Genomic DNA, 57671 nt, shown 5'->3' on the forward strand with positions numbered 1-57671 from the left:
TCAAATCGCTTGTTTCTCTGGTCATGATCTCCTTATCCTACTTCTTGGCCTATCGTTTGGCTAACTATCGCATTTTCTGACCCGGGAGGTGTAGCTGTGGATAAAATGACTCCGGGGTACCGGTTTTTCTCCATTCTTAATTATGGTTTGCTGCTGCTGATATCGATCGGATGCGTTCTTCCGTTATTGCATATTTTTGCGTTGTCCTTCAGTTCGGCATCGGCGGTGACGTCCGGGGAAGTGACGTTCTGGCCGGTGAAATGGACTGCGGCCGCTTATCGGAATATCATCGACAGGCCCGAGTATTTGACAGCCTTCTGGGTGTCCGTCAAGCGGGTAGCGCTCGGCGTCGGTCTGAACATGGCGCTTACCGTGCTCATCGCCTATCCTTTGTCCAAAGAACCGCGGCAATTCCGGGGGAGAACGCTGTATGCCTGGTATTTCGTGTTTACGATGCTGTTCAGCGGCGGCCTGATTCCGTGGTACATGGTCATCAAGGAAACCGGCTTGATGGATTCGTTGTGGGCGTTAGTTATCCCTTCGGCAGTGCCGATCTTTAATGTGCTGGTGCTGCTCAATTTTTTTCGCGGGTTGCCGAAGGAGTTGGAGGAGTCGGCCAAAATCGACGGCGGCGGGCATTTCATTGTCTTGTTCCGCATTTTCCTGCCGCTTTCGCTGCCGGCGCTGGCGACGATTACGCTGTTCGCGGTCGTTAACCATTGGAACAGCTGGTTTGACGGATTGATCCTGATGAATCGGGTGGAGCATTATCCGCTGCAGAGCTTCCTGCAGACGGTCATTATCAAGCAGGACCCGACCTATTTGACCGCCAAGGAATTGGAGCTACAGGCGCTGATGAATGATCGGACGAGCAGGGCGGCGCAAGTGTTCGTGGCCGCGCTTCCCGTGCTGCTCGTCTATCCGTTTCTGCAACGTTTTTTCATCAAAGGCATCGTGCTTGGCAGCGTGAAAGAATAATTCGACGGTAATCTGATCCGGTAAAGCCGGCTTCAAGGAGGCCATTGAGGCAATGAGTGACAACCGACCGACGCTTCAAACGGAGCACGCGCAGGGGAAGGTGCAATATATTTTGCGGCCGCTTCTGCCGATCCTGCTCGACGACGCGTTATGGAAGCCCTTTATGGCATATGCGAAAGAGATTCGCGCCGATGCGGTCATGGCGATGAATCTGCATCTGGAGGCGAATCATCCCGATTTGCGGACGCTGCAGGAACGTCTGCCACTTCTGGCCGAACGGTTCCGGGAGGTGCGCGCCGCCGGGATGAGCCCCATGATTAACTATTACGTGACGCTCGGCCATAGCGGCATGCCGCCGGATCGGCATGCGGAAGCTTTCACTTCCCTTGTCGACGGACATGGCAATGCGATACCGGGGTGTCCTTGTCCGCTGTGCCCTGAGTTTCGTGATTATATTTCGCAGGCCTACGCTTTGTTCGCCTCGCTGGACATCGACGCGATGTGGATCGACGACGACTTTCGGCTGCACGGCCGCAGGGGCTCGGATACGTTCCAATGCTTTTGCGATTTGCATCTCGCTGCCTTTGCCCGGAAGCGCGAGCAGGCGGTTCCCTATGACCGAGAACTGCTAATCGGTACGCTGCTGAAACCGCCGGGGTTATGCACGGAGGAGGAACTGCGGCTGCGGCTCGATTGGCGAACTTTTCAGGAGGAGGTGCTGACAGATACTTTGCGTTTGCTTCGGGATGCCTGCGTGTCGGCAAATCCGGGCATTGCCATGGGCATCATGACGAACTCGCTCGAATCCGTGCTGCTGAACGGGCGGCACCTGGACGCCGAGATCGCGGCGCTGCGAACACCGGCTCAAGCGGAGCCATGGGTCAGAATCGGCGGCGCGGCCTACACGGATGAGAATTTGCCCGGGATGCTCGACCGCTGCCAGACGTTCGACGATCTTCGTTCGACGCTGCGCGAGCCCAGCGCTATCGGTACGGAAATCGAGCTGTTTCCCTGGACGGTCGGCGGCAAATCGGCGCGCGGCCTGGCATTGGAGATGTACCAGCTGACGCTTGCCGTCAGTCCGCTGCTCACGCTAAGCATCAACGACGGATTTCTCGGTATGGACGATCTATCGGGAAACTACAGAAAAACGCTTGGCCCGCTAAAAACCTATTTGCAGGCGGTATCCGACGCTCAGCAAGGCAAGCGGCGCAGGGGCGCTTCGCTGCCCATTCCCACGTTGCCGGCCGTAACGGCGCGGATGGATTTGCAGAAGGGCGTGTCGGTGCGGTGGAATCAGGCATTGGCCCGTATAGGCATTCCCGTTGCGGCTTCTGACAGAGCGGTTACGCTGATCACTTTGCAGGAGGCGACGGCCTATTCGCAGGAAGAACTGAACGAGTGGCTGACCGGCGGCGCGATTGTGACATCGGAAGCCTATTATTACCTTCGGGAGCGCGGCATGCTGCTGGACTGCCCGATCGAAGTCAAGCGGGGGGATATGACGCACACGATGTGTTTCGAACGGGTGACGACACCTAGCGCGCCTTCCTGGCTGCGGGACAAAGACACGATCTCGTGGGTGTACATGCCGATGCATACAGAGTTCGTCATTACGGCGAAAGACGGCGCCGAGGCGTGGACGGTCATTCGCGACAATCTGGGCAACGTGCAAAGCCACGGCGTCACCGTCGTCCGCACGCCACAACACAACATTGCCGTGGTGCCGCATACCGGCGATTTTCTCCAGGAAACCGGACGCCAGTGGCTGTATCAGCAATTGATGAACGAGCTGACCGGCGGCGACTGTCCGGCCATGGTCGAGTTTGGCGTGAACATCTGCCCGGTATGGTGGGAAGGCGGCAATGAAGCTATGCTCGGCATCGCCAATTTCAGCCTCGAATGCTATCCTTCGCTCGATTTATGGATACCGACCAGCCGCAAGCTTGCCGGGGTACAGCGGCTCGGGCGGGATGGTACATGGGAGCCTGCCAACTGCACTTGCGATCGCCATCCGAATGGCGGAATCCGCATGAGCCTAAGGGGGCCAAGCGTGCCGGAAGGCGCGTCGTTCGAAACTTTTCTGCTTCTGTTCGCCGATTGTTCGAACGTGTCGTGATGTCCGTTACGATCCATAACGAAAGTTCCTGTTTTGCATCAAAATCATTCAGTTGAGGGAGATGGAAGCATGAGCAACGGAAGAGGAATGAATGCAATGTTAAAAATGCTTGTCGCAATCCTGCTGTTGACTGCCGCGATTGAGCTGCCATTTGGCATGCCAAGCGTTCAGGCAGCGGGCACGACTTACTATGTCAGTTCGTCCGCAGGCAATGACGGCAACAACGGAACGTTGACGTCAACGCCGTGGAAATCCCTCGTCAAACTGTCGAGCGTGACCTTCAAACCCGGAGATGTGATCAAGCTGCTGGGCGGCGATACGTGGGATAATGGCGAGACGCTGTCGCTGCACGGCAACGGAACGGCAGCGAACCCGATCACGCTGACCGCCTACGGGACCGGGCGTCCCAAGCTTGTGAACGCGGGAACCGTCATTTACATGGAGGATCTTAGCGGCTGGAACGTAAACGGGCTGGAGATTTTCAACAAATTGACGGACAGCCTATCCTGCTACCAGACGGGTCCGTGTGTTCGCAAAGCCGCGATCGACATCAGCTTTTTCGGCACCGGTATCAGCCATGATATTACGATCGACAACAATCTGGTATACGGACTGGGGAACGGCTACAACACGACGGGCATATTCGTCACCACCGCATTCTGGTCCAATTACAAGAAGGAAGTCGCTTACAATTTGAACATCACCAACAATGTCGTCCACGACTTCGGCTGGTACGGAATCGGCTCCGGCGGTTGGAATGAAGCGGCTTCAAGCCAGATTTTCACATCCGCCCTGTTCCGCAATGTGAAGATGAATCACAACACCGTGTATAACGTCTCCAGTCTGGGCGTTGCCATAGCCAATGCCAACAACAGCGAAATGAAATGGAATACCGTACACGATATCGGCTTCTACAGCGGAACGGACCCCATCGGCACGGCGGCGGTAATGCCGATAATTTCTTCCCACATCGACGTCATGTTCAACGAGGTGTACAACGTATCCGACAACGGCTCCGGGAACGACGCCTATGCGATTGATATTGACTGGACAAGCGAGTTTGTAAACGTTCAGTACAATCGTGTGTACGACACTTTGGGCGGCGGAATCGAGACGATGGCCAACACCCATTCCACCATTGCCAATAACCGCATGTCGGGCGGACAAGGGAAAACGGCCGTGGGCAACGGCGCCATCGGCATTACCGATTTTACGGGGGATTTGGCCGATTACAGCGGCACCAAGAATCTCACCGTCCGCAACAATCTGATCGTCGTCGATCAGCCGAACACTGCCGGCATCAGCGCCAAATACGTGAGCGGCGGCACGTGGACGGGCAATCAATTCACGAACAACAAAATCATCCTGACCACCGGCGTGAGCGGAACGGAAGTGTATAACTACGGTGCGAACGCCAGCGTGGCGGTCAGCGATTACAACAAGATTTACAGCTCCGGCGGTTCCGCATTTTCCGCCCATTACAACGGAACGAATTACACGGGATTGTCCGGTTGGCGTTCCGGGACAGGCTACGATGCCAACAGCTCAACTCTGCCTTTGGATACAACGGCGCCCACGAATCCATCCGGCGCGACGGCAAGCTGGAATAGCGGAAATTCGACCATGAGCGTAACCTGGACTGCGGCCACCGATGCGGGAAGCGGCATTTCGCACTACAATATTTATCGTTCCACCGCGTCTTCCTTCACTCCCGGCTATACCAATATGGTCGGCCAATCAACGACGACTTCCTTCGCGGATACGCAAGAGTTGCAGTCTTCGACGGTTTACTATTATAAGATCCAAGCCGAAGACAACAACGGTAACGTAAGCGCCGGGACGGCAACCGCGAATGCCACGAGCGGAACGGTGGCGGCTCCGCCGCTCGCCCGGTTTCAGGCATCCATAGATTTCAGCGCAATTCGGCAAGGTCCGATATGGAATTACGATTCCTTCGACGGCAACAACTATACGAATATTGCGTCGTTCGATTACAGTTACGGGGCATGGCGGGACGGAGCTACGTATTTGAATGTCAGCCCGAATTCCCAGCACCCGGAAAGCGCCAAGGAGAGCGTAAGGGCGTGGGTCGCTCCGTATACGGGGACGATTACGGTTACCGCCCAAGGGAACATTTCTTTATGGTCATCCGGGGGAGACGGCGTAAATGTCAGGCTGCTGAAAAACGGAACGCAGCTGTGGCCGGCCAGCGGGTACCAGCTTGTGACCTACGGCGCGCCTGTGAGCTTCCCGACCACATCCGTTTCCGTTGCGAAGGGGGATACGCTTTATTTTGCCGTGAATCGGAACGTTACCGCTACGAGCGATTCGACGACATGGGATCCCGTGATTACCTATACGGCCATTACGGAACCGACTTCGACGAGCACTTATCAGGCGTCCACCGGGTTCAGCACGACCACGCAAGGTCCGGTGTGGTATTACCAGAAATGGAACGGCATCTCCTTCACGAACATTGCCGCATACGATGCCTCCTGGAGCTCGTGGAGAGACGGGGCTACGTATCTGATGGTCGGAATCAATTATCAGCATCCCGAGAGCACGGCTTCCAGCGCCCGTACATGGGTCGCTCCGGCGAAAGGCACAGTGGCAGTCTCGGCCAACGGCAATTTGTCTCTGTGGTCCCCCGGCGGCGACGGCGTATTGGTGAAAATCATGAAAAACGGCATCAAAGTATGGCCCAGAGGGAGTCAGCCTGCCGATAAGTGGCAGTATGTATCCTACTCGAGTCCGTATACCTTCCCGACGCAACTGATCAACGTTACGGAAGGCGATCAGCTGGAATTTACGGTAAATATGAACGGGACGATCACGTCGGACGCGACGACATGGGACCCGATTGTTCAGTATCAATAAATGCGCATCCGTATAAGGCGAGGTGATTCAGGAAAGCAACTCATTCAGTCCTGTCAACAGCACCATGCGACAATTCAAGGGTAATTATGCTGCGCATCGATCCTGATCTTTTCTTGGACGGCACTCCGATCAATCCGCAAAAGTTTCCCAGTATCTTGTAATTGCACATGTACGACAAAAAGCTGCAGACGCTTCTGGAGGAGCGGGCTGCAGCTTTGTCATTTGCAACGTCTTTTTCATTCATCCCATTTGACACTATGAATGTGTACGGTCAATGCTTCCGAGATTTTATCCATATCGCCTTCCATTAAAACATTCAGCAATACTTCGTGCTCCAGATACACATCGTTTAAATTTTCGTAGGCAAGGGCTTGCGAGAGAAAATGAAGACGAATGCGGTTGTAGATGGATTTCCAAGTGCTGATGATGTTAATCATATCGGACAAACTTACGAGGTACTCATGAAAGGCCAAATCGCAATCCGCTATTTTGTAAATGTCGCGTTTCTGGGCAGCGTCGCGCATCTCGGCTAAGATCTCTTTAAGTTTGGCGTGGTGTGAGCCCGTCATGTTCGGTAAAGCTTTGCGAATCGCAAATTGCTCAAGCGTGAATCGGATCGGTATGAGCACTTCAGTAACTTCTTCCCGCGTAATTTCTGCAACAGTCGTTTCCTTGTAGGGCTGAGAAACTAATAAACCTTCCTGTTCCAGCATTCGCAGCGCTTCGCGAATAGGCCCTCTGCTGACCCCCATCTGCTTGGACATCTCAATCTCACGAAGTCGAATGCCGGGTTTTAGCTGACCATTAAAAATCGCTTTACGAATATCGTCTGTAATTTTATGACGGAGTGAAGTGACCTTCTGCTCCTCGAAACGAAAATTTTCCATTGCGGCGGTAAACTCCTTCCACATCGTTACTTCGAACTATAACGTATCATGTGTACTTTGTAAAATATATTATAGTAAGATTGTAGACAATCTTACAATGAAGAATTATACTGAATTTGCTCTCGTATTAAATATCATCGACACAACAAAGGAGCAAAGGAAAATGAACGATCAATTAGAAAGCCAGAAGGTTCGAAAGATCAGCTTTGAAGGCGACGCCCTTCGGATGTCGATGGATTGGACAGTTGAGGATTTAAATAAGGTGCAGGTGTTGGTGGAAAGCACCCATGGCGCAAGTCATCCCAGTTCTTATCACTTGAACGCATTGGTATCCGAGATTGAGAAAGGCGTCTTCCAAACCGGGGGAAAGCCTGCGATCTATACGACGACGGACATATGCGACGGTGTTGCGCAAGCGCATAATGGCATGAATTATTCGCTGCCATCCAGAGACATGATCGCATCCATGGTAGAAATACATGCGATGGCTACGCCATTTGATGCTATGGTGCTGTCGTCCGCAGGCGACAAGGCGGTGCCGGCCCACTTGATGGCGATTGCCAGATTAGATATCCCGGCCATTCATGTTCCGGGAGGGGCGATGGGCGCAGGGCCTTGCATGAGATCGAATGAAGAGCTATGGCATATGAGCGTGGAAGTGGATCAAGGCAAAATGTCGAAAGAGGAGTTTCTAGCTTTCCAGCGGGCATGCTGTCCCACTTGCGGCGCCTGTCAGTATATGGGTACGGCGGCGACGATGCAGGTTATGGCGGAAGCGCTTGGCTTGGCGCTGCCCTGGTCGGCGTTGATCCCGGCTACCAACGCGGAGATTGGACGCGCGGCGCGCGCGGCAGGCCAGCAAATTATGCGGCTCGTTCAAGCGGACATCCGGCCGTCGAACATTCTGACAATGGAAGCTTTCGAAAATGCGATCATGGTGCACTCGGCAATCGGCGGATCGTTGAATGCCGTTATGCATCTGATTGCCATTGCGCGGGAAGCGGGCATTGAGTTGAGTGCGCATAGAATCGACGAGATTCATCGGAGCATTCCGGTGCTGGTCGATACGAAGACGGCAGGTCATTATCCGACCGAGCTATTCTGGTATGCCGGCGGTGTGCCGCAAGTGATGCTAGAGCTTGAACATATGCTGCACCTGGACGTACTTACGGTAACAGGCAAAACTTTAAGTGAAAATCTGCAAGAATATCGCGCGAATGAAATGCCGCGCTTCGCGGAGATGTTCCTGGCTAATTACAAGCTGAATCGCCGTAATGTCATTTATCCGATTGCCAAGCCGTTGAAGCCTCACGGTTCGCTTGCGGTGCTGGTCGGCAACTTGGCTCCGAAAGGAGCAACGATCAAAATTTCCGCCGTATCGCCAGACATGCAGGTTCATCAGGGACCTGCCAAAGTGTTCGACACCGAACGCGCTGCCGTGGACGCTTTTGTGAATAAACAAATTGTGCCGGGCGATGTCGTCATTATCCGGTATCAAGGGCCGCAAGCGACGGGGATGCCGGAAATGTTCTTCATGTCGGAGCTGATTGCGTCGGATCCCGTGTTATCGAATACGACTTCCCTTGTCACCGATGGCCGATTCTCAGGCGCTACGCGCGGGCCGTGCGTAGGTTATTTAGGTCCGGAAGCGATCTCTGGCGGGCCTATTGCTGTGGTGCAAAATGAAGACATTGTCCTTATTGATATTCCGAACCGTACGATTGATATTGTGGGGACGGAAGGTGTGGTGCGCGACTCGCAAGAGATTGAGGAAATGATCAACAAGAGAATGGAAAGCTGGACCGCGCCTGTCATGAAGCATAAAGGGGTACTGGGGCAATACACCCGGGCGGCAAGACCGGCGCTGGAAGGCGGCTCTTGCTCGCGAAATTAGGATAAGGGGGCAACAACCTCGTGAACAAAAAAATGAACATTATTGTCGGAGCGTTGATGCAGGAAAGCAATACGTTCAGTTCCGCTTTGAGCGATATTGCGGGGTTTTATAACTATTTCTACCGCGAGGGAAATGAAATGCTTGCAGACGATAATCCGGCCAACGAACTGAGCGGAGTTCTTCGTGCGGCAAACGAGGCAGATGTGAATGTGCTTCCGACAGTGGCTGCTCAAGCTTGCTCGGCCGGGCCGATTAAGCGGGAGGCGCTCGATCGGTTGAAGCAAACTTTGCTGGACCGGATCGAAGCATACTCTGAATATGACGGCGTACTGCTCTCCTTGCACGGCTCTTGGGTGGCTGAAGATAACGATGACGCGGATGGAGAAATTTTGTCAGCTGTCCGGGAGAAGGTTGGGACAAACGTTCCGATTGTGATTACGCTCGACTCGCATGCCAATCTGACCCGGACGATCGCCGAACAGGCGGACGCTGTCGTGGGATATCGGACATTCCCGCACATTGACTATGCCGAGACGGGGTATCGGGCGGCGCAATTGCTGATCTCCATCGTTCGCAATGGGTTGAAGCCGCATATGAAAGTTGTCAAAGTGCCGATGATTGTACCTGCGGAAGCGCATGTTACCTATGAAAATCCGATGCGCGATCTGTGGCAGGAAGCGATGAAGGGCGAAAACAACGGCGATTCGTTAGCTACCTCGCTCTTCATTGTACAGCCGTGGCTGGATGTAGCCGAATTGGGCTGTGCCGTCGTTGTCGTTGGCCGGGACGCTGAGCGAGCGGAACGGGAAGCGCAACGTTTGTCTGAGCTGCTGTGGAATCGGCGCAAGCAATTCGACATTGAATTGAGCAGTGTGGAGGAAATCAGCAAGCTGCTTGATGCAGCAGACAAGCTTGCCGGTCCAATCATTGTATCGGATTCGGCGGATAGTCCTGGGGCAGGCTCCCCGGGAGACAGCAATGCGGTGCTGCGGCAGTTGTTGGAACTCGGCGTCGGCGAGCGATTTACATGCCTGTTGTCGATGGTTGACGCGCCAGCAGTACGGCAAGCCGTGACCTATGATGTCGGAAGTACGGTAAAGCTGACCGTGGGTCATTCCGTCAGTACGGATTTCGGCAAACCGATGGAAATCGAAGGCGTCATCGCATATACGTCATTAAGCGGAACCTTTGCTTTCGGCGGAGGGACGGTAGCCAATATGATCGCGAACATGGGACAATGCGCGGTTGTCAGAATAGGACGCATCTATGTGTTGTTAATGGAACATCCGACCTTCACCGGAGATCCTGCGATGTATCGGTCTGTCGGGCTGGAGCCTCTGGATGCGGATTTGGTTCTGGTCAAATCTGCTGCGCAATTTCGCGCCGAGTACGAGCAGATCCGTCATAGCGGCATTTATATTTTGGATACACCTGGAGCAAGTACGGCTAATCTGTCAAGCTTGCTATATACAAAAGCTCCGCGCCCGTTGTATCCCTTTGCAGATAACTTTTAATGAGGGTAGACGGTTTCTGTGCGACTTCGCCCCGGGAGAGAGACTGTGTTTCCTTAAAGGGTGAGAACATGCAGTAGCGGAAGTTGCAAGGAGTAAACGTTGGGAGGATCAGCGGCATGAAATTACGGAACAAAGTGGCCTTGGTGACGGGCGGAGCGACCGGAATCGGCAAAGCGGTCTGTCTTGCCTATGCTGCGGAAGGCGCCAAGGTTGTCATCAATTATTGGAATACGCCGGAGGAGGCGGAGCAGGTCAGGGCGGCCATAGTCGCATCCGGAGGCGAAGCGATCGTCCAGCAGGCGGACGTATCCAATGCGGCCGAGGTTGAGCGGATGATTCAGGCGGTCGGAGAAATCTGGGGCGGCGTCGATATTGTCGTCAACAATGCCGGCATTTACCCGAACAAAACATGGTACGAAATTACCGAGGAAGAATGGGATCGGGTCATGAACGTCAACCTGAAATCATGCTTTCTGATTTCCAAGGCTGTTTTTCCACATATGAAGGAGCGGAATTACGGCAAAATCATTAACGTCTCCTCGATCACTTTCCTGAAAGGACAGAAGGGTTTCGTACACTACGTCGCCTCCAAGGGCGGCATCGTCGGGTTTACGCGCGCCATGGCAAGAGAAGTCGGAGAACACGGCATTACGGTCAATGCCATATCGCCCGGAGCGGTTATGACGGACCAGGAGTTGCTTACTTACAGCGAGGAGCATCTAGAGGAAGCGGCCGCTTACTTGGCGAAGGAGCAATGCTTTGCCCGACGCCAACTTCCGTCGGATATGATCGGCGGCTTCGTGTTTCTCGCTTCGCCCGACAGCGACTTTATTACAGGCCAACTGCTGAATATCGACGGCGGCTGGGTGATGCACTAACCCGAGTTTGAAGTGTATAACAATTGAGCAAAACCCGCTTGATCGATGTGCGGTCTGCGGATTTGACGCGCGAATGTTATTCAAGCATCTCAGGCGGCACAGGCAGGCTTCGCACAATTTCATTCATGCTGAATGAGGCGCACGGAACTGTCTTGGAGTGGATCGTTTCTTCTCCGGCGTAAACCTCGACCAGATCGTAGCGGTCTCCGTCCAGTACGTATTGCTCCAAAGTGAAGTTAGTAAGGTCTACGATCCAGTATTCAGGAACTTTGTAGTTGGCATATATGATACGTTTCTTCACTTTATCCCGTCTGCGTGAATGCTCGGATGTAATCTCCACAACAAGATCAGGAGCACCGTTTATGCCTCTATTACTAATGATTGATATTCTGCTGCGATGGATCATAACCAGATCGGGCTGTCGAACCTCTGTGTCGGACAAGATGACATCGATGGGCGATGAAATCATAATGTACTCGTTTCGACAGCTTGTATTGAGGATAAACAGCAGCTCCTGACTGAGCGATTGATGCGTAAATGTAGGAGAAGGGCTCATAAGCTCCAATACGCCGTCCGAGATCTCATAGCGATTGCCATCGTCGATCATATTGGCATAGATCTCGTAAGTAACGGGAGACTCCTTCATGACCTCGTCATAAGTTTTCTTTTTCATTCCGACGACCTCCGATTTTCAAAAAAATAGCACCTCGGCAAAGAAACACGTCTTGTGTTTAACTTTGTGAGGTGCTTCCCCGACTTTATTTACTTTATTATGCTCGAACGCCGTTGGTCTGTCAAACTTTGCGAGTAAGAGCAGATGGAAGTCTCAGACGGCGATTTTCGCGAGCAGAAGGGCATTGTGTTCTTCGTGTGATTTCGACATTTGATTGCCAACCCGGGTTCAGCCAAACTTGGCTGGTCTTTTTTACGGAGCTTCCGAGGCAGCGGACTTCACCTGTTTTTCGAAATTTTTAATGATTTGGAAGCCGTTATACTGACTCATGATTTCATTGTAATAGACAGGCCATTGCTTTCCTGATTGATCGGAGAACAGCATTTTGACTTGAAGCTCGTTTTGCCTCGCGCGGAAGGCTCCTACATCAATGCCGAGAGGCGGTGCCAAAGCTACGCCAAGCTTTGGTTTTACCGGGAGTTGGCCCAGGAATGCCTTGATATCTACGTCTCTCGCTGTCATTTTGGGATCAACTACCTGCATACCCAGGACGCTTGGGGTTTCCGGTGTGAAGAAGCTCCATAATTTCAATGAGTTGAAGGAATGGTTTGGATTGTCCGTCTCCTGCGGCAGTAACGTGATCGTATTTCCGCGACGCGAATAGTGCTCTCCCTCTATGCCGTAATGGGTAAGGAGAAATCCCTCTTCACTCGAGAGCCAATCCAGTATTTCCACAATTTTTTTTATTCTCTCGGGATGCTTGTCGGCAGTCATCTTGGCGAATACAAAAGGATATTCGGGCGATCCTCCAGCTCTTAACGGCTGATTGCCCAATGGGTTAAACGGTACCCAGTTGGCGTTCGGATCCTGCTTGCGACTGAGCGATTGTATGCTCGCCGGATTAGCATCCAGAGCGAAATCAACGGTTTGGCCAAGGACAACGCCCGCTTTTCCTTGTATCGCTTTGTCCACATGCTCCGTTCCGGAGTTGAAGAACCAGTCGGGATCAACCAACCCCTCATTAATGACCTTAAGAATATCGTCAACGACATGTTCGACTCGCAAATCCGATTCCATGTCGACCAGCTCGTTATTATTCATATAAGCCGGATATACGAGACCGTTCTTTGCATACTCGGGCCAGTCGGTAGACAGACTCGAATTGTTGCCCGATGTCGTGAATCCATAGGTATCCTTCTTGCCGTTTCCGTCCGGGTCATCGAATGTAAAGGCGCGTAATACCTGCATGTACTCGTTGTAATTGCGCGGAATTTCCAATCCCAGATGCTTGAGCCAGTCTTGACGGATATAGTAGCTTCGATAGGAATTTTTGTCATAAGGAATCGGAGCGCGATAGAAGCGATTATGAATCTGATATTGCTTCAATTCCTTCTCGGTTACCCAGTATTTGAAGTAATTCGGCATCGTTAGCTGGGATACATAAGACGACATATCCGCGAGCACGCCATCAAGAGAAAGCTTAGAGGCGCCGTCGTTGCTTCTGTCGATCCACATATCGGGCGGGTTGTTGGCGAACAGCAAAGACTCGATCTTGGCGTTATACTCATTTCCGGGCACCATCGCGGTAACATGGATTCGGACGTTAAATTTCTTCTCTATGATTTGGCGAATAAAATCGGTGTTTTCCTCAGGCAATATCGTATCCATGGGGGCATTGATGAACAGGTTCAAAGGCATGATTTGCTGATCTTCATTTGCAGGTGCGAGGAGAGGCGGTTTATTGTTTTGCGCCCAAATGATCCAACAGAGAACGAATAAACCGATCGCTAAGAAGACGATTAAAGGCAGAATAGAACGGTATCGTATCATCTATTTTCCCCTCCGAGCAGCTCATTGCTGATTACTTAATTAATATGTTAAATTATTTCCTATAGAAAATAAATGACTTCCGCATAATAAATTTTGCTCGCTGTCGGGCGGAATGAGGAGAGTTATGAAGACAAATTGGTTTAACAGACTGTTGCTCTCCTATTTGCCGGTTTTTTTTATCATTACGTTAAGTCTGCTGCTCATGACCTTCCTTACGTTAAGCGAAATGTCCAAGAAAGCTTCCGTAAGGGCGAATAATGCGCTGTCTCACAATATATCGAAGCTGATCGACAACAAGCTCGCGGACATAGACTCCTTATTGCTGTATGAAATACAGAACAATGAGAAGATCAAGCAGTTTTTCTCGGACAATCCCAAGGAAAACCGCCATTACACGGATATCCAAGCTTCTTCGGCATTAAAGGAGCTTCTCCAGAACAACCCGAACATTGACTCCATCTATTTGTACCGAACTCCGGACCGAACCATTCTTACTCCGTCCACGCTGACTGAATTGAACGATTTTATGGACAGCCAATTCGTTGGCATATCCTTGAACAGCCGCGTTCCGTATCATTGGACAGCCCGCACCTTAGCGCCGCAAATGACCGACGGACGCAACGCCCAAAGAGTAATTAGTTTGGCCAAAAATACGAATCTGAGCAATTTAAGCATCCTGATCGTTAATGTCCGCGTCGAATCTCTTCTTGGATGGATTGCCAGCATGACCGACAATAATTCGACCTTTGTCCATCTCAATGACGAACACGGCAATCTCATTGTCTCTACGGAGGCGGGACCGGACGGAAAGACTTCCGGCATGAGGGCCGGCTCGGTCCTTTCCTCATCCGTGTCGGAACAAACGGGCTGGATCATATCGAGCGGCACGCTTAACGGCGGGATACTGGAGTTTGTGTCCTCGTTATTTTACTTGTGGATGGCTATTGCTTCCGTGATCGTTATTGCCGGGTTGACTTGGATTATCTACGTGTCTCGACGCCAATACAGGCCGGTTGTTACTTTAATGAACATGATTTCAGGTGCGCGCAAAGCTTCTCCCGCTCATCTAAAGACGGAAAAGGTCGATGAATTCAAGTTTATCGAATCCTCGATCGAAGAGCTTCTGGATGAATCCAATATGCTTCAGGAGCAGCACAAAGAATTGTCCGTGTACCACAAAAGGCATTTGTTTCTTAGCTTGATGGAAGACGGGAATGCCACTGCGAACTTCGGCAAGTATCTGGAAGAAGAATTATCGCGGCTCGGAATCGATCAGCCCGTGAGCGGCTCGCTCGTTGCTATTGTCGAGATCGACCATTATGCGGAATTTGCGATCCAATACCGGAGCGATCAGCATTTGCTGAAATACATTCTCGGCGCTTCCGTGAAAGAATTAGTCGAGAACAAACCTTTTACCGTATGGACCGAATGGATTTCCAACTCCAAGATGGGAATTCTCTTTCTCTTCCATCAGCAGGAAAGCCAGCAGGAAGTACTGGAATGCTGCGAGAAGCTAAGGGATTGGGTAGCTAATAATTTAGACTTTACGGTGACGATCGGAATAGGCCCTCTGATTCATCAATTGGAGTTGACGGCGGAATCGTTCCGAGAAGCGGTTAATGCCGTGGGCTACAAATCTTCCTTGGGAATGAACCGGATCATTACTCCCGATCATGTGGTTTCCAAGCCGAAAGGCGAATTGTTCAAGCAACTGCAGGTTTTTCGGATCATTAGCCAATCGTTCAGACTCGGGGACGAGAAGTGGGAAGACTACTATCGGGAAATGTATCAGACGCTTGAGGATCAACTCTATACCCATGATGATCTATCCAGTCTCATGCAGGTTCTGATTGGATATTTGCAGAAGGAAATGGCGGAGCTTACCGAAGAGCCGAACAACGTGTGGATTCGGGACGTACAGCCTTCATTGTTGATGGCGCTGGAAGAAGAAACGCAAGATGAAATATATAACGCCTTTTATAATATTCTGAAGGCTGCCTTCGATAAGCTTAACAAGCTGCGCGAAAGTAAGTCGTCCCATCAACTCATGCATCAGGTCAAAATATATATCGCCGACAATTATAGCAACCCCGATCTATCACTTACCCATCTAAGCGACGAATTTGGATTAAACGCCAAATATTTAAGTCGCCTATTCCGGGAGGCATTCGGGATGAAGTTCGTTGAATATGTATCCGATGTGCGGATGGAGAAGTCGATTCAATTGCTGATCGAGACGGAAGAGACGATTCAAGACATAGGCCGAGCCGTTGGATATGATCAATCATTAACCTTCATTCGCGTGTTCAAGAAACATACCGGTGAAACCCCGGGCCAATATCGCAAGAAAAATAGTACGGAATGAAGCCCTGCATGGTGTTGCGGGCTTCTTTTTTTCACAAAATAAGCGGCGATGTGGAGAAATATCTATTGCTGACTTATCGTCTATCGCCTAAAAACCGCAGCATGTTCCTTTTCATCTATCCGCAGCAAATGGTCTATATACCGCGAAAGCGCCGGGGTGTTACTTTTATTTGCGAGGCGCCAGACGAAGGAATGGCCGCTTCGGAATGGGGTAAAAACAAAACAATCGGGAGGGTTCATCTATGAAAAACAAAGTTAAGATGTGGGGATTATCGTTGGTTTGTTTGCTTCTTGTATTTATGACAGCAGCTTGCGGCAGTGGCAATAACAATTCTCAGGCTTCCAATAGCCAAGAAACGGCTTCCGCGACAACAAGTTCGGCGGCAAGCCCCGAAGCGAGCGCCAGTGCCAGCGAGTCGAATGTCTATCCGGAAAACGGTCTTCCTAAAGACGAGAAAGTCACTTTGAAATTCGGTTACTGGGAAAACGGCAGCGGCAGGGAATGGATAGATTACGCGATCGAAACGTTCACGAAGAAGTTTCCGAACGTAAGCTTCGATACGACTTATTCTCCTAAAATCGATACGATTACCGGTACGAAAATAGCGGCTAAAAACGACGACGATATGTTCGATATTTTCTCGATTTTCCTTCCGGGCGGCGGCGGCGGAACGGCAATGGCGACCAGTCTGGTAGAGGCCGGAAAGCTGGAGCCGCAAGACGATCTCTGGGACCATAAAGCATTCGATAATGAAACGAAGACTTTGAAGGAAGTTCAATCGGGTATTTACGAAGGCAGAACCGTTCTCCTTAATAAAATGTATGCCATTCCTTACGGGCAGAGCATAACGGGGTTGTTCTACAATAAAGTTCTGTTCGAGAAAAACGGGTGGAACCAGAATCCGAAAACATGGAGCGAATTTACTGCGCTTATCGATACGATCAAAGCGTCGGGCATTATTCCGATCACATACCCTGGTAAATACCCGGGATACCTGGACTTTTCCATCGGAATACCGAAAATGTTTGAAATCGCCGAGATTAACGGAAATTTGGATAAATTCAATGATGACTATCGAAACTTCAAAGCGCCATTCTATGCATCAGCAGAAAGCTTGGACGTTTATAACAAGATTTACGAACTCGGTAAGAAAAAAGCATTCCCGGATGGCGTAGCAGCATTGACCCACACACAATCGCAAATGCAGCTGCTGCAAGGACAAGCGGCGCTGGCTTCGACAGGGGAATGGGTTCAGAACGAAATGAAAGATTCCATCCCTGATGGATTTAAATGGGGCTTTATGCTGGCTCCGATGGGGGATAATCCGGATGGCATCAAATATTATCAAAGCTATGCAGGCGGAGGCCATTACATCTGGGCAGCCAAACCGGAGTTGAACAAGAAGTGGGCGAAAGAGTTTTTGGCTTGGTTGTGGAATCTGGATGTGCAGCAGCGATATGCGGAGAAAGCGGGAGGACTTCCGGTTCGTAAGGACTTTATGGAGGATGCCGCTTTGGTCGATAAGCTGCAGGATGCTCCGAAAGCCGTTCTGGAATACATGAAGAACAACCCTGTCAAAGGCACTAGCGAGGCACGCAGTGTTTCGTTGACCGATCCGAATGCGGAAAAGGCGAGGAAGCTTGTAGAAGAATCGGTGAACGATATCGCTTCAGGAAAGCAAGATCCGCAGCCTAAGCTGAAAGAGGCAGAGGATCTGCTCGTCAAAGCAATTGCCGCTCAGAAATAAGAGAACGACATCAAGGCATTAGCTAAATAGGAAACTATCGCGGAGCGTTGAAGGAATCAGCGCTCCGTGAATAGTAAAAGGAGCGACATCATTATGAATGAACTGCCTAATTCTGTCGCGCACGCAACAGCACCCCCAAGCTCTAATTGGAAGCAGAAGGCCAAGTTCCAGAAGAGATTGTTTATTCTATTGGCAACTATTCCAGCTTTCGGAGGATATATTCTGTTTACGTTGTACCCGAATTTACTGTCGGTCTATTATTCTTTACTGAATTGGGATGGAATTAAAGATCCCGTGTACGTCGGAATGCAAAATTTCAAAGATATGCTTCAAGACGACTATGTGTGGCGGGCGCTGTGGCATAACGTTCTGCTTATGGTAACCGTTACACCGCTTGTTGTTTTCATTTCAATCATCCTTGCGTATTTGCTGGCGAACAAAGGATATCGATTCAATTCGGTGTTTAAAGTGCTGTTCTTTTTCCCCAATGTACTCTCTTTGGTTGCCGTTTCCTTGCTGTGGTCCTTCGTGTACGACGGATCCTTCGGCTTGCTGAATGCGGGGCTGCGATTGATCGGAGTGGACATTGGAAATTATTATTGGCTGGGCGAGAAGAAAGCCGCCTTGTGGGCGACGATTCCCCCTTCCGTCTGGGGAGCAGTAGGGTTCTATTTCGTTATTTTCCTGAACGCGATGAGTACGATTCCGAAATCGCTCTACGAAGCGGCGATTCTCGAAGGGGCAAGCCACCGGGTGCGGCTCTTTAAGATTACCATTCCGCTCATGACCCCGATTATTCGCGTTGCCGTTTTATTTTTAATGTTAGGCGTGTTTAAGGGGTTCGAGAACATCTTGATCTTAACGAACGGAGGGCCTTCAGGCTCTACGGATGTAATTGGCTTATATATGTTCAATATCGCGTTCGGTACGGGAATTCACAATTATGGTTACGCTTCGGCTATCGGAATGATGTTGTTCGTTATTCTGGTTGCAGCCAAGCTTGTCATCGATAAGTTCACGACAAATCGGGATTCCGAATACTAGGGAGGGACAGCAGTGAGAGAGAGAAGAACGATAGTCGATGCTTGGTGGTACATCATTCTCCTGATCTGGTCGGTGACGATCCTGTTCCCTATGATCTGGGTATTCTATGAATCGCTCAAGACAAATCAGGAATTTTTCCAAAGCGTATGGAATCTGCCCAGAGAAATGCAATGGAGCAACTATAAAGATGCTTGGAAGGAATACGGTATCGGGAGCGCCATGGTCAATACGGTTTACTACGTTGGCGCTAGCTTAGTGATCGGTACGTTCTTGACCGCCATTAACGCTTATGTGCTGACCCGTTTGGAGTTTAGAGGAAGAAAGCTGATGTGGGGCGTCATTATGCTGTCTCTGTTCCTTCCGGGTATCAATGCATTGATCCCGCAGTATATTTTGATGCGCGATTTGCATCTGACGAACAGTCTGACCGGAATCGTAATCCTGGACAGCTTTAGCGAGAGCGCTTTTTATTTAATGATGCTAAGCGGTTTTATGCAATCGCTGCCGAAGGAGCTCGAAGAGAGCGGTGCGATCGACGGGGCGTCCATCTTCCAAATTTTCTTCAAAATCATTATGCCGCTTTCGACCGCCGGGATCGTTACGGTAGCCATATTCAAGTGTCTCGGTCTGTACAACAATTTTCTCGGTCCGTTTATATATTTGGGCAGCCCTGAGAAGTATACGATCGGCGTTGCCATGTATCAGGCCAGTCAAATCATGCAGTATAAAGCGGACTGGGTCACCTTGTTCGCCGGCCTTATGATTACGATGATTCCGCTTGTTCTCATGTATATTTTCCTGCAGCGCAGAATTATGGAAGGCGCCACTTTGGGTGCCGTTAAGGGATAGATAAGGGGAAAAGATACTTACTAGAGGTGTCGTTATGGAAACAAATAAGCAATGGCACGCGAAGTGGATTTGGCTCCAGGAAGAAGATATTCCGAATGACGGTAAAAATTATCGGTTAGCGTATTTCCGCCGGGTATTCGAAGTCGGAGAGCAGCCTGGACACCGCCTTGTCGTTGACGTGTCCGCGGATAGCAGGTATCGGTTGTATTTAAATGGCGAGTCCGTTAGCGTTGGGCCATGTCGCGGGGATCTGCGGACTCACTATTATGAAACGATAGATTTATCGGGTTCGTTGAGACCCGGCAGGAACGTGCTTGCCGCGAAAGTGCTGCATTACGGAGCGGGTGCGCCCGCCCCTGCAGCAATTATAAGTTCCGGGTCCGGGGCTTTTATTCTGCAAGGACAACTGATGGCGGAAGACGGGACTGAACTGGAACGATTGTCTACGGATGATTCGTGGCAAGGTTTGCCGGATCGCTCATTAACGTTATTGCCCGAAGGGCCGGACACTCAGGTCGGCGGTTTGGAAATCGTTGACGGAACTGCGGTTCCGTTTGGCTGGGAAACGCTTAGCGATGAAGCTTCGCAATGGACGAAAGTCAAAGTGATCGGAGATGCCGTGGAACCGCGCTGCGGAGGACATTTGAAAGAACGGCAATTGTCGGAACGTCAAATCCCATTGCCGTATGAGCGTGATGGCAGTTTTACTAGAGTGGTACGTTACGAAGGTGTGCAGCAGGAAGCGGATTTGCAGGCTTTTGCGCGAGGAGAATCGCCTCTCCTATTGCCGGCGGGAGCGTCAGTCGTATTGGAATTGGATGCCGGAGAGATGATGACCGCCTATCTGCGGTTCGATATGGAGCAGGGAAACGGAAGCGAAATCGTCTTCCTTTGCGCGGAGTCGTATGAAACGCCGGATCGAGTTAAAGGGATTCGAGATGAACACGAAGGCAAAAGCCTTTACGGCAATCGTGAAGTGTACCGGGTTGCGGGGAACAATAGGCACGGGTCGGAAACCTACGAAACGTTCCTGTTCCGTACGTTCCGATTTGTCCGCCTTGAGATTAATGTCGGCGACGAATCGCTGGTGCTGCGCGGTGTCGGATTCCGCGAAACCGGTTACCCTCTAGAACAGAAGGCTTCGTTTTCTTGCTCCGATCCTTCCTACACGGCGCTCTGGGACATAAGCGTTCGGACGCTGCAGCGCTGCATGTATGAATCCTATGTGGATTGTCCGTATTATGAGCAGCTTCAATATTGTATGGATACGCGGCTTCAATGTCTGTTTACCTATGCGATAAGCGGAGATGACAGATTGGCGCGCAAAGCCATCTACGATTTTCACAGCTCCCTGCTTCCTAGCGGCATGATACTTAGCCGTTATCCAGCTATAGTCGGTCAAGTTATTCCCGGGTTCGCTTTGCATTGGATTATGATGGTGAGCGATCACTACGAGCACTATAGCGATTTGGCGCTTGTGCGCCGATATCGCCCCAGTATCGATGCCGTTCTGGATTGGTTCGACCGTCAGGTAGGGGATGATGGTCTAGTTGGGGCTATGCCCGACAGCTACTGGTCATTCGCCGATTGGGTGCAGGAATGGCACACGTCTTACGGTGTGCCCGTCTCGGGCCGAAGCGTACCGTTAACTTTGTATAATCTCATGTATGCGGACGCGCTGCAAAAGGCGGCTTTATTGAATGAACGAACGGGGCGCGGAGATACGGCTTCGGAGTACGGCACGCGAGCTCAAGCGATCATTAAGGCCGTGAATAATAGCTGTTGGTCTTCCGAACGGCAACTCTATCAGGATTCTCCGGGAGTAGAAGAATACAGCCAGCATGTGCAGATATGGGCTATTCTATCCGGCGCGGCGGAAGTGGAAACGGCGCAGCGGCTTGGAGTCGTTCTTATCGAAGACAAGTCTCTCATGCAAGTCTCTTACGCGATGGCGTTCTTTCTGTTTCGCGCCTTATCGGTCGGAGGGCAATATGAGAGCGCTTACCGCTTATGGGATCGGTGGCACGATCAGGTGAAGCTTCATCTGACTACGTGGGTTGAAGATGCGATTTCGCAGCGAAGCGATTGTCATGCCTGGGGAGCGGTGCCGCTTTACGAGTTCCCTCGTGAGGTGCTTGGTGTCCAACCATTGGAGCCCGGTTTTGTTAGCATTCGAATCGCTCCACAGCCAGGTCCTCTTACATGGGCTGAAGGCAGCGTTATCACACCGCATGGTGTTATTGAGATTAAATGGAGTCGCGATCCCAGTAACGAACGGTTTGAACTTCGGGCTGCAGGGCTGAGAGGGGTGAGGACAGAAGTGCAACTGCCGGATGGCTCGATTACCATTTGTGAAAACAAGAAGGAGGTGGTGGTTGTTTCGCAGCCTTGACATCGGTGTCGATTCTTTCTATTGAATGGAAACAAAATCGAGACATGGGAGGAGATCTTTTGATATGAAAAAGTTAAAAAACAGAGTAATCGTGGCATTGTTTACGGTTGTATTCGTTTTTTCTTCCACATCTACTACCGCATTTGCTGAACAGTTTTTGATCGGTGTATACGTACCGCCGCCAACAGGCCTCATTAATAGTACGCAGTATGATTATTTAAGTCAGGCAAAAGTGAATTGGATCTATTCAGGTTTGGGTTATTCTACGGCGGAAATGCAAACGATGTTAAGTCTGAGCGATGCAAGGAATATGAGGGTTGCAGCCGGAGATTCCGATTTTTTTGATCTTGGCAACGCTATGGATTCGCACATAGATACTCTAGCGAATAGATATAAGGGTTACGCGGCCACCGGCGGGTATGTTGGGCGGGATGAGCCGAATGCTTCCATGCTTCGAGGGTACGCGCACGCATATAACAGACTTTTAGCCGATGATCCGGATCGTTCGCCGTATATGAATTTGCTCCCGACTTATTCGAGTGACGATCAGCTTGGAATCGGACTTAATCAATCGGTTGCTCAGCAATATACGAGTGAAGGGTATTATGTTTCCAGTACAAATCCGCTAGGACAAACTTTTAAAACTACGGCGTCTACCACCTTTATAGATACGATAGAGTTGTATGTTGATTATAATACGTGGAGTTCCGAGGCGCTTACACTAACTTTGTGGGATTCCCCTTCCAAAACAAATCGATTGGCGTCTTCCCAATTGTTAGCTACGAATAATGGTTATTTTCCGAGATTTGAACTACACACCAGCGTATCATCCAATACGACGTATTACTGGGAATTAACCCATAACGGTGGCGGCAATAATTCCATTGGATGGGTACCGAGTTCATCGACCGATGTTTATGCGGATGGGACGGCATATCAGAATGGGAGTGCGATAACAAACAAAGATTTTTACTTCGTTGTATATAATGGCACTAAATATACGCCTGCGGCAGCCTTCCAAGCTTATGGAGGTCAGAATGTGACGCTTAATAGCAGTACTCCCAGAGGGCAAAGTTTTTACAACCCGTCTTGGAGCAGTTTTATTAGCAGTATAGACGTTAATTTGGATAGCGCCAGTTGGGCTGCAGGAGAAGTTCTTACGCTTAAACTATGGGATTCTCCAGCCAAGACGAGCCAGATTGCCAGCGGAAGTTTGTCAGCCACTAATAACGGAAATTTTCCGAAATTCACTCTTAATGCAAATGTAACGCCAAATACTAACTATTACTGGGAATTGACCCATAACGGGGGCGGCGACAATAATATAGCGGGATTGAATGCGTCTACGGGAGGAGATAAATATTCGGCGGGTTCAGCATATGCGGCTGGTGTACTGCAATCTTACGACTTTTATTTCGACGCTTATTCAACGGATGTAGCTTTAACCCATTCCTCGGAGTTCGGCCAGAAGGATACGACGCGAAGCGGTATCGTCGTAAAAGGCGGGGTTGGAAGCATTGCAGTGGGCCAGACGATTACGACGCCTTCAATTGTGACAAGAAGGCTTAATTATGTCGAATTGGCTTTGGATCAAACTCAATGGGGAGCGGGCGAAGAAGCAACATTGAAGGTGTATGATGGGATATCAAAAAATCAAATTTTAGGGCAGGCGACACTAACGCAAACGAATAACGGGAATTACCCTAGGTTCTATGTTAATGCCAAGCTGCAGCCTAATACCGCCTATTATCTCGAACTGACGCATAATGGAGGAGGGGACGGGACGATGCAGCTGTACGGGTCAACCTCGAACGCGTATTCGGGTGGGGCTGCGTATGCAAATGGCACGACGCAATCCTACGACTTATATTTCAGAAATGTGTTTACGCAAAAGTATCAGGATTATTTGGATGCTGTGATTAATGAAGTCGGAGAGTCTAATTTGAAGTATCTGAGCGTTGACAACTACACATTCCGAGCCGCGGCAGGCTCATTGTCGACGGATTATTTCCTGAACATGGAGTATATGAGAGATGCGGCGGTAAGTAAAAAAATTCCTATGCAATACTACTTGCAATCCGTGGGCATACCCGGATCTTTGCGACGCCCTACACCGGATGAAATAAGGTATAACGCGTATACCTCTCTGGCCTACGGCATGAAATCGCTGCAATATTATATATGGTCGTTTTCTCCGGGGCATACGGACCCCATTATTAAATCGGATGGTACAAAGTCAGACTTGTATACTCCTGTACAAACCCTGAATACGGAGTTGACGGCGTTAGGTCCGACATTGATGGGATTGACCTCATTCGGGGTGTATCACGTTGGGGATATGCCGATAGGAACATCAAGCATCCCTAATAATTTCTTCTGGATTCCGGCCGGTACAGGCAACAATATTATTATCTCCTACTTTATGGATAACGAAGGTAGGAAATATATTATGGCGGTCAATAAAGATTTAAGTACAACGAAAACTTTGACTTTCAATGTGAACCCGAAAGCGGATTCGGTATACGAGGTATCTAAATCTACCGGGCAGGAAGTAAGCACGAATTATAATTCCTCAACGGGTGTCATCTCAGCTTCGTTCCTTCCGGGTGAAGGAAAGCTTTATGCGCTTAATTACAGCTACGATTTTGCAGCTTCCGCCAAAGCATGGGAGTTTTCAACGTCCGGAGACGCTGAAGGATGGGTGGCTGAAAATAACATTAGCGGGGCACGCGTGAATTTCGGCAGCTATAACGGGACAGTTACCGGAACGGATCCATTTATAGCGTCGAGTAGTCCATTGAATGTTAATATCAGTAATAATAAAACCGTGAAAATCAAACTTAAGAACGGCACCAGCAGTACGATTGGACAGTTATTTTTTATAACGAATGCCGATACGACCTGGAATGATGCGAAACATATCAATTTTAGTATTATTCCGAACGATCGGAATGAAAGGGAATATGTTGTAGATATGTCTTCAGTGGCTGGCTGGACAGGCACCCTTAAGCAGTTGAGGTTCGATCCAGAGGATGGCGCCGGGTCAGGGTCGTTCAGTCTTGATTATATCCGGGTTACTAATACGCCAGCCAAAATATGGAGATTCTCTGTGGACAATGAGGGATGGATTCCTAACGATCAGATTTCTAACGTGACTATAGATGGGCGGTATAACGGAACCATTACCGGAACTGACCCCTATATTACGTGTGTTAACTACTTGGATCTGGATATCGGCAATAACAAAAAGATAAAGATCACACTAAAAAACAACACCAGCAGTACGATAGGACAAATATATTTTACAACCGATGCGGATACAGCCTGGAATGAAGATAAACATATCAATTTTACCTTAAACGCAAATGACCCTAATTATACGACTTATACCGTAGATATGTCGGCGGTAGCGGGATGGACAGGAAGGCTTAAGCAGTTGCGGATAGATCCGGAACAGGGTGCAGGGTCGGGCTCATTCAGCCTAGATACGATTATTATTCAGAATTAATAGAGGAGTTTACTACATGAGAACCATCAAACGAGCCATACACATCGATTTCCACACGATGCCGGACATTCCCGATTTCGGAGCCAATTTCGACGCAAAGGCATTCGCAAGGACGTTAAAGGATGCACGCGTGGAATATGTGAATGTCTTTGCCAAATGCAATATCGGGTTCGCCTATTATCCGACGGAAATCGGGGTGATGCACCCGCATCTAAACTTCGATATGTTCGGCCAGATCGTCGAGGAATGCCGCAAGGTCGATATTGGCGTGACTGCTTACTTCAACGCGGGATTGGACCACGAGATGGCTCGTAAGCATCGGGAATGGACCGTTGTGAATAAGGAAGGCCAGGTCATCTACGGTGATCGGACGGCGAACTTCTTCCGCAATATGTGCTTTAACTCGGGCTACCGGGACTACTTGCTGGGTATGATTCGCGAGGTGGCGGAGAGGTATCCGGTGGAAGGGTTTTTCCTGGATTGCATGGTTGTTAATCCGTGCTATGGCAACGAATGTTTGGAAGGCGTGAAGGGCCGGGGGATGAATCCGCTAAATGACGAGCACGTATTGGCGTTCGCCAAGGAAACGCTGCTCGATTTCTCCCGGGAAGTGAAAAAGATTGTCGGTCCCGAGAAATTTTTGTATTTGAACGGCTTGGAGCCGGCTGATACGGAAGGCTTGCGTACGCACATCGAGATCGAATGTTTGCCGAGCGGATGGAGCTACGATTTCTTCCCGGCCCAAGTCGCTTATGCGCGCAATTTGGGACAGCAAGTGTTCTATATGACAGGCCGATTTAACGTCAATTGGGGTGATTTCGGCGGTTTGAAAAGCAAGGCATCGCTGCTTAACGATTGCTGGGATGCGCTCAGCAATGGCGTGCCTACGTCCATCGGCGACCACATGCATCCTCGTGATGGGTTGGAGCCAGCGGTGTTTAAGGTCATCGGCGAAATCTATGAGGAGCTGGAAAGGTATGAGCCGTGGACGGATCATGTCCAGGCAGTAGCGGATATCGGCATATTGACGCTTGCGGGCGGCAAGCTGGATGAATGCCACAACGGCGCGGTACGTATGCTGGGCGAGCTGAAGTATACGTACGATATTATCAACGAGAATCATGACCTGTCCAAGTACAAGGTGATCATTCTGCCGGATAATGTGAGGGTGACATCGGTTTTAAAATCCAAGCTGGAGGCGTATATCGCGGCCGGTGGCGGGATTATCAGCTCCGGGCATTCGGGCTTGAATCCGGAAGGTACGGGTTTTGCGCTAGCGGAATGGAACATGACGTATGACGGAGAAGATCCATGGAACAGCTCCTATTTCCGCATGTTGGAGGATACCGGAGGGGAAGTGCCGGACATGCTATGCGGCATTTACAAACAGGGAATTCTGTTGCAAGTGAAGGAAGGGGCGAAGGAAATCGCGGAATACTGGCAACCGTACTTCAACCGGGAGTGGGACGGCTTTCACGGCAAGTTCTACACGCCGGCAGACCGGTATGCGGGGCGTCCGGCGGTTGCGAAGTCGGGCAATATCATTCAGTTCTGCTTCCCGATCTTCGGCGCGTATATGCAGTATGCCGCGAACGTCCACAAGCATATGGTTAGCTACAGCTTAAAGCAATTGCTGCCTGAGCCGCTGATTAAGTGCGAGGAGATTCCAACGACGGCACGCGTGACGGTGACGGCGAAGGAAAACAAGCGCATGGTTCACGTCAAGCTGACCCATCCGGAACCGCGGGGCAAGTACAACGTGATCGAAGACGTACAGACGCTAAGCGACGGTATCGTCTACTTGAAAGGTGAGAATGCCGCAAACGTCTATTTGGCGCCGGGGAAAGAGCCTCTCGACTATGAGGTCGTGGACGGATATCTTCGAATCCCTCTGCCGAAAGTGAACGGTTATGCGATGGTCGTCGTGGAGCACTAAAGAAAAAGGGGCGGTCAGCCCCTTTTTTTCTGTTATAGCCGCACCCAAACAATGCCAAGAGGGGAGGGAAAACAGGGATCCTAAGCAAATATGTGTCGTCATTCAATGGAAATAAGCATATTGTTGATAAGTTTAAGCATTTTGTTGACTTATTCGGCACTTCGCCCCTTCGTATAATGAAATTAATCGATAATCGGCAGGAGAAGGAAAATACGTACTATAAATCAAGGAATCTGCTGTAAAATAGTAGAGAAGACGCATTCCAATGATCATCCGCTTTTTTCAGACAACTAGAATGAATGGGAGGGGTCGGCATGTACTCTATTCTTATCGTAGATGACAATCCATCTGACCGTTTGGGAATTACGAAGCTTATGGATTGGGACGCTTTGGGAATCAGGGTAGTCGGTTCTGCGTTCGACGGGCAGGACGGGTACGAGAAGGCGGTGCAGCTGCGGCCGGATATTATTTTGACCGATATCTCGATGCCCCGGATGGATGGGATTGAGATGACGCGTTTGCTGCAAGAGCGGCTGCCGGATACGAAATTCATTTTCATGAGTTGTCACGACGACTTCAGTTATTTGAAGGTTGCGATCGATTTGCGGGTTAACGGTTATGCCCTGAAGCCGATCGAGATTGCGGATTTGTACCGCGACCTGGATAAGGTCAGGAAAACGATACAGTCTGAGCTGGACCAGGAACAGAGGGAATTGCAGCAGCGCAATCAACTTGATCAAAGCTTGCCTGTGCTTCGGGAGCGTTATGTCAAGGAGCTGTTGTATGCTAACGGCAACGGCGGCTACGGAGACAGCGCCTGCAATCCGGCCGCAATCGCCGAGAAATGCACTGAATGCGGCATGAATTTGTCTAATCAAAGCTACCGCGTCGTTATCGTGCAAATTGATCATTACGATCTGAGCCTGGGCCAAGGGGATACGGAGGAAAATACGCAGCTCATCGAGCAGGTTAAGCGTTACGTTCAAGAGACACTGTCGGGACAGTTGCAAAGTTATTCGGCGGTTTTGTCGAACAACCGATTGGCCGTTCTGCTGTTGATGCCACCCGAAAACGACCCCGAGCAGCTAGCCTTGCGGGAGCGGAAAATCAAAGACTTGGCCCAAGCGTGCAAGGAAACGATTAACGAGCAGGTGGGCATCGCCATAACGATCGGCATCAGCGGCTCGACTGATCGCTTGGACAAGCTGCCCGATTTGCTGGAGGCTGCCGAATCGGCGGTGAAAACCAAATTTTTCAGCACCGGCAACCGGGTCATTCTGGCTTCCGACGAACCGGCCCCCTTAGTTGAAGATGGCTTTAGTCCGGCGGAATTAAAGCTTAAGGTTCAATCCGTCGTCAAGTGCGGCGAAGAGCAGGATGTGCATGCTTTGATCGCCGAATATTTTCAAGCGGAGCGGCCCTATTCCCGGTTGTACATTAAAAGCATCGCTTATTCGATGCTGCACGCTCTTCAAGGCATTCTCGTCGAGATGGATAAGGATGCGGAAAATACGCTCTGGCGCGATATTACGGCATGGGATACGCTCGTTCGGCTGGAAACGATGGAGGATATCCGGTTATGGCTGTCGGACAAGATGAATTCCGTGCGGGCATTCATCCGCCGTTCCGATCATGGAGGCCGCAATCAACGGATCGTAGAAGACATCAAGTCGATCATCGACGCCGGGTACGGTCATTTGGAGAACGTGGCGCAAACCGTTGAGTCCCTGCATATCAGCGCAAGCCACGCCAACCTTATTTTCAAGCAGTATACGGGACAGACGATATTCGATTATTTGATTCAAAGGAAAATGGAAGCCGCTAAGCAGCTGTTGCTTAATCCTTACGTGAAAATATACGAAGTCGCGGAAAAAACCGGGTACAAGACGCATTCTTATTTCGCTGCTCTTTTCAAGGAATATACCGGTGTGACTCCCATGCAGTATAAGACCCGGAATTCTGGATAAGGGAGAGAGACGGGCATGCTGAGACAACGAATTTTCAACAATCTGCTTCTATTTACGCTAGTGCCCTTGATGCTCATTCTGATCATCGTTTGTTTTACCGTCAGTCAAAGAAATATCAAATCAGCTAAAGATGAAGTCGGCAGCCGTGCAGCCGAGAGCGCGGAATTGATCAATCGTTTGCTTGATAAGTATATCGATAAAAGCAGCTTCATCATTACGAATCCGTATTTGCTTAGAAATATACAGATCAATTACAAAGGCGAGATGGAGCAAAACTATTATTTTTCAACGAATATCAGTTCGATTATCGGTGAGCCTTTCGACGGAAATTCGAAAAGGCCTATTATCATATACACCTCCAACGAAACGCTGTTTGAAGGCAAATTTCTGGAGCATCTCGCTACGAAAGGGTTTCCGCCTGCTATGGCCGAAACCTTAAAGGCGCCGTCGTCCCGGATTGTGTGGGAGCAGGCTTTGACTGAAAAAAACGACAGGAAGTACATGACTTTCTACCGCAATATCGTGGATTACAAAAGTTCGGTCGGATTGCTCGAGGTTAATATTCCGTATCGCGAGGTTGAGCGGGAGCTTGATGTGCGGGGAACCCCGAGTCAAGGGCTGGTGTTGGCGTTGGACGCCTCGGGCCACACTATTTATTTCAGCAATCTTACATTGAAAAAGGACGTTGCAGCGCAGGAAATAACGAGCAAGCATTATTATCTGTCCGAGGGCGAATTGAAGAATGGGCATACGATCATAACCGCGATTCCCAAGTCCGCCATCTACCGGCAGACGATCAGGACAGGCGGTATTTTGCTAATTTGTTTCCTATTTTACATTGCGGTTATTTTACTTGCTTCCCGGACGTCATCGCGCAAAATAACCGAAAATCTGGAGCGTTTCATGAACAGGCTCAAGAACAACGAAGAGGTGCTTCTGCACGAGGATCTCATTCAGATCAAGGGGAATAACGAAGTTTCCGTCATCAAGAGCAAATTCAAAGAATTGCTAAGCAGAATGAATGAAATTTATCGGGAAATGGTCGATATCCGACTGGAGAAGAGCCGGGCGGAGCTCGAATTGCTTCAGTCGCGCATCAATCCGCATCTGCTGTACAACTCCTTGTCGGTCATTAAATGGAACGCGATCTGGAGCAAGGATGACAAAACGGTGCGGATGATCAATGCGCTGACCAATTATTACCGTAAAGCGCTTAACAAGGGGAACGATATTTTAACGATTGCTTCGGAGCTTGAGATGATACAGGAATACGTCAAAATTAACACATACGCCAACTCCTGCGAATATCGTCTTATTATTTTTGTCGAGCATGGAATTTTGGAATATAGCACGTTGAAGCATTTGCTGCAGCCGATTGTGGAAAATTCGATTGTCCATGCCTTCAATCTGACGGAAGCAAACCCGCAAATTAGGATTAAAGGTTATCGGCAGGGAGAGGATTTGATTTTCGTTGTCACGGATAACGGCTGCGGGATGACGAAAGAAACGATTAATAAAATCAAAGACCCCGCCTATATGGCAGGTTACGGGGGATATGGAATTAAAAATCTGATCAGACGGATTGAGAGTTATTACGGTCCTTCCTATGGGGTGGAAATGGAAAGCGAGGTTGGAGCCGGCACCAAAGTAACGGTTAAAATCGCTGCGGAAATCCAAGAGCATCGGCAAGAGAGAAAAGGGGGGCCGGTGCCGGAAAATCTCTAATTTCGATAGGAAACGCAAAGCCGTCGACCGCGTTGCAGCGGGCGGCGGCTTTCGATTATATGGGGCTCTGTTAAAGTTAATCATTTTGTTGATAGATATAAGCATTCTGTTTACTTATTGCGCTTTCGGCTTCTCAGTATAATGAAATCAGTCGAAAAAACAGAGAAAGGGGTACAAGCCAATGCACAACCCGCCTACCTTGTCCCATAGAATCGGACGTTACAAGTTTCTTTATTTGCTGCTGGCGGGCGCTATCGTATGGACAGTCGTTTTTTGTTATTTGCCGATGATGGGGATCGTGATGGCCTTTCAGGAATTCAACATTTTCAAAGGCATGTTCGGCAGCCCTTTTGTCGGATTCCAACACTTCTCCACGATTTTCTCGGATCCGGTGTTTGCTAAGGCGGTCGTCAATACATTGTATTACAACTCGGTTATTCTTATTATCGGTTTCCCGTTTCCCATCGTTCTTGCGCTGTTGTTCAACGAACTGAGAGGCCGATTTTTCAAACGTTTCGTACAGACGGTCAGCTACTTGCCTTATTTCCTCTCTTGGATATCGGTTGTGGCCCTGTTCTACGCCTTCTTCGAAATAAGCGGTCCTTTCAATGATTTGAAAGCGTTTTTAGCGGGGCATGAAATCGAACGCACGAACATCTTGATGGACCCGGACAACTTCTTGGCGGTACTGTTCGGCTCGCACCTGTGGAAAAACATCGGCTGGTCTTCCGTCATCTTCCTGGCTGCGATCGCGGGAATCGATTCCCAATTGTACGAAGCGGCGAAAATAGACGGGTGCGGACGCTGGAGGCAAATGCTTCATATCACATTGCCCGGCATCATGCCGACGGCGATGATCATCTTCATTCTCTCTTCCGGCAGCCTTGTATCCTCGAACTTCGAGCAAGTATACGGGTTTCAGAATTTGTACACGATGGAGCAAACGCAGGTGGTCAATACGCTTGTCTACAAGCTGGGAATTCAGCAAGGCAACTATTCCCTGGCGACCGCTTTCGGCCTGGCGCAAGGTATCGTCTCCTTTCTCATCGTTTACTTAGTCAATTGGATCTCCAAAAAATCGAGCGGCATCGGCATCTGGTAGGAGGAGTTACTTATGAGGATCAGTCGGGGTGAAAGGCTGTTTCGATTATTGAATGTCATCATTATGATTTTCCTTTGCGTTATTACCTTGTACCCATACCTGAATCAATTGGCCGTGTCGCTTAATGACGGGCAGGATACGGTCTTCGGGGGAATCACGCTCTATCCCAGGGAATTCACCTGGAGCAATTACGTTACCGTATTCTCGAACAGCAGCTTTGTCGGATCCGTTCTCATTTCCGTCTCGAGGGTCGTTCTCGGCACCTTGTTAGGTTTGGTCCTCATTACCGGTGCGGCTTACGCGCTGACGAAAAAGGATTTGCCGGGCAGAAATTTCTTCATCTATATCCTGATCATTCCCACCTTCATCTCCGGCGGGCTGATCCCTATGTATTTTCTATATCGCTACCTTCATCTCATGAATCATTTTCTCGTTTATATTTTGCCGATGGCTTTCGTGTTTTTCTACATGATCATTGTCAGAACTTATATTCAGTCTCTGCCCGTCGGCCTTGAAGAAGCGGCGCTGATCGACGGGGCTAACGAAGTTCAAATCCTGTCGCGGATTATCGTACCCTTGTCTATGCCGGTTATGGCGACAGTAACGCTGTGGCTCGCGGTAACCCATTGGAACGATTGGACCACATCGCTCTATTTTGTAACCAAGAAGGACTTATTCACCCTGCAATTCATTATGTACAAGGTCATCAAAGAAGCGGAATTGTTGAACGAGATTGCGGTGTCGCAAGCAATGAGCGGCGGCAGCGGAACGAGGCGGCTGATTACGGTCACTCCCGAATCCATCAAGGCGGCGACGCTGATCGTGGCAACCTTGCCGATTGTTCTGCTGTACCCATTCCTTCAGAAATATTTCATTAACGGCGTTATGATCGGAGCTATCAAGGAGTAAGCAGGAGTGGGTCGACGGCAAACGGATATTACACGTAAAGTGTGTATCAATATATGATACTTCAAGACGGAGGGGTTACCGTGCAAATGAAAATGAAACGCTTAGGCATCTTGTCGCTCGCAATGGTGATGCTGTTGGGATTATTGGCGGCATGTTCGGGAAACAAGGAGCCGAATGAATCTTCGCCGACCGGATCGGCTTCGGCAACGCAGACAGGCGAAAGCTCGCAAACGCCGACACCGACGCCCAAGAAGCAACTGGATCTGACGATCTGGAACACGCAAGGAACGGACGTTATCGCTATTGAAAAGCCCAAAGAAGATATTCCGGGCGATTGGCTGGCGAAAAAAACCGGGGTAAGGATCAAAGAGTTTTACGGAAATGGCGGCCAGCAGTGGGAGGCCAAGCTGACGACGCTCATCGCCAGCGATACGTTGCCGAACCTGGTGCTTACGCAATCGCAACAAGGACCTGCCCACCATGCCAAGCTGCATGAAGGCAATTTGAACTGGGAGCTCACACCCGAGATGCTGCAGCAATACGCCCCGGACGTGTGGAAAGCGATTCCTCAGTTCGTATGGGATTCGATCAAGGTCGACGGCAAAATTTACGGCATTCCCTATAATCTGATGGTTGATAAGGAGATGGATCCTTCCCTCAGCGACGAATTTCTGAACACGTTTTCAAGCCCGAGGGACAAAGTGACCTGGTCCGGGTTAACAAGCAATCCGATGGCGATCCGGGACGATATTTTGAAGAAACTTATTCCTTCCGCCAAAAACTACGAAGAACTCATGAAGCTGATTAAAGATAGGCAAGCTCCGCTCGGGGACGACATGGTTATTCCGATCAAGTCGACCGAAGAGTACATCAAGTTCATGAACGATATTAAAGGATTGGGGCTTAAGGAAGGCAACAAGCCGGTTTACGCATTCGGCTACGATGGCGGCGACAACTGGCTGGCGCTTGCCGTTCTTGGTCCGGAAATGCTCGGCTACAAGGGCTATTATTACACGGGATATATGAACATTCCGCAGAAAAAAATGGAGCTCGGTTACCTAAACCCGGTTATTAAGGAAGCCGGAAGAATCCAGAATCAGATGATCAATGACAACGTGATCGATCCGGAGTCGCTCGTGCACAACAACGAGAAGTTCAAGGAAAAGGTCATGAACGGACAATATGCGATTATCGTGCCGGGATGGGTCGGCGGGTTCCAACTCGTTAACGACAATCTGGCTAAGGCGGGCAAGCCGTACCGGTACGTGCCGTTCATCACGGAAGTGCCGCAGCTGCCGGAGTTCCCTGCCTTCAAGGAAGGGCCGCCGACATTCATCGAAGCATTGTCCCTGCTGAAAACGATTAAAGAAGAAGACGTTCCGCAAGTGCTTGGCTGGATCAATACGATGTTCACCGAGGAGTGGGAGGACGTCAAATTCTGGGGTACCAAGGAAGCTGGATTGTATAACGAAAATGCGGACGGGACGCGTACGTTCAAAGACCCAACGATGCAGAAATTCCTTGTCGACCTCGACTTTTCGGCAATGGATTGGAAGGATGCCAAAGGGCTCAGCTTCAACAACATTCCAGGTGGAACGCCGGGATTTTGGACAGGAGTAGGGAAATGGACGGTCGGCGCAAGCAAGTTTTACCCGCCATTCTTTAATAAGAAGATCACGTATTCCTCCATCGAATCGGCACTGAAGTTCCCGGTCAGCAGCAAATGGACGCAGGATTTCGTAGCGGTGCCTAATATTCAATCCTGGTCGGCGGAATACGCGAACATCCCCGAGATTCAGAAGTTCTGGGCGACTCGCGCTTCTTGGGACGATCCGTTCAAGGTGACCTTGACGGCCAAAAATTCCGAGGAATACAGCAAGAAGTGGGATGCCGCTGTAGCCAATTTGCGGAAGGTCATCGACGTCGACAAGATGCTTGAGGAACAGACGAAAATAGCTCTGCCGCTTCTGGAAAAACGCTCACAGCAGAGTAAGTAGGGTAGGCTGCTTCCCGGCAGGTCCATACGGGCCGGGAAGTAGACATGATGATGAAAGCAGCTGCTGCGTATGAAATCGGCTTATCGAAGCGTTAAAGAAGAAGGTTATCTGATCATTCCCGAGATATTCAGAGGAAATGAACTGGCGCAGCTGAAGAACGCTTGCGACGGTGTGCTGGAGCGGTTCACGATAGAGCATGATCGGGAAAAGCCGCAAACGGACTTGTGCGCAATATTCACGATCCCAAGTGGTTCGACGACGGCAACCGCGAACAGATGAACTCCATTCTGGAGATGATTGCCGATCCTCGCTGCGTAGGTACAGTGGAGCAAATTCTCGGCGGACCGTCGTTGTTTCGCAGCATTAGCTACATGGTCAATCCGCGGTACAGCTCCGAAGATGGCAATTGGCACCGCGACACGCAGTTCATGGTTAAGGACGACGAGGAAGAGCGGGCGATGATCCGGAAGTTCCGCAGCGCCGAAAATGTCTCCGGCGTTCATCTGCAAATTGCGCTGATCGATAACGACGACATCGAATACGTCCCGTATTCGGCCAATCGGTATGATTCTCCCGACGAAGCTTATATTCGTCTGGATGATAATAAGAGTCATTGCCGCGAAGACGGGATGCCGAATGCGCTGCGCGTTGCGCTGAAAGCGGGAGACGGGCTTATCTTTGATCCGGTCGGGCATCATCGCGGCCGATATCATAAGGAAATTCCTAGGCGGTCGCTGCATATCACTTACACTTCGATGAACCATGTGTTGCACGACGAGTTTGCTGTGCAGCCGTGGTTTGACGAACCGTCGTATTTGACGGGGCTGTCGCCAAGGGCGGCGGGTTATTATCGGACATATGCGGACGTCTACCGCCGGAATTGGACTTCGCAGAGCTAAAGGGGTGAGAGGTAGCAGATCGAGGATCCCGTAATTGAATTAACGCTTGTTTGACAAGCAAGGCATCGGAAAGGTGGCAATCCTGCATCGATCGGGGGTTGTCACCCTTCCTCGTTCACTCATAACACATATTATGGGGATGTGGATGATGATGTTGAAGCGAAAGGAAGGTTTTCAGATGAAGAGGCTGTTTTCTCTTATTATGGCGTTTTCCATATTATTCAGCGTCTTTACTGTTACGGGAGTCCGGGCTGCGGCGGGAGAAGATCCTATCAAGCTTACGGTCTTTGACAGCCGCGGAGAACCTGGCGCCTACTTCCCTTTAGGCCCCGGCAGTAATCAGGGCGAGTATGCGGTTCAGTTTGCTGCCGGCACTGATCGTATTTACGATGTAGATATTGCAAAACCCGGAATATACAAATTGACAGAATATATTGCAAACCCTTATTCGTATTTTGAAGGACCGGGTTCGCCGATCGTACCTGTTACAAGCGTTCAGCTTGGGGAAGACGATGCTAAGAAGGAGGTATTGCGGTTTAATATCGGCAAGACCGGATCGGACGCATCGAACAGCAGCGGTACGCTTGCGCCGCAAGTAGGCGGATATATTGAGCTGGAGCAGGGAATCAATGTCATCACGCTCCACCATATCCTTGCCGAGGTGTATTTCAGCTATTTCACGCTGGAATATATCGGAGCGTCTTCGCCGGGCGATACGACGGAATTGTATGTTTCAGATTCAAGAGGCAGCGATACAAATACGGGCAGCGAAGATTCGCCATTCAAAACGATTGGCCGGGCAAAGCAGGCGGTTGCCGGCTTGGTGGCCGATATGACGGCTGATATCGTTGTCAATATCGAACCCGGCACGTACCAACTCTCGAAGACCGAAACATTTTCCTCCAATATTAGCGGAAGAAATGGACATCACGTCATCTTCAGGGGCACGGGCGGTTTTGGCGAGACCGTTATAAGCGGCGGCGTCAAAGTCGAAGGTTGGACGAAAGGCGCCGGAAACATATGGAAAGCGCCTGTGACAGGCGTCGACGAAGTCAGGAACCTTTATGTTAACGGCTTGCCGGCGCAGAGAGCGCGCAGCGAGTATATGTATGTCAACAGCGAGAACTACATGGTCGAGGTCGGCGGCGGCGGCCCGGAGACAATTGAAGAGCCTTCAGAGATTCCAGCCCCGATAACCCGCAAGTGCTATGAAAGCCTTGAAGAATACAGCGGTTGCGCGTTGTTTGCGCAAGGAGATTATGGGGGTCAATACTATGCCGTGCTGGGCGGTGGGGGAAAACGCAATTTTAACGTCGATGTTCCCGAGTATGGCGCTTATAAGATCACGGCGTATGTCGCAAACCCGTATTCGTTCTACAATGGCGGCGGGGTCATCATACCGAAGATGAATGTAAATATTAACGATCGGCCGGTTTTCGAAGAAGATATTCCGATCGGCGTAACGGGTACGGATGAACCCTCCAGCTATTACACAGTCAAACCTCAGGAGCTTGGTGTCATTCACCTTCCCAAGGGGATGAACAAGATCACCATTCACGAAATCTACGCCGAAGTATTTTTCACGCACTTCACGCTGGAATACGTGGGTCCGTATGATCCGCCTGTCCAAACCGAGCTTAAGGGGTTTTCCGTTAACTCCGTCGATGTGCCGTATATTTCCGCCCCGAGCGATGCGGAGGTTGTGTGGCCGCTGGTATGGACGACCCATTATATCCCGTTGGAAGATGTTTTCGTTGATGGAGGTAAAACCACTTTTGTAACAAAATCTGCTTACGGTACAATTTCGGCGCTGGATCTCATTACGCCTATGCCGGGCAGAAAGTTCTATATTGAAAACGCGAGGTCGCTTTTAGACGAACCGGGGGAGTTCTACTACAGCAAGAGCGAGGGGGCCGTATACTATTACCCTTATGAAGAGGAAAACATGAATACGGCCGAAACTTTCGTCGGAAAGCTGGAACAGGTAATCAAAATCGCGGGCAGCGGAACCGAAGACAAGGTGTCAAACCTCGTGTTTGACAATTTGGCCTTCAAGCACGGCGCATGGGATTACGCGAGCAAATACGGGTTGATCAACGTACAGTCTCACTCGTACATCAACACGGACGGAACCGAGGGAAATCACATGCCGCCGGCGCAGGTTGAGGTGTCGTATGCCGACAATATCAACTTTAAAAACTCCGAATTTTCAAACATGGGATCGATCGCACTCGGAATGATCGACGCGGTTACCCATTCGAGCGTTGCGGGCAGCATTTTCAGAGACAGCAGCGGGTCGGCGATCGTAATAGGCAAGCCGAAGCATGAATCTCCGAATGTTGTTAATCCGTTCATGAACAGCAATATAAACATTTCGAACAACGCGATTGTCCGGATCTCACAGGAATATATGAACGAATCGGCAATCAGCGAGTATTATGAGCGCGACATCGTCATTGACCATAATTACATCGATACGATTCCGTATTCAGGGCTTTCCATCGGCTGGGGCTGGAATGTGGATACGATGGCCGCCATGGGTTCCGGCAATAAATCGATCACAAACAACTATATCAGCAATGTAATGAGCGCTTTGGACGATGGCTCGCATATGTACAATCTCGGCAAGGCGCCCGGCAACGTCTATACCGGCAACTACTTTGGCATAAACCGCACGCACTCCGGCATGGGCGGCATCTACTTCGATGCCGGTTCTACAGAAATAACGGCAACGAATAACGTCATTGAAGGCAATACAGGGTGGTTCATCGGCTCAGCGGGATATGGCGTGGTGAACAACATTGTCAAAGACAACTATGCAACGTCGCTGAATTATGAGTATGCCGGCGACCCGACTGCCGATATGGATTGGGAGAAGGCGATTCTTCTGGAAGATGGCAACTGGCCGCAGGAAGCGCTGGATATCAAGAACAACGCAGGGCTGCAGGATGCTTACAAGCCGCTTATGCAATATGCGGCGCTGCCAGTTTGGAAAGCCGACCGTATGGAAAACGTCAGGAAGGTTCAAATCTATCAGAAAGTGAAGCGGGGGCCGTGGATAGAGGCGGAAGACTTTATGCCGGGCGGCGAAGGCGTAGGCTATCACAAGCTGACGCCCAAATACAACACAAACTCATACAGGCCGAAGGATGGCGTATCACTCTATCACAACCAGTTTGGCACCTGGTCCGGGTATGTGATGGATTCCACGTTTGACGGAGAGTGGACGAAATACGCGTTCAGCGTACCTGAGACAGGGGAATATTACCTGGATATCATGCAGGGCAACCGCTATGCCGCGTCCAACATGGATCCCCCCAAGGTAGACGTCTATATTGACGATGTTTTGGTATTCGATGGGGTTGAACTGCCGGACAGTCCCGACTGGACCCAATATGCCAATACGCCGATTGGGAAAACTATGATTACGGCCGGGAGCCACACGATTAAGATCATGATCCGCGTCAACGGCTTTTATTTCGACTCGTTCAGAATCCATGACGGCAGCGAATACGACAACGACACTGCCATCAATGACAAGTACATTCAAAATGGCCAGTTTGCTTATTCCTTTAATGTCCCTCAGGGCTTCAAGCGTGTGGCTGTTCAAGTCGGCAACCGTTACCCGTATAAGAACATTGGAGAGGGACAGCGGATCACGCTGAATCGTGAACCCGGTACAACCGCCACGCTGTATTACAAGTACGGCAATACGGATAAAAGCGTAAGCTTCAGCCTTGACGGCACAGATCCGTTCGCAGGGCTGATCCCCGACGAAACGGCGCCGACGATCGAGATCGCTCCGATCGGGGCGATCGCGCAAACGCAAGCGTACGAGATCAACATCTCTGTATCCGACGATCAGAGCGGAATCGCGGAGATGACCGTGACGGTCGACAACCGCGCGATGGCTTATCCCGTAGCGCTGGCTCCGCTGTCCCTGTCGGTCGGACCGCATCAACTCAAGGTCAAGGCCCGGGACGCCGCCGGCAACGTAAGCGAACGGATGGAGACGTTCGAGATCTCTTTGCCGCTTGACCAGTTGGACGACGTCATCCGGATCGGCGCGTCGAAGGGATGGATTCAAGGCACGCCGCTGTTGAACAACATGCTCAAGAAAGCGGAAGCGATCCAAGAGGACAAGGGCATGCACAAGTCGAAATACAATCCGCTGTGCAATGAAATCCGGGCGCAGGCCGGCAAGAAAATCGATGCCGCGTTCGCCGCACTTTTGCTGGAAGATTTGGTTTATTTGGAGAAAAAGTTCGGAAAAGGCTGACTTAGGCGGGACGAAGGAGAACGATGCGGAAGCAGTCTGGGAATGTCAACAAAGGCGAGTTTGCGGATCAATGGATAGACTCGAACTGACGAACGATGACGATGTCCGGGGAGGCGCTTGAATGCCGCAACATGGGGAGATATTATCGCCTTTGCAAGTATGGGAGGGTTATGACCCGAGCGCGGAGCCGCTGGAAGTCGAACTGCTGAAGATGTGGACGGAAGACGGGAATTGCTTCAAGGAAATGTATTTTACGGGGAAAACGACTGGCGCGGAGAAAACCAGGATTTACGCGGTTTACAGCGCTCCCGAAGAAGGTGAGCTGCTGCCCGGCATCCTGCATGTTCATGGCGGAGGGCAAACGGCCAATCTCGATATATTGCGATATTGGAATGATCGCGGGTATGCGGCTCTATCGTTTAACTGGGGCGGCAGAAGGACGGATGGTCAGCCTTACACGTTATGGGGCGAAGAGCTCAAGCACGCCAACCATCTGGACGCCGGCGAGAGGATGATGGCAACCGTGCCGAACGTGCGTGCTTCGTCCTGGTACGAATGGGCTGAAGCCAGTCGGAGAGCTCTTAGTTTGCTGGAAGCTCAGCTGGAGGTCGATCCGGAGAAGCTCGGTGCATTCGGCGTATCGATGGGAGGTACGCTGCTGTGGACGCTGGCCGCGACGGATGAGCGCATACGCGCAAGCTGCGCAATCTATGGATTGGGCTGGCACACGTACAAAGAAGAGTTTCGTTTGGCGACAGGCGTGCAGCCGGATTATACCGATGACGCCGTTCGCATATGGCGGGGCGGCATGGAGCCTGAAGTTTATGCGCCATCTATTCGCAGTCCGATGCTGTTCGTGAGCGCGACGAACGATTTCTACGGCAAAATGGACCAGGCGTTCGATATCCTGTCAGCATTTCCGGAGCAGACACCGCGAAGAGCGGCTTTCACGCCGGGTTTTAACCATTATATTCATTGGGAACAAGTGGGTAATGTCGCCGGGTGGATGGATACATGGCTGAAAGGAGGAGAGCGGTGGCCCGAAACGCCGGATGTTTCCATTTGGAGAAATGAAGCCGGTAATCTTGAATTCGCCATCCGTCCCGATCCCAGCTTAGCGCAACCCATAATCCGGGTTGAGGCGTATTGTTCGCTTGGCAATCCGCATGCGGTATCCCGTCATTGGCGGCCGCTTGTCCCGACTGCGATTGGCTCGGACTGGAGGGCGCCACTTCTTTGCTTGACGGGGTACTGCGGAACTGTCTACGCCTATGCCAACGTGTTCTATGAATCGGGCATCTGTTTATCTAGTAGCTTAGTAACAGCGACGCTTGGTGATGCCGGTTTCGGTGCTGGAGCTGGAGTTGGAACTGATGCTGATGCGGAACGCCGATCCGCTCTCATTTACGACGGTCGGGACGACTTGGACGGTTGGGTGACGAACAGCCCGAATACGGATCCGTTTCCTCACCGTTACAGTCCGATAACGGCATCCGTGAGCGATGATGGCGTGCACGGGTTCCGTCCGGACAAAATGCTTTCTCCCCTTACGTATCGGTTGGGAGATCCAGCCTACAAGGGAAGAAAAGGCGAGATGCTTCGCTTTCGGTTATTGAGCAGGCACGCCGCCGATTTTACGGTTGTCATGCAGCAGCGGTATTTTCCTTCACATACGCGCAGTTATACATGCTCTGCCTCCATTAAAGGAAATGGAGAATGGCAAACGTTCACCCTAGCGGCGGAATTGTTCCGACACGAGGAGAGCGGCGAAGCTCTGATGGGATGGGTAGACGTCAACTATTTGGAGCTTCGCATGCCGGAGAAAGGCTGGCCGGATGAAGCCCCATTGTTTGCGAATTTCGAATGGGTATCTTTTCAGCCGAATGATTGAGAGATACCTATTTGACAGGTAGTTTCGAAATACACTACACAGCGATTATAAGGAGAGAAACAGACATGGATAAAATCAGGATGGGAATTATCGGTTGCGGAGGAATTGCAAACTCAGGCCATGCGAAAGGGCTTGTGCAACTGAAAGACATTATGACCGTTACGGCAACCTGCGACCGCAACCTGGATCGCGCGGAGCATATGGCTGGGCTTGTAAATGCAAAGAAAGCAGTAACGGACTATCGCGATATGTTTGATGACGTGGACGCTCTCTTAATCGCGTTACCCCACGACTTGCACTATGAAGTGGGGCTGGCGTGTTTAAAGGCCGGCAAGCATGTGCTGATGGAGAAGCCGTTGGCCAATACGGAAGAGGAGTGCGCGGAATTGATCCGCACGGCGGAAACAATGAATCGCGTGCTGATGACGGCGTATCCGGTTCCATTCTGGCCGGTCATCGAGAAGATGAAGGAACTGATCGATAGCAAGGTGTACGGCGACATTTTCCAGATGTCGATCTGGACGGAGCAATTGACGGTTCTGGAGCCAGGGAATTGGGGCAGCACGGCAAAACGGCTGGGCGGCGGCCAGTTTTTCAGCCATGGTTGCCACTATGTCGACCTGATGCTGCGTTTTCTCGGGAATCCCGTCAAGGGTGTGCATATGGGGACGAACTTGGGCACCCCATGGATGGAGATGGAAGGCACAAGCAATGTGACGATCGAGTTCGAGAACGGCGTGATGGGCTATCACTTCGGTACTTGGGGCGCGCGGGGCTCCCGTCTCGGTTATAGCATCCATGCCCATTGCACGGAAGGAATGTTGGAGATGCATCTAGGCGAAGGCAAGCTGTACGCGCATTCGAATATGAAGCGGGAGCAGGGCGATCTGGAGACGGGATCGAACTGCGAGGTGCTGATGGAAATCGGGGAGCCGGGCAAGATGACGCAGCATGAAACGCGGCATTTTATCGATTGCATTACGAGCGGCAAGAAGCCGATCGTCGATGGGCCGCGAAGCATTCAGGGCTTGCGGGTCATCTGGCGGTTGTACGAAGCCGAGCAAAATAATGCGATAGCGGATTTACGCGGACTCGGGCTGGACGAGGAATGGGACAACCCGGCGCTCAGGACGAATTTCCAGTTGGTTTAAGCAACTGGAGCAACGGACAACCAGGAAGAGAGGAATGACGCCATGTTTGAAAAAAAATATGAATTTCGCAAAAGATTAGAAGTTGTGCACAAGCCTGACCGCCGAGATCTTAGTTTGCTCCCGGAAGGGGATGAGCTCGTAATCGGGGAGGATTGGGCCATCGTCATAAGTGAGCAGGCCAATCCACTCATATTGAATATCGCCAAAGATTTGCAGGATTACTTATTTACGAGCATGAATATTTCATTAACTATAGTCAAAGCAAGCAGTTTGGCCGATTGGGCGAACGATCGTGAACGGGTTATCGTATTGGGGACGAAGGATGATTATCCGGAGCTTGGAGGCAGTCTTCAAGTTTCAAGAAGTTACAGAGTCATAGCTGCTGATAATCGGATTATCGTCTGCGGCTTTGATGATCGCGGGACGGGCCAAGGCAGTTACTATCTGGAGGATTTGATGAATCTCCGTGAAGCCCCATTTGTAAGTAAGCTGGATGTTACCCGCGAACCGCTCTTCTCGCCGCGAATGACGCACTCCGGGTGGGGGCTGGATCGGTTTCCCGATGCGCATCTGAACGCGATTGCGCATACGGGAATGGATTCTATTCTCGTTTTTGTTGATGATGTGGACAAAACTCCTCATGGCTACCTTGATTTTAACGACTTGATTGCTAAAGCTGCATCGTACGGTTTGGATGTGTATGCATATAGCTACTTAAAGAGCGGCAAGCACCCTGAAGATCACGGCGCGGAAGCTTACTACGACGGTACTTACGGCAGATTATTCAAGGAATGCCCAGGCTTTAAGGGCGTTTTCCTCTGTGGGGAGTCAAGCGAATTCCCGAGCAAAGATACGAACACCACCGGCATGCTCCGGCTGGAATGGCCCGCCGATCAACCGCAGACGAAGCCGAGCCCTGGATGGTGGCCTTGTTACGATTACCCGCAGTGGCTTAGCATGGTGCAAAAGGTCATACGTAAGTACAACGCCGAGGCTGAAATAATGTTCTCGACTTACAATTGGGGTTGGGCGCCGGAAGAGGAACGAGTCAAGTTGATTCGCTCACTTCCTGAGGGGATTACATTACATGTCATTTTCGAAATGTTCGAACAAATACAGCACGAGAATGTGACGAACGTGTGTGTCGACTACACGGCGTCCTTCGAAGGACCGGGCCAATATTTCATCAGCGAAGCCAAAGCTGCGCATGAAAGTGGACTTAAGCTGTATACGACAAGCAATACGGGAGGACTGACCTGGGATTTCGGCGTCATTCCCTACGAACCGATTCCTTATCAGTGGACGAGAAGACATGAAGGCTTGCTGGCGGCGCGGAGCGACTGGGGACTTTCCGGCCTTATGGAGTCTCATCACTATGGTTGGTGGCCATCGTTCGTGAGCGATATTACGAAATGGACGTATTGGAGTTCGAGCCCGTCTATAGAGGAAACGTATGAGGCGGTGGCTAGAAGGGATTTCAGTAGCGAGGCTGTCCCGTTCGTACTGGGAGCCTGGAAATATTGGAGCGAAGGGATTCGTCACTATATTCCAACGAATGAGGATCAGTACGGCCCGTTTCGTGTGGGTCCATCCTATCCGTTTGTATTCCGCAATTCTGTACAGATTCCTGCAATTTGGCACGCCAATTTCGGCAACGAAATCGTCCTTACGAACTATACCCCCCTTGAAAGTGCCCGTCAATCGCTTGGAATCAATCGGATCGATGTTGAATTGCGCAGTTTGCAATCTATGTTGCTATTGTGGGAGCAGGGAAACGAATGTTTGGAGGAAGCGCTTCGGCATACGCCCGAAAGAAAACAGGAAGAAGGAGAACGTCTGCTTCTTCTTAATCGATTTATCGTAAATTCAATTCGGACGGCTATTCACATAAAAACGTGGTGGAAGCTGAAGCAGCGGCTGTTTAATGAGCAAGATAGCAGCGTTGCATTGAGTATTATGGAGGAAATGGAACGATTGGCTGAACTCGAAATTGCAAATGCCGAGGCTACCATACCGCTTGTTGAAGCCGATTCCCGTCTCGGCTGGGAACCCAGCATGGACTATATGACGGATGCCTGGCATTTGCATTGGAAAATCGGACAAGTGCGTACCGTGCTGGAAAGTGAATTTGCCGACTATCGGAAAGCGCTCGCTCTTACGGCGCAGTAATAAGCATGGGTGAGGATGACCGAATGGAGCAGAGAGGAAGAACATAAAATGAAGCACCGATCTGTAGAGATACTGGAAGAACTTATCCGTATCCCGAGTGTCAACCCCCACTTCAACAGTGGGGGTTGCGGCGAACAGAAAATATCGGAATACATCGAGCAACGATGCTTGCGCAGCGGTCTGAAAGTAACAAGGCAACAGGTTTTTCCCGGCAGGGATAATCTAATTATTGAACTTCGGACTGGCAAACCCGACATGGCTTTATTATTTGAAGCGCATATGGATACGGTGGCGTTTGGAAGTATGGTAAATCCGCTTGTTCCTACTTATCTGGAAGAGCGTTTGTATGGCAGGGGGGCTTGCGACACCAAAGCTTGCTTGGGAGCCATGATCTATGCGATGGAAGAGTGTGCGAAACATCCGGAAAATCTTTCTTGCGATTTGATTTTATGCGCGTCAGTAGACGAAGAGCATGCCTATCGCGGTTTAATGGCATTTATGGAATTGGACATTCCCATTGTCGGCGCTGTTGTCGGCGAGACGACAGAGATGGGGATTGTGGTTGCGCATAAGGGATGTGTTAGATTTGCAGTGCATACTCATGGCAAGGCCGCGCATAGTTCGATAGCGACCAACGGGAATAATGCCATTTATCAAATGGTGAAAATCATCCGGTATATTACGGAACAGATGGAACCGGCTTTAGCTACCCGATCTCATCCACTGTGCGGATCGCCTTCCGTCGTAGTCGGTACGATACGCGGCGGAGAGCAAATTAATATTGTTCCCGAATCTTGTTCAATTGAAGTGGATTGGAGAATCATTCCGGGAGAAGATCCCGTTGAAGTTATGAAATGGATCCGGACAAGTTTGGGCCAAGCAATGGAAGGTGAGGGAGTCGATTTTACGATCGAACAATTGCTGTTGGACTATCCGCTGAATACACCCTTTGATAGCCTGGTTGTTCAACATGCCCAAAGCATCTGTGGGCAGCTGAATCTGAGCGACAGCCCGATCGGAGTTCCTTATGGGAGCGACGCAAGCAAGCTTCAGCAGCTAAAAAGAATTCCTAGCATAGTATTCGGACCAGGTTCTGTTGCGCAAGCTCACTCGAAAGAGGAGTGGGTTCCAGTCAAGGATGTGCAGTTGGCCGCCGAATTTTATGTGAAGTTAGCGCAAAGCTTTGGCAAGCCGCTCGCCTGAAGGAGGTTGATCGCTGAACATGAGGATAACGGATCGGATCTATCTCGTAGGGAGCGGAAAATATGGCTCGGAGCTCAGTCATCCGCTGGATTGCAATGTTTATATCGTGGACTGCGGGAATCAATACATCCTTGTTGATGCCGGGAGCGGATTGGATCCAGAACAAATTATTAGTAACACGGAGCGCCATGATATTGATTTTAATAAAGTAACCCATTTGTTATTGACCCACGCGCATGGCGATCATGCGGCGGGAACGCATTATTTTCAAAGCCGGTATGGAATCAAGGTTGTGGCGTCAAGGGAAGCGGCTTCCTGGCTGGAGAGAGGGGACATGGATCAAACGGGTTTGAATGCGGCGAAACGGATGGGGATATACCCTGCCGATTTTCAACTAATCCCCTGTTCTGTGCTTAAGACGGTGTCTGATCAAGAAAACGTGCAATTCGGAGATACCGTGTTTAAGGTGCTGGAAACACCAGGTCATTCACGAGGACATGTCGCGTATTTAATTGAAATGGAAGGGGTACGGACACTTTTTTCCGGCGATGCCGTTTTTGCGGGCGGTAAAATATTTATTCAACCTACATGGGACTGTTCCATTCCGGATTACGCTTCGAGCATTGCCAAATTAAATTTGTTGAAGGTGGACCAATTGTGCGCGGGCCATGGGACATGTTTATTGAACCGTGCTTGGATGCATATCGAGCAAGCAGGCGACTATTTTGAACGGCTGGAAATACCGCCAAATCTGTAGCTAGGGGGCCATCATGAATTCTTTAATGGATAAGGATTCGTTTATCGGATTGGACAATTGCACGTGGCTGTTTAATGGTGCTGAAACACCCCCGCACAGGGGAGTGATGAATGCTTTAAACGAATACGTCGAAGCACGCAGCAAAGGACCACGGGGGCGCGATCTTCATACCGCTGTTGAATATAGCTGTAAAAGCCGATTGGCTCAATTGATGCATGGGAAACCGGAGCATATTGCATTAATGTCCAATTGTTCGGAAGCCTTGTCGATGATCGCCCAAGCAATCGACTTTAAAGCAGGAGATAATGTTGTTATCCATACTTTGGAGTTTCCATCTGGCGTATACCCCTGGCTGCTTTTGAAAGAAAAAGGGGTAGAAGTTCGGGTCGTGGAGCACCGAAACTGGCAGGTCGGCGTTGAAGATATATTGAACGTTGTAGACAATCAAACTAAATTAGTGATGACCAGTCATGTTAGCTTCGTGTCGGGTGCCAGATTCGATTATAGAAAGCTCTATCGGGAACTTAAAACAACGGATACGTTATTACTGGTCGATGTTACGCAGTCTCTCGGATCGATTCCCGTTCATATGTACGAGGCAGATTTTATCGTCAGCAGCTCTTACAAATGGCTGCTTTCTATTCATGGGCTAGGCATACTCGGCATCAATCCGGACCGTATTGGAAATTTTGCCCCTCGATCGGCAGGATGGCGTAGCGTTCAAAACATCTTCGATCCGGAGCGGTTCCAAACCTTTCAATTTTTAGATGATGCCTGCAAATTTCAACGGGGCTATCCGAGCTATCCTACCATTTACGCATTAAACTTTTCAGCGAATTTGCTGCTTGAGATCGGGATAAACGCGATTGAGAAACACATATTGGGTGTTGGTCGATATTTATTGGATGAACTGCAAAATTTGGGCTGCAGGATCATTACGCCTGAGGAACCTAGTGAAAGAGCTGGCAACATTTCATTTTTGTGCGGGAATGAACATGAAATCGTAAAGCAATTGCTTAATGATAATGTGTATGTGTGGGGGGGAGACGGACGAATCCGGGCATCAATTCATCTATTTAACGACACTGCTGATATTGACAGGTTTATCAGCATTCTTTCCCAGATCGGGCCAGTCGAATAGGTAGGAAGGTGAAGAGAATGAAAGATAAGATTAACGTAGCGGTAATCGGACTTGGCAGTTGGGGCGAGTGCCATATAGAGGCTTATCGTTCCTTGCCCCATGTCGAGGTTGTCGCTCTTTGCGACATTAGACAAGAACGTCTAGCGGAAATCGGCGCCCGATATCAGGTGGAAGGACTATACACGAACAGCAACGAGTTACTGGAGCGCGATGACATTGATTTGGTTAGCATTGCAACAAGTGAAGAAGATCATTTGCAAGCGGCATTGCGTGCGTTAAGTACCGGCAAGCACGTTCTCGTTGAAAAACCGGTGTCGACGAAGCTGGGAGAAGCCGAGGCCATGTGGAAGATCGCAATTGAGAATAAACGATTTATATGGCCGGGGCATGTTGCCCGCTTTGAACCTCGATATGCGGAAATCAAGCGAGCGATCACTTCTGAGCGCATAGGCAAGCCGCAAAGCATGTACTTTAGAAAAGCGCGGCCCAAAGAAATGTTCGGACATTATAATCAGACACATACCGTATATTTATCCATGGTTCATGATATTGATTTGGCGATCTGGTATTCCGATAACAGAGTGAAGTCGGTTAAGGCATATGGTAAATGGCTGACCGGAACCGTTTCGCCGGACATTCTCTGGAGTTGCCTGGAGTTTCATGATGGTACGCTCGCCTTTTTGCAATGCAATTGGATGACTCCGGAATCGGCGGGTCTCATATTGAACGACTCTGTAGAGGTTATTGGGAGCAGCGGTACCGCACACTTTGAAAACCGCGGAGCAGGCTTTGAAATTTGGTCCGACACGAGCCCATTTTCGCCTGCTTTAACTAGTTATCTAAATTTATCAGAATTGGTTGACGATGCTCTTCGCGATCAGCTTCAGTACGTTTGCTCATGTGTTTCTATGCAAAAAGAACCGTCTTATACGTCATTTCCTGATGCCATACATGGGATTGAGGTTGCTAATGCTATAGTTCTCTCGGCTTCAACCGGCAAAGAAATCGAACTGTAACTTCAAAACATTTTTTGCGAGGAGATTTTTCCATGCGAACCATCAAAAGAGCTGTACACATCGATTTCCATACGATGCCGGATATTCCCGACTTCGGGGCTAATTTCGACGCAAAGGCGTTCGCCAAGACACTCAAGGATGCACACGTTGAATATGTGAATGTTTTTGCTAAGTGCAATATTGGTTTTGCCTATTATCCGACGGACATCGGCGTTATGCATCCGCATCTCAACTTCGATATGTTCGGGCAAACCGTGGAGGAATGCCGCAAGGTGGGAATCGGCGTAACCGCTTATTTCAACATCGGCCTAGACCACGAGATGGCCCGCAAGCATCGCGAATGGACAATTGAGAATAAGGATGGTCAGGTCATTTATGGCGATCGGACGGCGAATTTCTTCCGCAACATGTGCTTTAACTCCGGCTACCGGGATTATGCGCTCGGCATGATCCTTGAGGTGGCGGAACGGTATCCGGTGGAAGGGTTTTTCCTGGATTGCATGGTCATTAATCCATGCCACGGCAACGAGTGTTTGGAATCCGTGCGCGACAGTGGAAGAGATCCGTTGAATGACGAGCATGTATTGGCGTTCGCTAAGGAAGCATTGCTAGACTTCTCCAAGGAAGTGAAGGAGATCGTCGGTCCCGATAAGTTCCTCTATTTGAACGGATTGGATCACGCCGATACGGAAGGTTTGCGTACGCATATTGAGATCGAATGTTTGCCGAGTGGATGGAGCTACGATTTCTTCCCGGCCCAGGTCGCTTATGCGCGCAATTTGGGACAGCAGGTATTCTATATGACCGGAAGGTTTAACGTGAACTGGGGAGATTTCGGCGGCCTGAAAAGCAAGGCATCGCTGCTGAACGATTGCTGGGATGCGCTCAGCAATGGCGTGCCTACGTCCATCGGCGACCACATGCATCCTCGCGACGGGTTGGAGCCAACGGTGTTTAAGGTCATCGGCGAAATCTATAAGGAGCTGGAAAGATACGAGCCGTGGACGGACGATGTCCGGGCAGTTGCGGATATCGGCATATTGACGCTGGCGGGCGGAAAGTTGGAAGATTGCCATAACGGCGCGGTTCGTATGCTGGGCGAGCTGAAGTATACGTACGATATTATTAACGAGAATCACGACCTGTCCAAGTACAAGGTGATCATTTTGCCGGACAATGTGCGGGTGACACCGGTTTTAAAACCCAAGCTGGAAGCGTATATCGCAGCAGGTGGTGGGATTATCAGCTCCGGGCATTCGGGCTTGAATCCGGAAGGTACGGCTTTCGCGCTAGCGGAATGGAACATGGCGTATGACGGAGAAGACCCATGGAACAGCTCATACTTTCGCATGCTGGAGGATACGAACGGCGAAGTGCCGGATATGCTGTGCGGGATCTACAAACAGGGAATTCTGTTGCAAGCGAAGGAAGGCGCGAAAGAAATCGCCGAGTATTGGCAACCGTATTTTAACCGGGAGTGGGACGGCTTTCACGGGAAATTCTATACGCCGGCGGACCGATACGCAGGGCGCCCGGCGGTTGCGAGGTCGGGCAATATCATTCAGTTTTGCTTCCCGATTTTCGGTGCCTATTTCGAATATGCCGCGAACGTCCACAAGTACATCGTAGGCTACAGCCTGAAGCAACTATTGCCAGCGCCGTTGATCAAATGCGAGGAGATTCCAACAACTGCTCGTGTGACGGTGACGGCGAAAGAAAACAAACGCATGGTTCACGTCAAGCTAACCCATCCTGAGCCGAGAGGGAAGTACAATGTGATCGAAGACGTGCAGACGCTAAGCGATGGCATCGTGTGCTTGAAAGGCGAGAGTGCCGCGAGCGTCTATGTGGCACCGGGGAAAGAGCCTCTTGCTTACGACATTGCGGACGGCTATATTCGGATCCCCTTGCCGAAGGTGAACGGATACGCAATGGTCGTCGTGGAACAGTGATTAGAAAAACGAAAGCCGCTCTGCACCGGGCGGCTTTTTCGGAGATTTGAGTTTGGAGGACAATAACATCCTCACGGGTCGCAATTGCCCTAGCACAATTCTTCTTTTTGTCTATCCAGCGCTAAATGGTCTATATACGAAAAGGATTCCAATGGTTCATATTTACAAGGTAAACGTCATATTTTCGGCACCAAGGCCGACTTACAAGGAGAAGAGGACGAATGGAAAGCAAATATGAATTTCGCAGAAGATTGGAAGAAGTACATAAACCGAACCGTCGCGATCCGAACATTCGGGCTTCACAGAACGAACTGGAAATCGCGGATGACTGGCGAATCGTTGTCGGCGAGGCGGCGGGGTCGCTTCTTCTGAATACGGCCAAAGATTTGCAAGACTATTTGTTTACCAGCATGAACGTATCCGTTCGTTTGTTGCGGGTGAAGGACGTTCAGGAAGCGGCGGCTTCGGGAGAGCGTTTGATTGTGCTGGCGACGAAGGAGGAAATGCCGGCGCAGGGCGGTAAGCTTGTGAAAACCCGCAGCTACCGCATCATCGCGGAGGTTAACCGCATCGTCATCTGCGGATATGATGAACGCGGCGCTGCTCAGGGCAGCTATTACCTTGAGGACCAGATGAATATACGCGAAGCGCCTGTCCTCCAACATCAGGATGTCACGCGCGAGCCGCTGTTTTCCCCGCGCATGGCCCACTCCGGCTGGGGCTTGGATCGTTATCCCGATGCGCACTTGAATGCGATGGCGCATGCGGGCATTGACGCGGTAATGGTATTCGTGAAAGACGTCGACGAAACGCCGGAAGGTTACCAGGATTTCAACCATCTAGTCGATCGCGCAGCTTTGCACGGACTGGATGTGTACGTATATAGCTATTTAAGCAGCCGCCTGCATCCCGATGATGCGGATGCGCCCGCTTATTACGAGAGTACTTATGGCAAGGTTTTTCAAGCATGTCCGCGGTTCAAAGGCGTCATTCTGGTTGGGGAATCATGTGAATTTCCGAGCAAGGACCCGAATACGACGGGCAAGCTGCGTCTTGATTGGCCTGCCGATCAGCCGCAGACTAAACCGAGTCCGGGTTGGTGGCCATGCACCGATTTTCCTCAATGGCTGAATCTGCTGTCAGGTACGATACGCGCGCATAACCCGGAGGCAGATATTGTTTTCTGGACATACAACTGGGGCTGGGCGCCGAAGGAAGACCGCTTGAAGCTCGTTCGCGCCCTGCCGGAAAATATTACGCTGCTCGTAACCTTCGAGATGTTCGAACAAATCCGCAAGGAAAATGTGACTCACGTGTGTGTCGATTATACGCTGTCTAACGTCGGACCGGGCGAATATTTCCGCAGCGAGGCAGAAGTTGCCCGCGAACGCGGCATCAAGTTGTATGCGATGAGCAATACGGGAGGGCTCACTTGGGACATCGGCGTTATTCCTTACGAACCTTTTCCCAATCAGTGGAGCCGTAGACACGATGCGTTATTAAAGGCCCGCGAAGATTGGGGGCTAAGCGGTTTGATGGAAACCCACCATTTTGGCTGGTGGCCGTCGTTTATTAGCGAGTTGGCTAAATCGGCTTATTGGCATCCGAGTCCTTCCTATGAAGAAATGCTGGCGATGCTGGCCAAACGGGACTTCGGAGAAGCGGCCGCGCCGCTTGTCGTGGAAACGTGGAACCAATGGAGCGAAGCGATCCGTCATTACATCCCTACGAACGAAGACCAGTATGGCCCGTTTCGGGTCGGACCGTCCTATCCGCTTATTTTCCGTAACGCCGTGAAAATGCCTGCGGCTAAGCATGCGATGTTCGGCAATGAAATCGTAGAAACGGATTACGAACCGATGGATGCCCCGAGACAATCGCTCGGCATATCCCGAATCGATGTGGAATTGCGGAGTTTGGAGGAAATGCTGGGGCGGATGACAGTCGGAAACGATCTGCTTGAGAAGGCGCTTGCTCTTACGCCTAACCAAAAGCAAGAGGACGGCTTGCGGATGCTAGGCTTAGGCCGCTTTATCGCCCATTCCATTCAGACGACGATCCATGTGAAGCAATGGTGGAAGCTGAAGCGGCAAGTGCTGAGTGAAGGGGATAACGGTAAAGCCGCGACATTGCTGGAACGGATGGAAGAGCTGGCCCTCCGGGAGATTGCCAACGCGGAAGCGGCGATCCCGCTAGTGGAAGCCGATTCGCGGCTCGGCTGGGAGCCCAGTATGGAATACATGACGGATACCGCGCATCTTCGGTGGAAAATCGATCAGGTGCGAAGCGTCCTTGACAGCGAATTCGAACAATACCGCAGCTCCATGGCGCTTACGGATTGAGCCTAGAAAACTCGCTTTAAGCTCAGGAATTTCGATGTAAACAAAAACAGCCGCCAATCTTGGCGGCTGCATGCTTAATTACATAGAATCTCCAACTAGCCGGAAGAGCTTGGAAAGAACCACTTCATCAAGGTCGTTCCCTTTTTTAATTTTGACCTGCATTCGGTCGGGATGATCCGAAGGATGAAAAAAACCTTCCGGCATTTCGAAATTTTTGGTATTGAAAATCGTCAGGGTTACCCATGCTTTTGCAGCGAAAAAAGTACATAACGGCTTGCCATTCTTAGAATAATTAGGCGTTGTCATGGCTATCTTTTCATTAATGTCCGGGACTGATTGATGGATGATCTTACGAATACCATTACAAATCTCGATTTGCCATTCCTGATTTATTTGCTGGATGTATTCCGTGACCTCTTGACTCAAGTTGTTATTGGTCATTTCTCTCCCCCCGAGCCTTTGTTAATGTCGTCAGGATTTTGTTCTTTACCTTGGAGCTCCATCAGATAATCGTCCAACCGATCAAATCTATCTTCCCATATGCGGCGGAATGTCTCCAGCCAAGCGTCCAGTTCTTGGAGCGGCTGTGGCCGCAGCGTGATGATCCGACGGTTGGCGACCGGCTGCACATCGACGAGGCCGGCATCGCTAAGTACGCGGAGATGTTTGGACGTCTGAGGTTGGTTGAGATTAAGTCGAACGGCTATTTCCCCTATTGTGAAGGATCCGCCGTCACGTATGAGTTCGATAATATGCAATCGGTTGGGTTCGGCAAGCGCGCTCAAAGTTGCTGTATTCATGATTTCAAACCCCCCTGATCTCAAAGTATCCCATTCGGAATATTCTTGTCAAGGAATACTTAATGCAGAGTTAGCTTTAGTTGTGCGGCATGACTACTTTGTGTCGTTATTTTTCTTTTTCTTCATCTGGAGTTCGCGCAGATAATCGTCCAGCCGATTGAATTTCACATACCATTCGCGGCGGAGGGACTCCATCTTCCAGGCAAAAAGTTTTCTTGATAATGCGGTTTTCCTCTTCACTTGGCTACCGGCATGGGCGCGTCAAGAAACGGCACGATGAGAGACAGCAGCAAATCGGTTTTTTCCATCATAGTGATGTGCGTCGTACCCGGCATATACTCACTCCTTTTCAAGGCTTGCCAAATATTCGGAGAACCGCTCCATGGAATCGATCGCCCCTGCCTCTGCGCCAGAAGCCAACGAACCTTGGAGGGCTTCAGCTGTCGGGAAATCAGTTCTGAATGTGAGTCTCGTCTTGCCGTCTGGCTGTGCTACGAACGTATCCGTGACGACCGATTCGTGGATCGAAAAGGGTTCTACGTCAAAAATCCGGGTGTATACGAGCCGCTCCGGCTTTACGACTTCACGATAAACACCCTTGAACGGGTATTCGTTTCCGTCGGGTCCTCGCAGAACATAGAGATAGGTACCGCCCGGGCGAAGGTCTATTTCGCAGGCGGCCAGCTTCCCGCCCATGCCCCACCAATTCGCCACATGCTCGGGCTTGGTCCACGCCTCCCATACGAGTTCGCGAGGCGCGTCGAAGGTGCGTTCTACGATGATGCTTAGATCCTCTACGTACGTTGTCGTTTTGTTTTTTGCATTGTTTTCGCTCATGTCGAAATCCTCCCATTTTTTATTGAGTCGCCATGTCTGTAATCTGAATATATCTTAATTTGAATATTCCTGTCAAGGAATATTCAAATCTTTTTGAATGGTGTCCTAGCACAAATAATTGGATTGACAATTCTCAGATGTGGAAATATAATTTGGGAAAACGTTGTACCAAAGTTATTGGCACTGATTAAGCAAATTTATACTAAAAGATTTGGATTTGGCGTGAAAGTAAAGGGGTTCATTGAAGACTGAAGACGAAACAGTTTATATTTCTTGGTGAATTTGGGAAAACGTTGTCTCAAATTGAAATTTATCAACCTGAATGAGGTGAGGACATGAATAAAGGTCAAGGCAACACATCATGGATATTCCCCGACTGCGAGTTGCCGCCGGCAGGAGATTCCCTTCTGAAAGGGCATGAGTCGGTCATTGTGCTAAATTTGGGGCCGAGCGTGGCTAATCTTAGCTTAACGCTTTATTTTACGGACAGTGAGCCGGTAAAAAATATCGAGCTAAAGGTCGAAGGAGAAAGAGTACGCTGTCTGCGGTTGGATAATCCGGACGACTTAGGCGGATTTGTCGTTCCGAGAGAAGTGCAGTATGCTCTCAAAGTCGTTAGCGATAGTCCGGTAGTCGTCCAATATGGAAGACTGGATACTAGACAAGATAATATGGCGTTCTACACGACAATGGGCTTCAGTGAATAAATAATCTAGTTCATAGAGAGCAGGGAGAAGAAACGATGGACGACAAAATTCATGTAATCTTTGGCTTCGACATGGAAACGGATGTTGGCAGCTTCACCCCTTACTATAACGGTGTGCAGAATGCGACGGCGCCGCTAGTCGAAATGTTCGACAACAAGGGAATCAAAGGCACCTTTTTCTATACCGGTGACGCAGCTCGCAGAAATCCGGAAAGCGTGGAGTTGGTGAAGAAAAGCGGAAATGAAGTTGGAACCCACTCCTTGTTCCATGAGACGGTAGGCGACCAGCTATTCCCGATTCCGGGCGTCGTGCCGCTGCTTCCCGAAGAAGTGCCCTTTCGTATTCGCAAAGCTACGGAATGGGTAGAGGAGGTGCTGGGAGAGCGGCCGGTTTCGTTCCGTTGCCCAAGGCTATGGAGTTCCACGGCGGTCGTGAATGCTTTGGAAGAGCTCAATTACGCGGTCGATGCCTCCTATCCGATGTATTTTTACCGTGAAAGATTCGTTCCTTACCATCCAAGCGAGCAAGATTGGACCCAGGAAGGCAAGCTGAACATTCTCCAAATTCCGAATTTCGCAGACATGGTCATGAAGAGCAAGGACCCGGGCTTGGAGCGGGATCGGGATCAGTGGCCGCTATTTCGGACCAAGGGAGCCGATGCATTGATGAAACGCGTGGACAGCTTTATTAAGTTCATGCGGTCGAAAGGGCTTCCCGTCGTGCTTTGCTTCTATTTTCACCCTTGGGAATTTATTCCGATTGAAAAAAGCTACCATTACGGAGAATGCAGAGTCACTCCGGATCGTTTCCTCACGCTGAATTGCGGAGACAAGGCGATGAGCGAGTTTGGAATTCTCATAGACCGGTTGAAGGATTTAGGAGCGGAATTCCATCGTGCGGACGAATTCGCCGGTCGTTGGAATAAGGCTTACGATGGTCAAATCGCTAGCGTATAAGATTTACATTCGAGCCAATGAGGAGATATGAAACCATGACAACTCACGTAAAAATTCCCGATCACGAATACCAGGAGCGCGTTCAGAAAGCAGCGAAGCTGACGGCGGAAGCCGGACTCGATATTCTGATCGTTAACTCTAACGAAGCGGACTATGCTAACGTAAGGTATTTCAGCGGATTTTGGCCTTTATTCGAACGGGCGGGCGTGGCGATCTCGGCATCCGGAAAGGCTGCTCTAATGGTCGGACCGGAAAGCACGATTTATGCTTCGGACTTCAGCCGCATCGACAGCATTTTTTGCATGATGGAGTACCGCGAGTCCGCTGATCCGGCCTATCCGCAGATCAAGCCGGATACGTACAACGATGTATTTAAGTCT

General features: G+C 50.2%; 41 protein-coding genes (2 of these 41 cut by a window edge). 35 read left to right on the plus strand and 6 right to left on the minus strand.

Annotated elements, in window-relative coordinates; all coding sequences use genetic code 11:
• The 4 genes from K7P76_RS07155 to K7P76_RS07170 form a co-directional block, all read left to right on the plus strand.
• On the plus strand, window positions 1-80 hold the end of the coding sequence (locus K7P76_RS07155; RefSeq protein WP_232184537.1) for an ABC transporter permease. 823 nt of this gene lie to the left of the window's left edge; 80 of the gene's 903 nt are visible here — the last part of the coding sequence; its start codon lies off the left edge, out of view; its stop codon occupies window positions 78-80.
• Window positions 81-105: 25 nt separating this feature from the next.
• Window positions 106-978, plus strand: coding sequence for a carbohydrate ABC transporter permease (locus K7P76_RS07160; protein ID WP_232184959.1), 873 nt, complete (start codon window positions 106-108; stop codon window positions 976-978).
• A 52-nt stretch (window positions 979-1030) separates the two neighbouring features.
• Complete coding sequence (locus tag K7P76_RS07165) at window positions 1031-3097, plus strand: hypothetical protein (RefSeq protein ID WP_232184538.1); 2067 nt, start codon at window positions 1031-1033, stop codon at window positions 3095-3097.
• Window positions 3098-3166: 69 nt separating this feature from the next.
• On the plus strand, window positions 3167-5974 hold the full coding sequence (locus tag K7P76_RS07170) for a hypothetical protein (protein ID WP_232184539.1): 2808 nt from the start codon (window positions 3167-3169) through the stop codon (window positions 5972-5974).
• A 236-nt stretch (window positions 5975-6210) separates the two neighbouring features.
• On the opposite strand, the gene K7P76_RS07175 is transcribed toward K7P76_RS07170, so the two are convergent.
• Window positions 6211-6861, minus strand: coding sequence for a GntR family transcriptional regulator (locus K7P76_RS07175; protein WP_232184540.1), 651 nt, complete (start codon window positions 6859-6861; stop codon window positions 6211-6213).
• Window positions 6862-7024: 163 nt separating this feature from the next.
• Here K7P76_RS07175 and ilvD point away from each other — a divergent pair, with 163 nt between their 5' ends.
• The 3 genes from ilvD (at window position 7025) to K7P76_RS07190 (ending at window position 11147) form a co-directional block, all read left to right on the plus strand.
• Window positions 7025-8755 (plus strand): dihydroxy-acid dehydratase, encoded by a 1731-nt coding sequence (gene ilvD, locus K7P76_RS07180; RefSeq protein ID WP_232184541.1) that lies wholly within the window; start codon window positions 7025-7027, stop codon window positions 8753-8755.
• A 20-nt stretch (window positions 8756-8775) separates the two neighbouring features.
• Complete coding sequence (locus K7P76_RS07185; RefSeq protein WP_232184542.1) at window positions 8776-10269, plus strand: M81 family metallopeptidase; 1494 nt, start codon at window positions 8776-8778, stop codon at window positions 10267-10269.
• A 116-nt stretch (window positions 10270-10385) separates the two neighbouring features.
• Window positions 10386-11147 (plus strand): SDR family NAD(P)-dependent oxidoreductase, encoded by a 762-nt coding sequence (locus tag K7P76_RS07190; RefSeq protein ID WP_232184543.1) that lies wholly within the window; start codon window positions 10386-10388, stop codon window positions 11145-11147.
• Between the two features lie 76 nt (window positions 11148-11223).
• Here K7P76_RS07190 and K7P76_RS07195 read toward each other — a convergent pair whose 3' ends face one another.
• Window positions 11224-11820: a Uma2 family endonuclease gene (locus K7P76_RS07195; RefSeq protein WP_232184544.1), complete on the minus strand. Its 597-nt coding sequence runs from the start codon at window positions 11818-11820 to the stop codon at window positions 11224-11226.
• 252 nt (window positions 11821-12072) lie between these two features.
• Window positions 12073-13650, minus strand: a complete 1578-nt coding sequence (locus tag K7P76_RS07200) for a type 2 periplasmic-binding domain-containing protein (protein WP_232184545.1) — start codon at window positions 13648-13650, stop codon at window positions 12073-12075.
• 124 nt (window positions 13651-13774) lie between these two features.
• Between K7P76_RS07200 and K7P76_RS07205 the strand changes: the two genes are divergently transcribed.
• From K7P76_RS07205 to K7P76_RS07325, 25 genes are all read left to right on the plus strand, one after another.
• Window positions 13775-16015 carry a helix-turn-helix domain-containing protein gene (locus K7P76_RS07205; RefSeq protein ID WP_232184546.1) on the plus strand — a complete coding sequence of 747 codons (2241 nt, stop codon included), beginning with the start codon at window positions 13775-13777 and terminating at the stop codon, window positions 16013-16015.
• 65 nt (window positions 16016-16080) lie between these two features.
• Window positions 16081-16260: a hypothetical protein gene (locus K7P76_RS07210; RefSeq protein WP_232184547.1), complete on the plus strand. Its 180-nt coding sequence runs from the start codon at window positions 16081-16083 to the stop codon at window positions 16258-16260.
• On the plus strand, window positions 16257-17762 hold the full coding sequence (locus tag K7P76_RS07215) for an extracellular solute-binding protein (protein WP_232184548.1): 1506 nt from the start codon (window positions 16257-16259) through the stop codon (window positions 17760-17762). The genes K7P76_RS07210 and K7P76_RS07215 overlap by 4 nt, the downstream gene beginning before the upstream one ends.
• Window positions 17763-17855: 93 nt before the next feature.
• Entirely contained in the window at window positions 17856-18806 is a 951-nt protein-coding gene (locus tag K7P76_RS07220; protein WP_232184549.1) for a carbohydrate ABC transporter permease, read from the plus strand.
• A gap of 12 nt (window positions 18807-18818) precedes the next feature.
• Entirely contained in the window at window positions 18819-19655 is an 837-nt protein-coding gene (locus K7P76_RS07225) for a carbohydrate ABC transporter permease (RefSeq protein ID WP_232184551.1), read from the plus strand.
• Between the two features lie 34 nt (window positions 19656-19689).
• On the plus strand, window positions 19690-22047 hold the full coding sequence (locus K7P76_RS07230) for an alpha-L-rhamnosidase-related protein (protein WP_232184552.1): 2358 nt from the start codon (window positions 19690-19692) through the stop codon (window positions 22045-22047).
• A 64-nt stretch (window positions 22048-22111) separates the two neighbouring features.
• Window positions 22112-25555, plus strand: a complete 3444-nt coding sequence (locus K7P76_RS07235) for a hypothetical protein (protein WP_232184553.1) — start codon at window positions 22112-22114, stop codon at window positions 25553-25555.
• A gap of 16 nt (window positions 25556-25571) precedes the next feature.
• A complete protein-coding gene (locus tag K7P76_RS07240; RefSeq protein WP_232184554.1) occupies window positions 25572-27491 on the plus strand; it encodes an alpha-amylase family protein in 1920 nt (639 codons plus the stop codon).
• A gap of 314 nt (window positions 27492-27805) precedes the next feature.
• Window positions 27806-29458 carry a response regulator gene (locus K7P76_RS07245; RefSeq protein WP_232184555.1) on the plus strand — a complete coding sequence of 551 codons (1653 nt, stop codon included), beginning with the start codon at window positions 27806-27808 and terminating at the stop codon, window positions 29456-29458.
• 15 nt (window positions 29459-29473) lie between these two features.
• A complete protein-coding gene (locus K7P76_RS07250) occupies window positions 29474-31183 on the plus strand; it encodes a sensor histidine kinase (protein ID WP_232184556.1) in 1710 nt (569 codons plus the stop codon).
• 181 nt (window positions 31184-31364) lie between these two features.
• Window positions 31365-32285: an ABC transporter permease gene (locus K7P76_RS07255; RefSeq protein ID WP_232184557.1), complete on the plus strand. Its 921-nt coding sequence runs from the start codon at window positions 31365-31367 to the stop codon at window positions 32283-32285.
• 12 nt (window positions 32286-32297) lie between these two features.
• A complete protein-coding gene (locus tag K7P76_RS07260) occupies window positions 32298-33194 on the plus strand; it encodes a carbohydrate ABC transporter permease (RefSeq protein ID WP_232184558.1) in 897 nt (298 codons plus the stop codon).
• Between the two features lie 86 nt (window positions 33195-33280).
• Entirely contained in the window at window positions 33281-35191 is a 1911-nt protein-coding gene (locus tag K7P76_RS07265; RefSeq protein ID WP_232184559.1) for a type 2 periplasmic-binding domain-containing protein, read from the plus strand.
• 69 nt (window positions 35192-35260) lie between these two features.
• A complete protein-coding gene (locus tag K7P76_RS07270) occupies window positions 35261-35470 on the plus strand; it encodes a hypothetical protein (protein WP_232184560.1) in 210 nt (69 codons plus the stop codon).
• Window positions 35416-36090, plus strand: coding sequence for a phytanoyl-CoA dioxygenase family protein (locus K7P76_RS07275; protein ID WP_232184561.1), 675 nt, complete (start codon window positions 35416-35418; stop codon window positions 36088-36090). Before K7P76_RS07270 ends, K7P76_RS07275 begins: the two co-directional genes overlap by 55 nt.
• A 178-nt stretch (window positions 36091-36268) precedes the next feature.
• The gene (locus K7P76_RS07280) at window positions 36269-40369 is read left to right on the plus strand and encodes a carbohydrate-binding protein (protein WP_232184562.1); all 4101 of its coding nucleotides are present in this window, start codon (window positions 36269-36271) and stop codon (window positions 40367-40369) included.
• Between the two features lie 121 nt (window positions 40370-40490).
• Complete coding sequence (locus K7P76_RS07285; protein WP_232184563.1) at window positions 40491-42260, plus strand: alpha/beta hydrolase family protein; 1770 nt, start codon at window positions 40491-40493, stop codon at window positions 42258-42260.
• A gap of 65 nt (window positions 42261-42325) precedes the next feature.
• The gene (locus K7P76_RS07290) at window positions 42326-43411 is read left to right on the plus strand and encodes a Gfo/Idh/MocA family protein (RefSeq protein WP_232184564.1); all 1086 of its coding nucleotides are present in this window, start codon (window positions 42326-42328) and stop codon (window positions 43409-43411) included.
• A gap of 42 nt (window positions 43412-43453) precedes the next feature.
• The gene (locus K7P76_RS07295) at window positions 43454-45580 is read left to right on the plus strand and encodes a hypothetical protein (RefSeq protein WP_232184565.1); all 2127 of its coding nucleotides are present in this window, start codon (window positions 43454-43456) and stop codon (window positions 45578-45580) included.
• 48 nt (window positions 45581-45628) lie between these two features.
• The gene (locus K7P76_RS07300; RefSeq protein WP_232184566.1) at window positions 45629-46783 is read left to right on the plus strand and encodes a M20 family metallopeptidase; all 1155 of its coding nucleotides are present in this window, start codon (window positions 45629-45631) and stop codon (window positions 46781-46783) included.
• A 19-nt stretch (window positions 46784-46802) separates the two neighbouring features.
• A complete protein-coding gene (locus K7P76_RS07305) occupies window positions 46803-47540 on the plus strand; it encodes an MBL fold metallo-hydrolase (protein WP_232184567.1) in 738 nt (245 codons plus the stop codon).
• A 13-nt stretch (window positions 47541-47553) separates the two neighbouring features.
• Window positions 47554-48681 (plus strand): aminotransferase class V-fold PLP-dependent enzyme, encoded by a 1128-nt coding sequence (locus K7P76_RS07310; RefSeq protein WP_232184568.1) that lies wholly within the window; start codon window positions 47554-47556, stop codon window positions 48679-48681.
• Between the two features lie 17 nt (window positions 48682-48698).
• Entirely contained in the window at window positions 48699-49697 is a 999-nt protein-coding gene (locus K7P76_RS07315; protein WP_232184569.1) for a Gfo/Idh/MocA family protein, read from the plus strand.
• A gap of 32 nt (window positions 49698-49729) precedes the next feature.
• Window positions 49730-51649, plus strand: coding sequence for an alpha-amylase family protein (locus K7P76_RS07320; protein ID WP_232184570.1), 1920 nt, complete (start codon window positions 49730-49732; stop codon window positions 51647-51649).
• Window positions 51650-51870: 221 nt separating this feature from the next.
• Window positions 51871-53991 carry a hypothetical protein gene (locus tag K7P76_RS07325; protein ID WP_232184571.1) on the plus strand — a complete coding sequence of 707 codons (2121 nt, stop codon included), beginning with the start codon at window positions 51871-51873 and terminating at the stop codon, window positions 53989-53991.
• A 78-nt stretch (window positions 53992-54069) separates the two neighbouring features.
• Here K7P76_RS07325 and K7P76_RS07330 read toward each other — a convergent pair whose 3' ends face one another.
• The 3 genes from K7P76_RS07330 to K7P76_RS07340 form a co-directional block, all read right to left on the minus strand.
• Complete coding sequence (locus K7P76_RS07330; protein WP_232184572.1) at window positions 54070-54432, minus strand: DUF1801 domain-containing protein; 363 nt, start codon at window positions 54430-54432, stop codon at window positions 54070-54072.
• Window positions 54429-54791 (minus strand): ArsR/SmtB family transcription factor, encoded by a 363-nt coding sequence (locus K7P76_RS07335; RefSeq protein WP_232184573.1) that lies wholly within the window; start codon window positions 54789-54791, stop codon window positions 54429-54431. Before K7P76_RS07335 ends, K7P76_RS07330 begins: the two co-directional genes overlap by 4 nt.
• 339 nt (window positions 54792-55130) lie before the next feature.
• Window positions 55131-55628 carry an SRPBCC family protein gene (locus K7P76_RS07340; RefSeq protein ID WP_232184574.1) on the minus strand — a complete coding sequence of 166 codons (498 nt, stop codon included), beginning with the start codon at window positions 55626-55628 and terminating at the stop codon, window positions 55131-55133.
• 335 nt (window positions 55629-55963) lie between these two features.
• Between K7P76_RS07340 and K7P76_RS07345 the strand changes: the two genes are divergently transcribed.
• The 3 genes in view from K7P76_RS07345 to K7P76_RS07355 are tightly spaced (at most 35 nt apart) and all read left to right on the plus strand, a layout consistent with a single transcriptional unit that may run on beyond the window.
• Window positions 55964-56335: a sensory rhodopsin transducer gene (locus tag K7P76_RS07345; RefSeq protein ID WP_232184575.1), complete on the plus strand. Its 372-nt coding sequence runs from the start codon at window positions 55964-55966 to the stop codon at window positions 56333-56335.
• A 35-nt stretch (window positions 56336-56370) separates the two neighbouring features.
• Complete coding sequence (locus K7P76_RS07350; RefSeq protein WP_232184576.1) at window positions 56371-57291, plus strand: polysaccharide deacetylase family protein; 921 nt, start codon at window positions 56371-56373, stop codon at window positions 57289-57291.
• Between the two features lie 35 nt (window positions 57292-57326).
• On the plus strand, window positions 57327-57671 hold the start of the coding sequence (locus K7P76_RS07355) for a M24 family metallopeptidase (RefSeq protein WP_232184577.1). 828 nt of this gene lie beyond the right edge of the window; 345 of the gene's 1173 nt are visible here — the first part of the coding sequence; it begins with the start codon at window positions 57327-57329; the stop codon falls past the right edge of the window.

Source organism: Cohnella silvisoli, assembly GCF_021190915.1.
Taxonomy (GTDB): domain Bacteria; phylum Bacillota; class Bacilli; order Paenibacillales; family Paenibacillaceae; genus Cohnella; species Cohnella silvisoli.

Bases quoted from the DNA above. Each gene is read 5' to 3' on its own strand.
- K7P76_RS07325 (WP_232184571.1), top strand. From the start codon at position 51,871: ATGGAAAGCAAATATGAATTTCGCAGAAGATTGGAAGAAGTACATAAA.
- K7P76_RS07290 (WP_232184564.1), top strand. From the start codon at position 42,326: ATGGATAAAATCAGGATGGGAATTATCGGTTGCGGAGGAATTGCAAAC.
- K7P76_RS07245 (WP_232184555.1), top strand. From the start codon at position 27,806: ATGTACTCTATTCTTATCGTAGATGACAATCCATCTGACCGTTTGGGA.
- K7P76_RS07350 (WP_232184576.1), top strand. From the start codon at position 56,371: ATGGACGACAAAATTCATGTAATCTTTGGCTTCGACATGGAAACGGAT.
- K7P76_RS07215 (WP_232184548.1), top strand. From the start codon at position 16,257: ATGAAAAACAAAGTTAAGATGTGGGGATTATCGTTGGTTTGTTTGCTT.
- K7P76_RS07300 (WP_232184566.1), top strand. From the start codon at position 45,629: ATGAAGCACCGATCTGTAGAGATACTGGAAGAACTTATCCGTATCCCG.
- K7P76_RS07255 (WP_232184557.1), top strand. From the start codon at position 31,365: ATGCACAACCCGCCTACCTTGTCCCATAGAATCGGACGTTACAAGTTT.
- K7P76_RS07310 (WP_232184568.1), top strand. From the start codon at position 47,554: ATGAATTCTTTAATGGATAAGGATTCGTTTATCGGATTGGACAATTGC.
- K7P76_RS07330 (WP_232184572.1), bottom strand. From the start codon at position 54,432: ATGACCAATAACAACTTGAGTCAAGAGGTCACGGAATACATCCAGCAA.
- K7P76_RS07175 (WP_232184540.1), bottom strand. From the start codon at position 6,861: ATGGAAAATTTTCGTTTCGAGGAGCAGAAGGTCACTTCACTCCGTCAT.
- K7P76_RS07200 (WP_232184545.1), bottom strand. From the start codon at position 13,650: ATGATACGATACCGTTCTATTCTGCCTTTAATCGTCTTCTTAGCGATC.
- K7P76_RS07230 (WP_232184552.1), top strand. From the start codon at position 19,690: ATGGAAACAAATAAGCAATGGCACGCGAAGTGGATTTGGCTCCAGGAA.
- K7P76_RS07270 (WP_232184560.1), top strand. From the start codon at position 35,261: ATGAAATCGGCTTATCGAAGCGTTAAAGAAGAAGGTTATCTGATCATT.
- K7P76_RS07235 (WP_232184553.1), top strand. From the start codon at position 22,112: ATGAAAAAGTTAAAAAACAGAGTAATCGTGGCATTGTTTACGGTTGTA.
- K7P76_RS07205 (WP_232184546.1), top strand. From the start codon at position 13,775: ATGAAGACAAATTGGTTTAACAGACTGTTGCTCTCCTATTTGCCGGTT.
- K7P76_RS07160 (WP_232184959.1), top strand. From the start codon at position 106: ATGACTCCGGGGTACCGGTTTTTCTCCATTCTTAATTATGGTTTGCTG.
- K7P76_RS07195 (WP_232184544.1), bottom strand. From the start codon at position 11,820: ATGAAAAAGAAAACTTATGACGAGGTCATGAAGGAGTCTCCCGTTACT.
- K7P76_RS07165 (WP_232184538.1), top strand. From the start codon at position 1,031: ATGAGTGACAACCGACCGACGCTTCAAACGGAGCACGCGCAGGGGAAG.
- K7P76_RS07280 (WP_232184562.1), top strand. From the start codon at position 36,269: ATGAAGAGGCTGTTTTCTCTTATTATGGCGTTTTCCATATTATTCAGC.
- K7P76_RS07190 (WP_232184543.1), top strand. From the start codon at position 10,386: ATGAAATTACGGAACAAAGTGGCCTTGGTGACGGGCGGAGCGACCGGA.
- K7P76_RS07320 (WP_232184570.1), top strand. From the start codon at position 49,730: ATGCGAACCATCAAAAGAGCTGTACACATCGATTTCCATACGATGCCG.
- K7P76_RS07295 (WP_232184565.1), top strand. From the start codon at position 43,454: ATGTTTGAAAAAAAATATGAATTTCGCAAAAGATTAGAAGTTGTGCAC.
- K7P76_RS07305 (WP_232184567.1), top strand. From the start codon at position 46,803: ATGAGGATAACGGATCGGATCTATCTCGTAGGGAGCGGAAAATATGGC.
- K7P76_RS07240 (WP_232184554.1), top strand. From the start codon at position 25,572: ATGAGAACCATCAAACGAGCCATACACATCGATTTCCACACGATGCCG.
- K7P76_RS07170 (WP_232184539.1), top strand. From the start codon at position 3,167: ATGAGCAACGGAAGAGGAATGAATGCAATGTTAAAAATGCTTGTCGCA.
- K7P76_RS07345 (WP_232184575.1), top strand. From the start codon at position 55,964: ATGAATAAAGGTCAAGGCAACACATCATGGATATTCCCCGACTGCGAG.
- ilvD (WP_232184541.1), top strand. From the start codon at position 7,025: ATGAACGATCAATTAGAAAGCCAGAAGGTTCGAAAGATCAGCTTTGAA.
- K7P76_RS07250 (WP_232184556.1), top strand. From the start codon at position 29,474: ATGCTGAGACAACGAATTTTCAACAATCTGCTTCTATTTACGCTAGTG.
- K7P76_RS07285 (WP_232184563.1), top strand. From the start codon at position 40,491: ATGCCGCAACATGGGGAGATATTATCGCCTTTGCAAGTATGGGAGGGT.
- K7P76_RS07260 (WP_232184558.1), top strand. From the start codon at position 32,298: ATGAGGATCAGTCGGGGTGAAAGGCTGTTTCGATTATTGAATGTCATC.
- K7P76_RS07265 (WP_232184559.1), top strand. From the start codon at position 33,281: ATGAAAATGAAACGCTTAGGCATCTTGTCGCTCGCAATGGTGATGCTG.
- K7P76_RS07220 (WP_232184549.1), top strand. From the start codon at position 17,856: ATGAATGAACTGCCTAATTCTGTCGCGCACGCAACAGCACCCCCAAGC.
- K7P76_RS07315 (WP_232184569.1), top strand. From the start codon at position 48,699: ATGAAAGATAAGATTAACGTAGCGGTAATCGGACTTGGCAGTTGGGGC.
- K7P76_RS07335 (WP_232184573.1), bottom strand. From the start codon at position 54,791: ATGAATACAGCAACTTTGAGCGCGCTTGCCGAACCCAACCGATTGCAT.
- K7P76_RS07340 (WP_232184574.1), bottom strand. From the start codon at position 55,628: ATGAGCGAAAACAATGCAAAAAACAAAACGACAACGTACGTAGAGGAT.